Source organism: Pseudomonas sp. CCI4.2, from assembly GCF_034350045.1.
GTDB lineage: Bacteria > Pseudomonadota > Gammaproteobacteria > Pseudomonadales > Pseudomonadaceae > Aquipseudomonas.
Map to the genome: position 1 here is coordinate 910,066 of NZ_CP133781.1, position 57,671 is coordinate 967,736.

Consider the following 57,671-nt stretch of genomic DNA (forward strand, 5'->3'; position numbering starts at 1 on the left):
ACTTCATGCAGGAGATGGCCGCAGCGCCAGCACCCAAGCACACGATTTTCGCGCTCTCAAGGGTTTTGCCGACGATTTCCAAAGCGTTGATCATACCGGCCGCAGTCACGATAGCCGTGCCGTGCTGGTCATCATGGAACACCGGAATGTCACATTGTTCAATCAGGGCTTTTTCGATTTCAAAACATTCAGGCGCCTTGATGTCTTCGAGGTTAATGCCGCCGAACGTAATGGAAATACGCTTAACCGTATCGATGAAGGCTTGCGGGCTCTCGGCATCGACTTCGATGTCGAAAACGTCGATCCCGGCGAAGCGCTTGAACAAAACACCCTTACCTTCCATCACGGGCTTGGAAGCCAGCGGGCCAAGGTCACCCAAGCCAAGGATAGCGGTGCCGTTGGAAATCACTGCTACCAGATTTCCTTTGCCGGTGTACTTGTAGGCAAGTTCAGGATCACGGGCAATTTCGCGCACAGGCTCAGCAACACCCGGGCTGTAAGCCAAGGCCAGATCGCGGGCAGTTGCGGTTGGCTTTGTTAGCTCGACGCTCAGTTTCCCTGGGCGAGGATAGGCGTGATATTCGAGAGCGGCAGTTTTCAGATCTGACATGTGGGCATTCCGCTTTTTTTACTGTTGGATGACGGGTCGCCGAGGATACGCAAGATGGAAAGTCCTAACAAGACTGGTCAGTCACTTGTGTCAAGCCCCAGCGCTTACGACTTTACGCCTAGGGCCACGGAACACAAGGCCTGCAGTGTTCACAATCCGCTATCAAGACTGTCTACAATTTTATCTATCGGGGAGATAGAGCATTGCAGGGTGAGTGATGGGCAGCATCCATCGCGCCTGACCTGCGAAGTGACCACCACGGCGGGAACGGTCAATCACCCAGCCTCGCGCCTCCAGTGTTTGGCCTTTGAGGCGCAGCAACTGCGCAACGTCGAACTGGCTCAGGAGATTTGGCGCTATGCGCAGAACCAGCGACCCCTCCAACTCGATCCACAGCCCGCCGCCATTACGCTGAACATCGGCGACCCGACCAGTAACCAGGGTAAATCCACCAGCGTTGATTTGCCCGACACGCTGCACCGGGGATACTCGCCACACGCCCAATCCTGCCTGACGGGCAACCCGCTCCGCCGCCTGCTGACACGCCAACAAAGCGACGTTCGGCGTAATTGCCACTTGATAGCCCAACCCCTCGACCAGCAACTGCGCCTCAAGGTTCTCACCCTCACGACCAAAAATATTGGCCAGTGTACGGCCGTAATGGTCTTTCGGATCCTGCCCGACCCGCACACTGACTTGACCGTCATTGGCGTCGATCAGCGCTTGCAACCGACGCTTGGCAGCATCGGCGAATGGCTCGGCAGCACGGCCTTTCTTACCGGTCTCGGGCGCATTCATGCCAATCATCCGCACGCTGCGTCCGTCACTAAGGCGCACGGTGTCGCCATCTACCACCCGCTGAACGGCGAATACCGGAAGGGTATTAAGTGCAGGACATAGCGCCTGAGCCGTAGACAACCAAATCGCAGGCATAAAAAAAGCGCCCGCGAGGGACGCCTTTTTAAGCAGTCTGGAGAAGCCCATCGGACCTCCCAGACCCACCATTTACTCTGCAGCAGTTTCTGCGGCAGGAGCTTTTGTAGCGCCGAATGCACCGAAACGCGACTTGAACTTGTCGACGCGGCCGCCGATATCAAGAGTCTTCTGCTTGCCGGTGTAGAACGGGTGGCACTCGTTGCACACGTCAAGGCTCATTGGCTTGGCGAGGTTAGAACGAGTGTGGATCACATTGCCGCAGCTGCAAGTGGCGACAATGGCTTCGTATACTGGATGGATATCAGCTTTCATGGGTATTTCCTCGGCTAGCGTGCCGCCACTCAACACTATTGTTGAATACCGCACGTAATAAGGCTGCGGATACTACCAGACAATTGCTAGGACGCAAGCGAACTTTTACACCGGCCGTCTGCTAAGATCGCCGCTTCGTCACAGACCGTTACAGAGAACCCTCCGCGTGCCCGACGCCATTTTGCGCCTCGCCCTGCCCTCGCCGCTCAGACGTTTATTCGACTACCGCGCGCCTCCTGGAGTGCTGCGTAGCGCGCTGCAACCCGGAATGCGGGTGCGGGTGCCTTTCGGGCGTCGAGAAATGATCGGCATTTTGATCGAAGTGGTGGATCACAGCGACGTGCCGGCTGAAAAGCTCAAGCCCGCCGTGGCGATATTGGATCACGAAGCGCCGCTGCCGCCGTCATTGTTCAAGCTGTGCCTGTGGACCGCGCAATACTATCAACACAGCCTTGGCGACACCTTGAGCTGGGCGTTGCCGGTACTGTTGCGCCAGGGCGAACCCGCGCAATCTCGTCAGGAGCGGTTCTGGCAGGTGACCCCCGGCGCCCGGCTGGATGACCCGCGCATCGCGCGCGCGCCCAAACAACGGGAAGCCCTGACTACGCTGGCGCAACACCCCCACGGCGTTGCGCATCAGTTGCTCAGCAAATTAATGCTGAACCGCGAGAGCCTTAGTCTGCTGCTCGCCAAGGACATGGTCCACGTCGAAGTGCGTCGCCATGCGCCCAGCGAACGCCATGAACGCTGGCTCGCACAACCGGAACTGCCGCTGAACCCGGAACAGCGCGCTGCGTATGAAGCCATTCGCGCCGGCTTCGACAGCTTTCATTCGTTCCTGCTGGCGGGCGTGACCGGCAGCGGAAAGACCGAAGTCTATTTACAGCTGATCCGCGAAACCCTTGAAGCGGGCAAGCAGGCGCTGGTGTTGATCCCCGAGATCAACCTTGGCCCGCAAACCTTGGCGCGTTTCGAGCAACGTTTTAACGCGCGCATTGCGCTGGTGCATTCGGCCGTCAGCGACCGGGATCGCCTCGACGCGTGGTTGGCCGCTCGGGACGGAGAAGCCGACATCATTATCGGCACCCGCTCGGCGCTGTTCACACCGATGAAAAATCCCGGCCTGATCATCATTGATGAAGAGCACGACGGTTCCTATAAACAGCAGGAGGGCCTGCGCTACCACGCCCGCGATCTGGCGCTGGTTCGGGCGCGGCAGGAGAACATTCCGATCGTGCTCGGCTCGGCTACGCCGTCGCTGGAAAGTCTGCACAACGCCTACACCGGCCGCTACGGTTTACTGCACCTGAATCAACGGGCAGGCGGTGCGCAGCAACCGAAATTCTTGCGCTTGGACGTCAAAAGCCGTCCGCTGGACAGCGGTATTTCCGGGCCGATGCAACAAGCCATCGGCCAAACACTCGCGGCAGGCCAGCAAGTGCTGGTATTCCTTAACCGCCGTGGATTTGCACCGACCCTGTTGTGTCACGACTGCGGCTGGCTGTCGGAGTGTCCGCGTTGTGATGCGAGAATGACCGTACATCAACGCTCCGGCGAACTGCGTTGTCACCATTGCGGCCATGTCGAGCGCACGCCGCGTCGCTGCCCGTCGTGCGGCAAAGTCGATTTACGTCCGGTAGGTGCCGGCACCGAACGCGCCGAAGAGCGCTTGGGAATTTTGTTTCCGGACTTCCCAGTGTTGCGGGTGGATCGCGACAGCACCTCGCGTAAAGATGCGATGAACCAGTTATTTGCCACCATTCAGCGCGGTCAGCCGTGCATTTTAGTCGGCACGCAAATGCTCGCCAAAGGGCATCACTTCCCACGGGTAACGCTGGTATCGATTTTGGATGCCGATGGCGGGCTGTTTTCCGGCGACTTCCGCGCCAGCGAACGCATGGCGCAGTTGATCGTCCAGGTCGCGGGCCGAGCCGGGCGCGCTGAAGAACCGGGCAGAGTGATCATCCAGACCCATTTGGCCGACCACCCACTGCTGATTCAACTGACGGAACAAGGCTATTTTGCCTTCGCTGAACAAGCGCTCAGCGAACGCCGTGCTGCGGGCCTGCCACCGTTTTCTCACCTAGCGTTGCTGCGGGCTGAAGCGCACAAGCCGGGGCAGGCCGAAAGCTTTCTCGACAATGCCTGCGCCGAAGCCGAGCGCTTGTTAGCAGAAATGAACCTGGGCGCCATTGAGCTCCTGGGCCCGGTGCCCGCTCCCATGGAGCGCCGCGCCGGACGCTATCGCGCACAGTTGCTGTTGCAAGCCAGCGCCCGTGCGCCGCTGCATAGACTGCTCAGCGCGTGGTTATTGGTGCTTGAACAAATGCCCAGCGGCCGACAAGTGCGCTGGTCGCTGGATGTGGACCCGGTAGATTTGTATTGAGCGTCAAACAACACCCCTCTGTGGAGCCAACTTGTTGGCGAAGGCCGGTAAACCAACAAACCGCCTTCGCCAACAAGCTGGTACCTACAGAGTTCAAAACACTCACAAACGCAGTCCTCTGTGAGACCGCACATCCGTCGTGGTTGGCAAGGCCGCCCTCGCAACGGATAATGCCCAGTTTTTCCACCCGCGCATCCAGGCGCCGCCGCGCTTGCGGTCGAAAGAGAGCACCATGAAAGACACTATTCGCCAGTTGATTCAACAAGCCCTGACCCAACTCGTCAACGAAGGCGTACTGCCTGAAGGGCTGACCCCGGCGATACAAGTGGAAAACGTGAGGGATAAAACCCACGGGGATTTCGCCAGCAATATCGCGATGATGCTGGCCAAACCTGCTGGCATGAAGCCTCGTGACCTGGCAGAAAAGCTGGTCGCTGCCCTGCCTGCCGATTCGCAAGTCAGCAAAGTGGACATCGCCGGCCCCGGCTTCCTCAACTTCTTTCAGAACACTCAAGCGCTGGCAGCGCGCCTCGATGCTGCGCTGGTCGATCCGCAACTGTCGGTGCGTAAAGTGGGCGCTGCACAACGGGTAGTGGTCGATCTGTCCGCACCGAACCTGGCCAAAGAGATGCACGTCGGGCATTTGCGTTCGACCATCATTGGCGACGGCGTGGCTAATGTGCTGGAATTTCTAGGCGACACCGTCATTCGGCAGAACCACGTCGGTGACTGGGGTACCCAGTTCGGCATGTTGCTGGCGTACTTGCAGGAAAAACCGACGGCCAGTGATGAATTGTCAGACTTGGAAAATTTCTACCGAGCTGCCAAACATCGCTTCGACGAGTCCGAAGAGTTCGCCGAGCGAGCACGAGGTCTGGTGGTCAAGTTACAAGCCGGTGATCCTGATTGCCTGGCGTTGTGGGCGCACTTCAAAGACATCTCCCTGCTGCATTGCCAACAAACCTACGAACGCCTCAACGTCAAACTGACCTCGGCCGACGTCATGGGCGAAAGCGCCTACAACGATGATCTGCCAAAGGTTGTCAGCGACCTCAAAACCACCGGCCTGCTGGTTGAAAGCAACGGCGCGCAGTGTGTGTTCCTTGAAGAATTCAAAACCGCCGAAGGCACGCCGCTGCCGGTGATTGTGCAGAAAAACGGCGGCGGCTATCTGTATGCCACCACCGACCTGGCCGCTATCCGGTATCGCAGCAACGTCTTGAAAGCGGATCGGGCGCTGTATTTTGTCGACCAACGACAGGCGTTGCATTTCCAGCAAGTATTTGAAGTCGCACGCCGTGCCAACTTTGTGACCAACGGCATGCAGATGGAACACATGGGGTTTGGCACCATGAACGGCGCTGACGGCCGTCCGTTCAAAACCCGTGACGGCGGCACCGTCAAGCTGGTTGACCTGCTCGATGAAGCAGAGGAACGCGCCTACACCCTGGTCAAAGAAAAGAACCCGGAAGTCGCCGAAGACGAACTGCGCAGCATTGCAAAGGCCGTTGGCATCAGCGCGGTGAAATATGCCGACTTGTCCAAACACCGCACAAGCGATTACAGCTTCAACTTCGATCAGATGCTCAGCTTCGAAGGCAACACCGCCCCCTATCTGCTGTATGCCTACACCCGCGTGGCGGGTGTTTTCCGCAAGCTCGGTAAACCGTTCGACGTCACCCAAGGGCAGATCGTCCTTGAAGCGCCGCAAGAAACCGACTTGGCAGCACGATTGGCGCAATTCGGTGAGACCCTGAATAACGTCGCCGAAAGAGGCACGCCGCACGTGTTGTGCGCTTACGTCTACGACCTGGCCGGTTTGTTCTCCAGCTTCTACGAGAACTGCCCGATCCTCGGTGCGGAAAATCCGGAACAACAGCAAAGCCGTCTGCGCCTTGCCGCGTTAACCGGTCGCACCCTCAAGCAAGGCCTGGAACTCTTGGGTCTGGACACTCTGGAGCGCATGTAAGTTGGCTGTGAAGAAAAAACCTGCTCCCAAGCGCGGCGCCAGCCGTTATCAGGCACCCGCAAAGAAGCCGATTCCGGGATGGTTATGGCTAGCGATTGGCCTTGCGGTAGGCGCTTTTGTGGTTGTGCTGATGAAAATCGGACCGAGTGGCGCAGAGGTCAAACGCGTCAAAGAAGAAACTAAAGCGGCAAAAATCGCCGAAGCCAACAAAGTGCCGCCCAGCCCTCAGGCGCCAGTGAAGCCCAAATACGACTTCTATACCCTGCTGCCTGAGTCGGAAGTTATCGTGCCCAACGAAGCGGTGCCGGAGAAAACCCCACCGATTGTTGCGCCCATCGTGGCGCCAGTCACCCCGGAGCAGGCGGCGAAAATTGACACTGCCCGCGCCCAAGCGGCCCTCAGTGGCGTCACTCCGCCGCCGGCACCGCCGGTGGTCAAACCAGGTCCGGCAGCCGTGACCAAGTTCTTCTTGCAGGCCGGTTCGTTCCGTAAAGAGACTGACGCCGATAAAGTCCGTGCGCAGATTATTTTGCTCGGGCAAGCGGTACAGGTTGAGTCGGGCACGGTGAAAGATGAAACCTGGTTCCGGGTGCTGGTCGGCCCGTTCAGCAACCGCGAACAACTGACCATTGCCCAAAAGCAATTGGCCGGCAGCGGCTTTAGCAACTTGTTGTTACAGCAGCGCCAAGGTAAGTAAATTCGGACATGACATCTATCCTGTGGGAGCGGGCTTGCCTGCCAATGGCTTTACACGGTGTATCTGTAACACCGCGTTGAATGCTTCGCAGGCAAGCCTACTCCCACAGGTCTGATGCAGCCCTGTGGGGGCATGTTGTTCTTCTTACCGCTAAAGTTTGAAACTTGAAGCTGCCGCCACACTCACCCTTTCATCCCCCACGGTTGAAATGCCAGTCCCCACCCCCATATGAGTTTCCACTAGGGCATTTTCGCCCCGCTGCGTGGAGACTCTCCCTTGACCACCATCGTTTCAGTGCGCCGTAACGGCAAAGTCGTCATGGCCGGCGACGGCCAGGTTTCCCTCGGCAATACCGTCATGAAAGGCAACGCGAAAAAAGTGCGGCGCCTATACCACGGCGAAGTGATCGCCGGGTTCGCCGGGGCCACCGCCGACGCCTTCACGCTGTTCGAGCGTTTTGAAGGCCAGTTGGAAAAACATCAAGGCCATCTGGTTCGCGCCGCCGTTGAATTGGCGAAAGAATGGCGAACCGACCGCTCCCTGAGCCGCCTTGAAGCAATGCTCGCGGTTGCCAACAAAGATGCCTCGCTGATCATTACCGGCAACGGCGACGTCGTTGAGCCCGAAGATGGCCTGATTGCCATGGGTTCCGGTGGTGCGTTCGCTCAAGCCGCCGCCCGCGCCCTGTTGATGAAAACCGAACTCTCAGCGCGTGAAATTGCCGAAACCGCGCTGGGCATCGCTGCCGACATCTGCGTATTCACCAACCACAACATCACCATTGAGGAGCAGGACCTCGCCGAATAAGCCATTTTCCAGGCCGCCCACTTTGAGCGGCAAGAGCGCTTTTTTCAGCTAGAGGACCGCCACTATCATGTCTATGACTCCCCGCGAAATCGTCCACGAACTCAATCGGCACATCATTGGCCAGGACGATGCCAAACGCGCCGTCGCCATTGCACTGCGTAACCGCTGGCGCCGGATGCAGCTGCCTGAAGAGCTGCGTGTTGAAGTGACTCCGAAAAATATTCTGATGATCGGGCCCACCGGTGTCGGTAAGACCGAGATCGCCCGTCGCCTGGCGAAACTGGCCAACGCGCCGTTCATCAAAGTCGAAGCCACCAAGTTCACCGAAGTGGGCTACGTCGGCCGCGATGTCGAATCGATCATCCGCGACTTGGCCGATGCCGCAATCAAACTGCTGCGCGAACAGGAAATGACGAAGGTTCAGCACCGTGCCGAAGACGCGGCGGAAGACCGGATCCTTGATGCCTTACTGCCACCTGCGCGAGTGGGTTTCAACGAGGATGCCGCGCCAGCCTCTGACTCCAACACCCGTCAGCTGTTTCGCAAACGCCTGCGTGAAGGTCAGTTAGATGACAAAGAAATAGAAATCGAAGTCGCCGACACGGTGGGTGTCGATATCTCCGCGCCACCCGGCATGGAAGAGATGACCAACCAGTTGCAAAGCTTGTTCGCGAACATGGGCAAAGGCAAAAAGAAAAGCCGCAAGCTCAAGGTCAAAGACGCGTTGAAACTGGTGCGTGATGAAGAAGCCGGGCGTTTAGTCAACGAAGAAGAACTCAAGGCCAAAGCGCTGGAAGCTGTTGAACAACACGGCATAGTGTTCATCGATGAGATCGACAAAGTCGCCAAACGCGGTAATACCAGTGGTGTCGACGTGTCCCGTGAAGGCGTGCAACGTGATCTGTTGCCGCTGATCGAAGGCTGCACCGTGAACACCAAACTGGGCATGGTCAAGACTGACCACATCCTGTTCATTGCCTCCGGCGCCTTCCACCTGAGCAAGCCGAGCGATCTGGTACCCGAGCTGCAAGGTCGTCTGCCGATCCGCGTCGAGCTCAAAGCCCTGACGCCGCAAGACTTCGAACGTATCCTCTGCGAACCCCATGCATCGCTGACCGAGCAGTACCGCGAGTTGCTAAAAACCGAAGGCCTGAACATCGAGTTCCTGCCCGACGGCATCAAGCGCATCGCCGAGATTGCCTGGCAGGTGAACGAGAAAACCGAGAACATCGGTGCCCGTCGTTTGCACACCTTGCTCGAACGCTTGCTTGAAGAAGTGTCGTTCAGCGCCGGTGACCTCGCCGCCGCGCAGGGCGCGGAGACCATCCGCATCGACGCCGAATACGTCAACGTTCACCTGGGCGAACTGGCCAAAGACGAAGATCTATCAAGGTACATACTGTAAGCGGCAAGCTTTAAGCCGCAAGCGGCAAGTGGATTGCGATCCGCTTGTAGCTTGCAGCTTGTAACTCACCCCTTTAGGCTCTCGTCCTATGCCCAACCTTCCCTCTGCTATCAATCTCCACAAAGCCTCGAAAACCCTGACGCTGAAATACGCAACCGGTGAGGAGTACCACCTGCCTGCCGAATTTTTGCGCGTGCATTCGCCGTCGGCGGAAGTTCAGGGCCATGGTCATCCGATCCTGCAATTCGGCAAGCTGGGTGTCGGCTTGAGCAAGATCGAACCGGCTGGGCAGTACGCACTAAAATTGACCTTCGACGACGGTCATGACAGCGGACTGTTCACTTGGGAATATCTGTACCAATTGGCGCAACGCCAGGAACAGTTATGGGACGATTATCTTGCTGAGCTGAAAGCGGCTGGAAAGTCCCGCGACCCCTCCGAGCAAATCATCAAGCTGATGCTCTAGCTCAACCGTCTAGCCTTTTAGGGCGACCATTCTAATTTTGTTTGCTCCAATGTCCCTCGCAGAGGCCAACGATTGGCCCTGCTTGCGATTTTGTGAAATCTCGGGTAACCAATAGATCTGGCAAGTTCCCTGCATTTAATTTCTGCAGAACCAGTACGTGCAAATACGTAACGAATGAAGTCCCGCTGCCGTTTTTGTTTACGGCGTTTCGTTCGTAGATGCCGACTGGGAACGTCTGGTTTAGCCATCATCGATTACCCCGAGCAGTAGTACTGGAATTGACCTGTGTTGCTGCCTTTCACAGAAATATTCAGTACTCGTCTCAGGACAATGGAGCGTCATAGATGAGTAGCAACAACAACGATGACCTGCAGCGTCAAGCCTCTGAAAGCACGTTGAACTTGAACCCGGTTGTGGGACTGCGGCGTAAAGATTTACTGACGACCGCACGCATGGTGCTAAGCCAAGCCCTCAGACAACCTATCCATAGCGTCAAGCATGTGGCCCATTTCGGTATCGAGCTGAAGAACGTATTACTCGGTAAATCCACCCTGCAACCTGCCGCCGACGACCGCCGTTTCGCGGATCCCGCATGGAGCCAGAACCCGCTGTACCGGCGCTATTTGCAGACCTATCTTGCCTGGCGCAAAGAACTGCACGACTGGATCGGCGACAGTGACCTGTCGCCGCAGGACATCAGCCGCGGTCACTTTGTGATTAACCTCATGACCGAGGCCATGTCGCCGACCAATACCGCCGCTAACCCCGCGGCGGTTAAACGCTTCTTCGAAACCGGCGGTAAAAGCGTTCTCGACGGCCTGTCACATTTGGCCAAGGACTTGGTACACAACGGCGGGATGCCCAGCCAGGTCAACATGGACGCGTTCGAAGTCGGTAAGAGCCTGGGCACCACTGAAGGCTCGGTAATTTTCCGCAACGACGTGCTTGAGCTGATCCAGTACAAGCCCATCACCGAACAAGTGCTTGAACGGCCGCTGCTGGTGGTCCCGCCGCAGATCAACAAGTTCTATGTGTTCGACCTGAGCCCGGAGAAAAGCCTCGCGCGGTTTTGCCTGCGTGGCGGCGTCCAGACGTTCATTATCAGTTGGCGCAACCCGACCAAGGCTCAGCGCGAGTGGGGCCTGTCGACCTATATCGACGCGCTCAAGGAAGCGGTGGATGTGGTTATCGCCGTCACTGGCAGCAAAGACATCAACATGCTCGGCGCGTGTTCGGGCGGCATCACCTGCACCGCGTTGCTAGGCCATTACGCCGCGCTTGGCGAGCAGAAGGTCCACGCGTTGACATTGTTGGTGAGCGTGCTCGACACCACGATGGAAACCGAAGTCGCCCTGTTCGTCGACGAAAAAACCTTGGAATCGGCCAAGCGTCATTCCTATCAGGCCGGCGTGCTGGAAGGCCGCGATCTGGCAAAAATCTTTGCCTGGATGCGCCCCAACGATTTGATCTGGAACTACTGGGTCAACAATTACCTGCTGGGCAACGAGCCACCCGTCTTCGATATTTTGTTCTGGAACAACGACACCACCCGACTGCCGGCCGCCTTTCACGGCGACTTGATCGAAATGTTCAAGAACAACCCGTTGATTCGCCCGAACGCGCTAGAAGTCAGCGGCACGCCCATCGACCTGAAGAAAATCACCAGCGATGTGTTCTGCCTCGCGGGGACCAACGACCACATCACACCGTGGGGGTCGTGCTACAAATCGGCACGCTTGTTCGGTGGCAAAACTGAATTCGTGTTGTCCAGCAGCGGTCACATCCAAAGCATTCTGAATCCGCCGGGCAATCCGAAATCACGCTACATGACCAACCCTGAACTGCCACTCGATTCCAAAGAATGGCAAGAGAACGGGACCAAGCACACTGACTCCTGGTGGCTGCACTGGCAAGTTTGGCTGGCCGACCGTTCAGGCAAACTGAAGAAGTCGCCAACCAGCCTAGGCAGTAAAATCTATCCAGCCGGCGAAGCATCGCCGGGCACTTACGTACACGAACGCTAGACAATAACAATGGGGGCTGGCGGCTCAGCTTCCGATGCGCGATTACGTGACAAGTAGTACGAGGACCACCTCGACCTGATCTGACAAAGCAAAGGACAGCTTTGCCAGCGGTATAACTCATAGGGCTTTCGCGCATGCCACAACCGTTTGTTTTTCGTACCGTCGACCTGGATGGCCATACCATCCGCACGGCCGTGCGCCCAGGCAAGAAACACATGACGCCGCTGCTGATTTTCAACGGCATCGGCGCCAACCTGGAGTTGGTGTTTCCATTCGTCGATGCACTCGACCCCGATCTCGAAGTGATCGCGTTCGACGTGCCGGGCGTTGGCGGATCTTCCACACCGAGCAGGCCATTTCGCTTTTCGGGATTGGCCAAGCTGACCGCCCGCATGCTCGATTACCTCGACTACGGCCAAGTCAACGTGATCGGCGTTTCTTGGGGAGGCGCGCTGGCCCAGCAGTTCGCTTACGACTACCCGGAGCGCTGCAAAAAACTGGTGCTGGCGGCGACGGCGGCAGGAATGGTGATGGTGCCGGGCAAACCGCGGGTGCTGTGGTTGATGGCTAGCCCACGGCGCTACATCCAACCGTCCCACGTGATTCGAATTGCACCGGAAATCTACGGCGGGTCTTTTCGGCGCAACCCTAACCTGGCGGCCAACCATGCCGCTAAAGTCCGCTCGTCCGGAAAGCTCGGCTACTACTGGCAACTGTTCGCCGGGATGGGCTGGACCAGTATTCATTGGCTGCACAAAATCCATCAGCCGACGCTGGTGCTGGCGGGCGATGACGATCCACTTATACCGTTGGTAAATATGCGCTTGCTGGCTTGGCGGATACCCAATGCCCAGCTACACATAATCGACGATGGTCATTTGTTTTTGATCACCCGCGCCGAAGCCGTGGCGCCGATCATCATGAAATTCCTCGAAGAAGAACGACAGCGTGCGGTCATGCATCCGCAACCCGCACCGCTGGAGCGATAACCGACTCAACCTTCAGCTCGACTGCCATTGAAGTAGCTTTACAGGAGAAATCGCTTACCCACTGCGCCCTGGCCGGAGTGCTCCACGGCGCAGAATCTCGTAAAACAGCGCGCTCGTTCGGCGGCTGTTTTGCGCGTGTTGATGTGTTGATGGCCTGACGAAGGAGTGTTGCCCCGATGCGAAACAAAAACACATTGAGCCCGGCGCCGACCCCGGCCACTTTTATTAACGCGCAAAGCGCTATCACTGGGTTGCGCGGTAAAGACTTGTTTTCCACCTTGCGCAGCGTGGCCGCACAGAGCATGCGCCACCCTATCCACAGCGCCCGACATGCACTGGCCCTCGGCGGACAACTAGGCCGTGTACTGATCGGCGACGTCCCCTACCCGCCCAATCCGCGTGACGCACGTTTTGCCGATCCTACGTGGCAGCTAAATCCCTTTTACCGACGCAGTTTGCAGGCTTACTTGAGCTGGCAGCATCAGCTCAAAAGCTGGATCGACGACAGCAGCATGTCCAAGGATGACCGAGCCCGAGCGCACTTCATCTTTTCCTTGATCAACGATGCGTTCGCACCGTCCAACACCTTGCTCAATCCCATGGCGCTCAAAGAGCTGTTCAACTCCGGCGGCAGCAGCGTGGTCAAGGGCCTCAGCCACATGGTTGATGACCTGTTACACAACAACGGACTGCCCAGCCAGACCACCAAGGATGCGTTCGAAGTCGGCAAAACCGTCGCAACTACCGTTGGCTCGGTGGTGTTCCGCAACGAGCTACTGGAAGTGATGCAGTACAAATCGATGAGTGAAAAGCAGTACGCCAAGCCGCTGCTGATCGTGCCGCCGCAAATCAATAAGTACTATATTTTCGACCTCAGCCCGGCCAACAGCTTCGTGCAATACGCGCTCAAAAATAACCTGCAAGTGTTCATGATCAGCTGGCGTAACCCGGACGTGCGCCACCGCGAATGGGGGCTGTCCAGCTACGTCGAAGCCCTTGAAGAAGCGATGAACGTGGTCCGCGCCATTACCGCCAGCCGCGAAGTCAATCTGGTTGGCGCTTGTGCAGGTGGCTTGACCATGGCGGCGCTGCAAGGGCATTTGCAGGCCAAACGGCAATTACGTCGAATCTCTAGCGCAACCTATATGGTGAGCCTTTTAGACAGCCAGATCGAAAGCCCGGCCACGCTTTTTATCGATGAGCAGACCCTGGAAGCGGCTAAGCGACGCTCGTACCAGCAAGGCGTTCTCGATGGCCGCGACATGGCAAAAATCTTCGCCTGGATGCGCCCCAATGATTTGATCTGGAGCTATTGGGTCAACAACTACCTGCTGGGGAAAAGCCCGCCGCCGTTCGACATTCTGTATTGGAACAACGACAGCACACGCCTGCCCGCCGCATTGCACGGTGACTTGTTGGACTTCTTCAAGCACAACCCGCTGAGTCATGTCGGTGGTTTGGAAGTCTGCGGCACGCCCATTGACCTGCAAAAAGTCACCGTGGACAGCTTCAGCGTGGCGGGCATCAACGACCACATCACCCCGTGGGATGCGGTCTATCGCTCCACCCTGCTGCTCGGGGGCGATCGACGATTCGTCCTGTCCAACAGCGGCCACGTGCAAAGCATTCTGAATCCGCCGGGCAACCCTAAATCCAACTATGTCGAAAACCCCAAGCTCAGCAGCGATCCGCGCGCCTGGTTTTATGATGGCAAAACCGTCGAAGGCAGTTGGTGGCCTAACTGGCTGGAGTGGATTCAACAGCGCTCCGGCGAACAACGAGAAACACTGATGGTGCTGGGTAACCAAAACTATCCGCCCATGGAGGCTGCGCCTGGCACCTATGTGCATGTGCGTTAAATCCTGCGACGGCCAACATGAACAGTAGGAGCCAACTGGTTGGCGAGGTTTGATGCGGTGTGCTCGGTCAATCGCATCGCCAACAAGTTGGCTCCTACAGATTTTGCAAAATCAATCCAAACAAGAAGACTGGATGAAAACCCGCGACCGTATCCTTGATTGTGCGCTGCACCTGTTCAACCAGCAGGGTGAACCCAACGTCTCGACCCTGGGAATTGCCAACGAAATGGGCATCAGCCCTGGCAATCTTTACTACCACTTTCACGGTAAAGAACCGCTGGTGCTGGGGCTGTTCGAGCGCTTTCAAGCCGAACTCACGCCGTTGCTCGATCCACCGGCAAACGCACAGCTGGCACCGGAAGATTACTGGTTGTTCCTGCACCTGATCGTCGAACATCTGTCGCACTACCGGTTCCTGTTCCAAGACCTGTCCAATCTCGCCGGCCGTCTGCCAAAACTGGCGCGCGGCATCCGCAATCTGCTCAACGCCCTCAAACGCACCTTGGCGTCGTTGCTCGCCCAACTCAAAGCGCAAGGACAAATGGTCAGCGACACCCAAGCGCTGGGGCAACTGCTCGAACAGATCAGCATGACCCTGCTGTTCTCGCTGGATTACCAGCGGATCTTGGGTAAGGAAGGGCAAGTTCGGGTGGTGGTTTACCAAATCATGATGCTCGTCGCGCCGCATTTGATTGCAGGGTCGAAGGAGGCGGTTGAAGACGGGGCGAAGCGGTATTTGGAGCAGTAGGTGTTTCCACAAATACTGAGCCCACTTGTTGGCGAAGCATTCTCAGCGGCGTGCCCGGCAAGCCGCCTCGCGAACAAGTTCGCTCCTACGATTTAGAGTCTGTAATTCAATAAGGTATGCGCTGTTTGTATGATAAAAGTTAGCGTACCGAAAGCGGTGATTCAGGAGACCCATCAAAACGACATCACCGCACCATTGTAACGATATAGCTAGGGAGGTATTGATCCAGAATATACAAACCCCGCAATCAGGCCGACGCCGATCTTATTTGCTACGGTCTTCAATCATACTCAGGGCTAACCGGAGGGCCACATTGGAGAGGTCCAATAATGCCAGACCCAACCGCTATCGTACAACTTCTTTGTACTTCGCCCGACGCACGCAAAGGAAATATCCTTAGCACTAAATTAATCGCACCGTTGCTTACAGAGATGTTTTCGAAACCGACATGGGCGAACTCAGTTGAAAATGAACGACCTTGAAAGCTACAAATCGAACTAGACTTTATGACTTGCCAATTATCACCCGGCGATAATAATTGTACATACAGGCAAGGATCTTCAAAGCTCATGAAATAACGGACCACTAACTTTCCAACTCTTGACGACTCAGCTGTCGCTATTTTCTGATATTCAATATTCAAGGCCGACGCACTTAATGGCAATAGCATCACTATTCCTGCGAACCAATTCATTGCGTCACACTTAAGTAAAGCGCACGCCGATTGAAACGGTCAGGCGGAACATTTGGCCAACGAGAGCGATCACGAATTATTTGGCAAAAAGCTGGAAAATTATTTTCAACTATACTTCTCTGAATATAAGCTCTCGAAGGTGCCGTATAATCGCCCCTATAGATCAAATCTACCGTAACGTCTTGAATTTTTGGGTGCGTATTATTCCAATCTAGCGAACCGTAATCACTTAACAATCGCTTGTCACTTGAAATCCGTAATACGTTCTTTTTCATTTCGTCATAAACCGGCAAAAACAATTCATATTGCTGTTTCCGCGATATCACAGAATTTTTAATCCCAGCAGTTGCACCGCCTAGATAAGCTTGAGCAGCTTGTCCGCTAAGTCCTTTCGCCCCCAACAACCAACCCAACAGAGGCTCAGAAATACCGGCAGATACCAGATCAATTTCAGGATTCGGGCGCTGGCCCAAATCATAGCCGCGTCCAATGGTTATTCCGGAGGCGCCTCCAGGCCAGTGTATTTTTCTGCTGAAGTAACGATGAAGTCCGTTAGCGGGATCGGCCGCGTCATTGCCTTCAACATCAAACGTCAATTGCCCATGAGGTACCGTCAGCCAATCTAAACTGTTTTCATCGATTAAGTTGTCGCTGAGCGCGGCCACAAACTCAACCGGATGAAAGTGCCAAACGCGCCCATCTTCTGGTAGCCCAACTGCCTTCGCTACGTCATCCCAGAACACCAAGTTGTCGATACGTTCGCTTTCATGCCGCAGGTAGTTGGGATTGTCTTTGAGTTGCTCTCTGTATGCTTGCCATCTGTCGCCATCGGATTTGGTTTGCCATTCGGTGTAGTGGTAGGCGATGAGTTTTGACCAACGGGATCTGAATTCCGGGTTTTTCAGGGTTTCCTGGAGTTCTTCAGCTGTAACGTTGCCGTCGCTGTTTCGGTCAGCAAGGGCATGGAGATGGGCGTAGAAGCTGTCGATTCGTTCGGGGGTCAGCGGATTGAAACTGTTTTGAGCATGCTGCTCGACGACTTTGAAACCAATCGCGCTCAAGTCGTATTGGTTGACGATCCTGACACCAGAGCCCTCTTGATCGACGCTGTCTTTTTTGATTAGCGCAGTGAGGCTCCGAAGGGGTTTGCCTTTGGTTCGGGCACGCTCTTGGACGGTGATTTGGTAGGCGTCATTGCGGTTCTCGTCTTTAACGATGGGTAGGGCGTTGAGTGCAAATATATGGTCTTTAAACAAGTAGGTTGGGTTATCGGTTTCGGTGTCTCTCCCAACGATAGTCGGTTGCAACTTTAGGACTTCAAGGTACTGCTTGCCGTGCGTGAGCTTGGCGTCATTGTTCAGGAAAGCGTCCAGGCCCGGATCACAGGTGAATATTTCAAAGTGCATTTGATGCGGGGTTTTCTTACTCGCACCGTCTGGCATTTCATACAGACCGAGGTAACCGATCGGATCGCCGGCTTTTATCGGAATAGGCGTGCCGGGCACGATAACGCTGTCCAGCCGAGACGGTTCCACGCTCAGGTGCTCGATGCTCTTGTCGTCTACAAACGCCCAGTAACTCTGCGGCATCGTTTCTCCGCGGATGACGGCGTTATAGGGAATGCACTCAGCGGTGGGTAGAACACTGCCATCCTGCATCCGCACTGGATGAGTGCTTTCGCTGTCGAAGCTGAAGCCGTACCCATGGGGTAAATGGCAGTTTGACGAAATCGGTACTCCAAATTCGCCGTTCGCGCGCGGGCAGTACATTTGCATCCCGCTTTCGTTGATGACCCTCGCGGTCACCCTACCTTGCCAGTATTTGGGTTTGGTCCGCGCAGGTGCCGCCACCGGTTTCAACTGTAACTGGCCATGCTCCCCACGAATCGCTTGCCCATCGCGCTGATCCGCGAACCAGACTTCATCGCCTTTTTTAAGCCTGCCTACCTGCCCCCGGACGATGACGCCTTTTACGAAGCGGTAGCCATTGGACGGTGCACTCTCTTCGACGATATCGAACTGTGTTCCGGGTGAAATAACGCCCAACTTCATACTGCCCGGCTCACCCAATGGCACATTGCGCGCAGACCAACCGCCGATGACAACTTCTACCCTTTTCTTGTAAGTCGGGTCATCGCTTCGATAACAGTCATATGGCAGTAGATGCATGTACAGGCTGTAGAAGACCAGGCTGTTTTGCTTCCCGTGATTCGGACCTTCTTCGGGATTAGGCGGCGATTTGTGGGTGTGGCGAACAAGGCAAAACGAAGTGGAATACTGAAATTTCTGAGCGTCTGACTCAGGTTCTAGCTGAGAAACTAAATAGTCTTTGTTCAAGCGGTAGGCGACCACTTCGCCCTCGGCTATACAGCGAACCGGTTGGTTGTATACGCACTGCGGCGCGCTACGGTCGCTGATATGTATGCCACCGTGCCAATAACGATTTTGACCTAACAAGTAGAAGCCTGACTGTTCGTTTCCGAGCAGGCGATGAACGTGGTCGGCGTCTTTATAGGGGCTGCCGTCGGCTTTGCGAATCGGGAACTGAAAATCAGACATGGTTCATTTACCAACGATCAATTGGAGAACGGAGTGGCATCGGGGGTTTTAGAGGACCGGGGGGTTGGCGCTGATGGAGGCCTTGACGCGACCACGTCGAGCCCCGCGCTCGGTATTTGCCCTGTATAAATGAGCGTCCTATCCAGTTCATCCGTGCTTAGCAGCATGGCGTCGTCAGGCGACAACGGCACAGCCGGCGTCCCCGGAACAGGTGCGCCACCGCACAGAATCGGCACACTGGAGAAAATGCCCGCTGGGTTGAGCACCAGATGCTGACCATTGATGGAGAGGGTCAGCGTGATGCCGCCATCGATAACGATATTTGCGCCAGAAAGGTGTACTTCTTCCGCCGCGTCTATGACCAGTGCGCCGCCGACCCGGGTGTGGCTGGAGCCGGCCACTTGCAGATGATCCCCCGCTGACAACTGCACCTTGCGCGCGCCAGTGACTTTGAGGTGTTGCTCGGCCTTGATAACGGTGGTGCTGTTGCCTTTGATCGTCTCCAGCCGCTGACCGCGCACTTCAAGGCGGCTATCGTTCTGAATCAATTGCTCCATGTCGCGCTGGGCACGCAGGTAGACCCGTTCAGCGCCATCGCGATCTTCAAAATAGACTTCATTGAAGCCCTGGCTGGCCTTGGAGCTGCGGCTGCGAAACACGCTTTTGGTTTTGTTCGCCGGTAATTCGTAGGGCACCGGATTCAGACTGTTCGGCAAACAGCCCATGATAATCGGCCGATCCGCGTCGCCTTCCAAATAAGAAATCAGCACTTCCATGCCGACCCGAGGCAAGGTCACCGCGCCATGACTGTTGCCCGCCCAACTCGACGCCACCCGCACCCAGCAGCTGGTGGTTTCGTCATTCAGCTCGCGGCGGTCCCAGTGAAACTTGACCTTTACCCGGCCGAATTTATCGCAGTGAATTTCTTCGCCTTCCGGGCCGGTAACCTTGGCGGTTTGGGTGCTGTGAATCAGCGGTTTGGGGTGCCTCAAGGCGGGGCGAAACTGGATGGTTTCGGGGATGGCGGTGAAGGAATTCCGATAACCCTGAGCGATTTTCCCGGCGGCGACCGGGGCGTCAGCGCCCAATTCTTCCAATACCTGCGGCTGCCGCCCTTCGTGCTTGATTGAAACCAGCACCCACGGGTTATTCCATTTCAGCTGCGGGTGTTCTTCCAGCTGGATCACCGTCCCGCTGCGCAACACCGGGTGATCGCTGCTGCCGTCGGCCAGTTGAAAATCCGTGCGGTGCCGTTCCAGGTCTCGGTTGGATAATCGTCTGCCGTGATCGTCTTCCAGAAAACGACCGGGATAGACGTAATGCTCAAACTTCGGTTCGACATGCAGGGCCTCACCCCTTTGGGCTTGGGCTGGGGTCGCCTGCGGACTTCTAACGCTTTCCAATAAATAACCAGCTTTCTGGAAATCGTAATCGCGATGCACCACGTGGCTGGTGCGTGCCGCCAGGCGCACGCCGAAGGACTGAATCGAACAGTCCTCGGGCACCATGCCGTTCAACGGTTTGAACGGCAGCGCCAACCGCGCCGCGTGGGGAAACATTATTTCGTCATCGGCGAAAATCAACCGATGGCCGTCAGCCGAATGCTCAAAACGGTAAAACCAACCGTCTTCTTCACACAGCCGATTGACGAAGTGCAGGTCGCTTTCGTCGTACTGAACGCAATAGTCACGGACCGGAGCGCGGGTCACGCCACTGTCGAATTGCACGTCCAGGCCGTCAAACAGGCCGTGTTCTTTGAGCACTTCAAGAATGATCGCCGGCACGCTCATCTGCTGGAACGAGCGGCGGTGGCTGCTGTGTTCCAAGTACGCGAGAGATGGTTTGAGCACCGCGACGTAGTGGGTCAGCCGGGCATTGGAATCGCTTTTGTGGATGGAGTGAATCTGCCCGTGAATGCCTTCACCGTCCGGGCCAATACCGAGAAAAGCCGCCTTGTGCAGCAGGTCCGACAGCTCAATACCAGACGACCGACTGACCAGTTCGACGGTGATGGCGTACGGCGTGCTGACGGCTTCGGTGCCATCAAATGCGAGGACTTGAAAATGGCGGGATTCAACACCTTTCACATTCAGCGTGAAGGCTGGGACGGCGGCCTGGGACATGGAAACCTCTTCGCATCGGAAAGATAACCAAAGTGTGCGGAGAGAAAAACGTCACGAATATCGGGAACAGCCTAGAAGCTTGTAGGACACCTCCGAAAATCAGAGCGATCCTTCCGGCAGACATATTTCCGAGATAAAAAAACCCGACCTCACGGCCGGGCTTGGGCAGTCCGCAAAAATCAGGACTGGCTGGCTGGCGTCGACGAGGGGGTCGTTGCTGGCGCAGCGGTTGCAGCTGGAGCGGTTGAAGCGCTTGGGGCGGGGGTTGTAGCCGGTTTTGCTGCAGGCTTAGGCGTTGCCGCTTTAGGCGCTGCTGGCTTTTTAGCCGCTGCTGGTTTTGCTGCTGCCGGCTTGGTCGTTACTGCTTTTGCAGCAGATTTAACGGCGGCCTTGGCGGCTGCCGGTTTAGCCGCGACGGGTTTGGCAGCAGCTTTAGTTGCTGGCTTGGCCGCTGCGGTTTTCGTCGGTGCTTTTGCCGCTGGCTTGGCTGCGGGTTTTGCCGCGGCCTTGACCAAGGGTTTTGCTACAGGTTTCGCAGCCGCCGCTTTCGACGCTGGCGCCACCGATGCACCGGTCAGTTTTTCGATTTGCTTGGTGAGCAAATCGACCTTGCTGTGCAGCGCTTTGACTTCGTTGCGGCTCGGTACACCCAGGCGAGAAATGGCGCTATTGAGGCGCTTGTCGAACGCACCTTCAAGCTCGCTCCACTTGCCCATCGCCAGGTCTTTGACATCGCCGACACGGGATTTTGCCGTTTTAGCGGTTGCCTTGGCAGCGTCAACTTGTTTGTCGACGCCGTTCTTGGTTTGCTTTTCAGCCTTCTCGCCGTCCTTCACAAGCGTTTCGAAAAGCTTACTTCCGTCATTGCTGATCTTGGAGTAAGCGCCTAAACCAGCCAACCAGATTTGGCGGGAGTATTTCTCAACCTCGCCGATCCACGAGCTGCCTTCTTTTTCGATTTTCTTTTTACCAGCCATCCCGCTCTCCTTATTGTTTACGCGCAATACGTTCAAGCAATGCCGTCAGCCCATCGAGCTTAGCAGACAGTGTCTCAACATCATGTTTAGACGCAATTCCGAAGCGATTCAAGGCACGAGAGACACGACGGTCAAAAGCATGCTCGACTTTTTCGAATTGCACTTCGAATTTGCCCTTCATGCCTTTGACTTCACGTTTGACGTCGTCGATATCACTGTTGATCTCGCTGTTGGCAGCTTCGATTTTTTTACCGATAACTTTTTTGCCTTCGCGCTCGGCGACTTCACCGGTCTTAATTAGCTCTTTGACGTAATCGGCGCCTTCAGAGCCGGCCTTGGCGTAGGCACCCAGGCCTGCCAGCCAGATCTTGCGGGCATAGAGTTTTACTTCGGAAAGGGCGGTTGCCTGTTCGGCTTCAACTTTCTTTTTCAAGGTTACTTTGGCCATGGTGCACCTCACGCTCAAGGGTTGGAGGAACTGCCCAGACGGTTAGTGGGCATGGAAGCCAAAGTAATCAGAAAAATTAGAATGCTCACCCTAGGTTGTTCACTCTTTGTAGATACGCAATCTCTGTAGGAGGGTCCGCCACGTCTTCGACGCTGCGCTGTCTCGCAGCAAACTGGGTGGCACTTTGTGTGGTTTGAGGTTGCAGGGTGTCAGGACTGAAGCCTTCCCGAATAAATTCGGTCCCACAGATTCTGGGGCTGCACAGATTTCTGAAGCAGGTGCCGAAGGCTGCGATCAGGTCCGAAGGAACCTCGCCAACAAGTTGGCTCCTACGGCTACTTCGGGCAACCCGGGCGCTATCGGCAGCCAACACAAGACCTGTGGGGAAGTCCTGTCACACCAACGCTTTATCCAGCGCTTTTTCGATTTCACTCTTGATGGTGCTGCTGAACGCTGACATCAGGAAGCCGACTTCAACCTCAACGGTGATCACTTCATCAAACACACTCACGGTGCCGCTCACGCCTGAACCCGCCAGTTTGACGGTGTCGCCTGACCACTTTGGCTCGACCGAATATTTCTCGGCCAGTTTCTGCACCAGTATTTCGGCTTTCTCTTTTGCTGCTTCACGACCTAGGTCGTGGGCACGTTCAACGCTAATTCGGGCCATCGAAGAACTCCTGTATCCATAGGTTCAGCCAGCACTCAATTAACGTCGGATGCGTCAATCGGTCCCGGCGCGTCACTATACTTACATTAAGCCTTGCCAAGACAAAGCCAGCCTCCGGGATTAGAATGACCGGCATTCTCTTCCGGTGACAGCGACATGAATGATCAGCGCAAAGGCAGCGATGCCGAACCCACCACTCACTTCGGTTTCAAAAACGTGCCGGAAAGCCAGAAAGCCGAGAAGGTTGCTGAGGTTTTCCACTCTGTAGCGGCCAAATATGACTTGATGAATGACTTACTGTCTGGTGGCATGCACCGGCTGTGGAAGCGTTTTGCCATCGAGTTGTCCGGCGTACGGACCGGCAACCGAGTGCTGGATATCGCCGGGGGCACCGGTGATTTGACGAAAAAATTCTCGCATTTGGTCGGACCGACCGGCGAAGTCGTGTTGGCCGATATCAACGCGTCGATGCTCAAGGTGGGTCGCGACCGGCTGCTTGACCTAGGCGTGGCGGGCAACGTCAAGTTCGTCCAGGCGGACGCGGAAAAACTGCCGTTCCCAGACAACCATTTCGACTGCGTGACCATCGCTTTCGGCCTGCGCAACGTGACCCATAAAGAAGATGCCCTACGCTCGATGCTGCGGGTACTCAAGCCCGGCGGTCGCCTGTTGGTCCTGGAGTTTTCCAAACCGACCAACAAGCTGATGTCCAAAGCCTATGACGCGTACTCGTTCGCCTTCATGCCGCTGATGGGCAAGTTGATCACCAACGACTCTGAAAGCTACCGCTACCTGGCAGAGTCGATCCGCATGCACCCGAATCAGGAAACCCTGAAATCGATGATGGTAGAAGCCGGCTTCGACCGCGTGACTTACCACAACATGACCGCAGGCATCGTCGCCCTGCATCGCGGCATCAAACCCTGATGATACTCAGGGGCTTGCTCGCTAGCGTCGAACACGGCATCAACCGTGTGCTGCGAATGGACAGCACCGCCTTGCCACGTCTGGAACGCCTGACAGGCAAAGTGGTTGCTGTTGATTGCCGTAGCCCGGCGCTGCAGCTATTCATCTTGCCCAGCAACGAAGGCTTGCTGCTGGCCGCTCACTGGGAAGCAGAGCCCGATTGTACCCTTCGGGCACCGGCATCGACGCTGCTGCGCCTAGCGATGAGCCAAGACAAAACTGCCGTATTGCATGGCCCCGACGTTGAGTTGGAAGGTGATAGCGCGGTTTTGCTGGAGCTGGCCGGGGTGCTGCAAGACCTTGAACTGGATTGGGAGTATGAACTCTCGCGCTGGCTCGGTCCTATTGCCAGTCCGCTCCTCAGCGGTCATCTGCGCAGTAGCGCCCGCTGGACCCGCGACGGCGTGGCCAACCTGACGCACAACCTTGCCGACTACCTCAGTGAGGAGTCGCGCACACTGGTCGGTCACCGCGAAGCGCAAGCGCGCTTTGCTGAATTGGACCAGACCAAGCAAGACCTTGAACGTCTCGAGGCGCGTGTTGAGCGCCTTGCCCTCCTCCTCAAACCCAGCGATAACGCATGAAGCTGCTTGCCGTCCGCCGTTTGTTTCGCATCCAACGCGTGGTTATTCGCTACCGTCTTGATGACTTGCTATTCGCCCTGCCGTTGCCGTGGTGGATGCTCGCCTTGCGCTATGTCATGCCGTGGCGCTGGTTCCCGCGCAAAACCCTGGACCTGAGCCGAGGCGCACGCCTGCGTTTAGCCCTGCAAGACCTCGGGCCGATCTTCATCAAGTTCGGTCAACTGCTCTCGACTCGACGCGACCTGCTCCCTGAGGATATTGCCGACGAGCTGATGCATTTGCAGGATCGCGTGCCGCCGTTCGATTCGCAGTTGGCCATCAATCTGATCGAACAACAGTTGGGCGCAAAAATCAGTGCCGTGTTCAGCCGCTTCGACGTTGCCCCTTTGGCCTCGGCCTCGGTGGCGCAAGTACACGCTGCGCGGCTTAAAACCGGCGAAGAAGTGGTGGTCAAGGTCGTGCGCCCCGGCCTCAAACCGATCATCGGCCAAGACTTGGCGTGGCTGTTCATTTTGGCGCGGATTGCTGAGCGACTGTCGGCCGACGCCCGCTTGCTACACCCGGTAGATGTTGTCAGCGATTACGAAAAAACCATTTACGACGAACTCGACCTGTTGCGCGAAGCGGCCAACTCCAGCCAGCTTAAACGCAACTTCGAAGGCTCGCCGTTGCTGTACGTGCCCCAAGTGTATTGGGACTGGTGCCGCCCGAAAGTGCTGGTGATGGAGCGTATCTACGGGATTCAAGTCACTGATCTGGCGACCTTGGCCGATCAACGTACCGACATGAAGTTACTGGCCGAACGAGGGGTGGAAATTTTCTTCACTCAAGTGTTTCGCGACAGCTTCTTTCACGCCGACATGCACCCTGGCAACATTTTCGTGAGTACCGTCAATCCGTGGAGCCCGCAGTACATCGCCATCGATTGCGGCATCGTCGGCAGCCTGACCCCGGAAGACCAGGATTATCTGGCGCGTAACTTGTTTGCGTTCTTCAAGCGCGACTATCGACGCGTGGCGCAGTTGCACATCGATTCGGGCTGGGTACCTGCGGAGACTAAACTCAATGAGTTCGAAGCCGCGATTCGTACCGTGTGCGAGCCGATTTTCGAGAAACCGTTAAAGGACATTTCGTTTGGTCAGGTGCTGATGCGCCTGTTCCAGACCGCGCGTCGTTTCAATATGGAAGTCCAGCCGCAACTGGTGTTGTTGCAGAAAACCCTGCTCAACATTGAAGGCCTTGGCCGTCAGCTGTACCCGGAACTGGACTTGTGGAGTACCGCACAGCCATTTCTGGAACGTTGGATGCGCGAGCGCGTCAGCCCGAAAACTTTACTGCATAACCTGCAATCGCAGGTCGAGCAGATACCGCACTTGGCCGGCATGACCCGGGACCTGCTGGAGCGCATGTCTCAGCCCCACGCTTCGGATCCGCCTGCGCCATGGCGTGAGCGGCCGCCACGGGGCGGCGATGGCTGGGCGCTAAGGCTGATCGGTGCGGTATTGCTGGCGGGTGGCGCGGTAATGGCATCGACCTTGGCGGCCGGCGGCAGCGCATTGGTCGCATTGGCGGCGTGGCCTGCCTGGATCATGCTGGCCGCTGGCTTGTATCTGGTCGTGCGTCGATAGCTCGCAACTGGCACACTATTTAACCCGCCGGGCCTGTAGGCCTGGCCGCCGGAGTCGACAATGAAAGACTGGCAAGACGAAATCAACTGGAACAGTGACGGCCTGGTGCCTGCCATTGCTCAGGATTACAAAACCGGCCGCGTACTGATGATGGCCTGGATGAACCGCGAAGCCCTGAGTTTGACCACCGCCGAGAACCGAGCCATTTACTGGTCGCGTTCCCGTGGAAAACTTTGGCGCAAAGGTGAAGAATCGGGGCATGTACAGAAGCTTCACGAACTGCGCCTCGATTGCGACGCCGACGTGATTATCCTAATGGTTGAACAGGTCGGTGGAATCGCGTGTCACACGGGACGTGAGAGCTGTTTTTATCGGGTCTATGACGACGCTGGCTGGAAGGTTGTCGACCCGGTGTTGAAAGACCCGCACGCTATCTATCAGGCAGGACACACACATGAATGACACCCTGGCCCGCCTGGCCGAAGTGCTTGAGTCACGCAAAGGCGCCGCTGCCGACAGTTCGTACGTCGCCAGCCTGTACCACAAGGGCTTGAACAAGATTTTGGAAAAGGTCGGTGAAGAATCGGTCGAAACCATCATCGCCGCCAAGGATGCCGCCGTGAGCGGGGATTGCAGCGATGTCATCTACGAAACCGCAGACCTGTGGTTTCACAGCATGGTCATGCTCGCAGCCTTAGGCCAACACCCCCAAGCGGTTTTGGATGAGCTGGATCGCCGTTTTGGATTGTCCGGGCACGTGGAAAAAGCCGCACGCCCGGCCGATTAAACAAGCATCACTATTAAGAGGAATGTTTCATGGGCATTTTTGACTGGAAACACTGGATCATCATTTTGGTCGTTGTCGTGCTGGTATTCGGCACCAAAAAGCTCAAAAACCTAGGCTCGGATGTCGGCGAAACGATCAAAGGCTTTCGCAAAGCCATGAATGAAGAAGAAGTAAAGCCTGCAGAACCGCAGCCGCCGGTGCAACCCATGCAGCCGCCGCAAGCCGCACCTCAGGCGTCCACATTGCATGAACCGCAAACCATCGACGTGCAAGCGCATAAAGTCGAAGAGCCCATCCGTAAAGACTAGGTCGTGTTGAATGTTTGGTATCAGCTTCTCTGAACTGCTGCTCGTCGGCCTCGTCGCCTTGTTGGTTCTCGGGCCTGAGCGCCTGCCGGGTGCGGCGCGCACGGCTGGCCTGTGGATTGGGCGGCTGAAACGCAGCTTCAACGCGATCAAACAGGAAGTGGAGCGCGAAATCGGCGCCGACGAAATTCGTCGTCAGCTTCACAACGAGCACATCATGTCGCTGGAAGAGGACGCGAAGAAGATTTTCGCCCCGCTACAGCCTCCGCAGCAAATGCAGGCCGAACCCGTCGCGACGATCAACCCATCGGCTGAAGCCCACAGCATTGCCCCGCCGACGGCTTCGGTAGCGGACGCGCCTTTAACTGCCGCGCCGCTGGCGTCGCCCGAGGCTGCCGTTGTGGTCCCTTCCGATGACACGTCAATGCCGACAGCAACGGCAACGCCCGCTGCACATGTGAGCCCGGTTCCGAGCGAGCCTTCCGCCAACGATTCAACTTTGCCACCGCGAGCCCCATGAGCGCAGAAATCCCGGAAAACGATCAGCAGATGCCGCTGATCTCTCACCTCACTGAATTGCGTACGCGATTGCTGCGTTGCGTGTTTGCGATTTTCTTGATCTTCGCCGGGTTGTTCACCTTCACCCAGAAGATCTACACGCTGGTTTCTGCACCGCTTCGGGTTTACTTGCCCGAAGGCGCGACGATGATTGCCACCGACGTGGCGTCGCCGTTCCTGACGCCGTTCAAACTGACCATGATGTGCTCACTGTTCCTGGCGATGCCGGTGATCCTGCACCAGATCTGGGGGTTCATCGCTCCCGGCCTGTACAAGCATGAAAAACGCGTCGCCGTGCCGTTGCTGGTGTCGAGCATCATCCTGTTCTACTCAGGCATGGCCTTCGCTTACTTCCTGGTCTTCCCGCTGATTTTCCACTTCTTCGCCAGCGTAACGCCCGAAGGCGTCTCGATGATGACGGACATCGCCAGCTACCTGGACTTTGTCACGACGCTATTCTTGGCGTTCGGCGTTGCGTTCGAGATTCCGGTGGCGGTGGTGTTGCTGGTATGGATCGGCATTGTCGACGTCAAATACCTGAGGAAAATGCGTCCGTACGTGATCATTGGCTGCTTCGTCGTCGGGATGATTTTGACCCCACCGGACATTTTCTCGCAGACCTTGCTCGCAGTGCCAATGTGGGTGCTGTTCGAAATAGGGGTGCTGTGCAGCGGAATGATCGTCAAACGTGGCGATCACCCGGACGACCAGCCCGATGAAGAAGACAAGCAAGACCAGCCACCAGCGACCCAGCCGTGAATTTACTGTTACTCGAAGACGCCGACTTTATTTCGGCTGATCGGGTCGTGCTGCGCGACCGCCGTCTCAAACACATGCAAGAGGTGCATCGCGCAGTGGTGGGTGACACGCTGCGAGTAGGGCAACTTGGCGGCCTGCTGGGCTCAGCCGAGCTAATGCGGCTGGAAAACCACGAGGCCGAGCTGCGAATCAGCCTTGATCGTGCGCCGCCAGCCAAACTGCCGCTGACCCTGCTGCTGGCCCTTCCCCGGCCGAAAATGCTCCGCCGTGTGTTCCAGACGATCGCGACAATGGGCGTGCCTCGGGTGATTTTGCTCAACAGCTACCGAGTCGAAAAAAGCTTTTGGCAGACCCCGTTCCTTGAACCTGAAGCCATCCGTGAACAACTGATCCTCGGCCTGGAGCAAGCCCGCGACAGCGTGCTGCCCGAGATCATCATTGAAAAACGCTTCAAACCCTTCGTTGAAGACCGCCTACCGCAACTGGTTGAAGGCACTCTGGGGTTAGTCGGCCACCCCGGCGACTACCCCGCCTGCCCACGCGGCATCGCTCAACCGGTGACGCTGGCCATCGGCCCAGAAGGCGGCTGGATACCCTACGAAGTTGACCTGTTAAACAAAGCCGGACTTCAACCTGTGCAACTAGGTGAGCGGATTTTGCGCGTTGAAACCGCCGTTACCGCCCTCCTTGCCCGGTTGTTTTAAACCTGACCGAACCGTCGGTAAGTCAGCGCTACAGTTCCCAACTATCCCGCCGATAGACAAGCACATTTATAACAACTAAAAGTCGAGGGGCTGCCATGTACCGCTGGTTAGTACGAAACCTGGGAAACGTAAGCGTTAGTCTGAAACTGGCTAGCGGCTTCGGCACGGTGTTAGTGCTAACGGTGCTGATCACCCTGACGGGCTGGTTCAGTGTGTCGACGCTGATTGATAGGGGCGACAAGCTGGCATCTATCACCCGACTGACTGACTTGACCACCCAATTGCGTATCGCACGGTTGCACTACGAGTCGTTTTTTAATACAGAATCCGCGAAGGAAGTGACCGACGCACTCGATCACATTGAGCAAGGCATCGCCCGAGCCCACGCCCTGCTAGAAGTGCCAACTGATCAAAAAATGCTCGACGAGCAGGCAGAGGGGAACAGCCTATATCGCCGCGCCTTCAGTGAGATGACCCAGGCCATCCAGACGCGCGAAGCAAGCCGCGACCATCTTGGGGCCACCGCCGACCTTGCCGTGGAGAAAGTGTCCGGCATTGAGGAATCCCTGCTCCAAGGCGACAGCATCCTTGAGTTCAACAATGTGGTGTACCTGAGCAAGCTGATTCAACAAGCGCGCTTTCAGGTGCTCGGTTACACCTACAGCGCCAAGCCGGAATTCGAAAAGAGCGCTACGGCAGCCATCGACGAAGCATTAGTCGGTCTTAATAGCCTGCCGGGCTCAATACCGTCTGAGTACCTGGTCAAACTCAAAGACGCCAGCGATGCGCTCAAGGCTTACCGTGACGCTGTCGGCCAATACCGCGATGCGCAGATGCTGAGCAAGCAAGCGCTGGAAAAGATGGCGATCCAGGGCAAACGCCTACAAGGGCTCAGCACTCAATTGACCGCCTCGCAAAATGCCCGACGTGATGCAGACAGCGCTCAAGCGCGGTCCATGCTTACCCTTGCCATGGCGCTCGCGGCGTTGTTTGGGGTGATATCGGCCTGGGCCATCACCCGTCAAATTGTGGTCCCATTGCGAGAGACACTCAAGGTCGTGGAGCGAGTCGCCTCAGGCGACTTGAGCCAGGATTTGCACGTCGAACGGCGGGATGAATTGGGCCAATTGCAACGCGCCATTCAGCACATGACGGTGGGCCTGCGGGTATTAGTCGCAGGCATCAGCGAGGGCGTGACCAAGATTGCCAACGCCGCCGAGCAACTGTCGGACGTTACCGAAAAAACCAACGCGGGCGTCGATAGCCAGAAGCTTGAAACCGATCAAGTGGCTGCCGCCATGCACGAAATGACCGCTACGGTTCAAGAAGTCGCGCGTAACGCAGAAGAAGCATCCGAAGCCGCCGTTGCCGCCGATCAGCAAGCCCGCGAGGGTGATCGAGTGGTCAACGAAGCCATCGCCCAGATCGAGCTGTTGGCCGGTGAAGTGGGCAACTCAACCGAAGCGATGAACGAACTCAAGCGCGAAAGCGACAAAATCGGCAGCGTACTCGATGTGATCAAGTCCGTGGCTCAACAAACTAACCTGTTGGCGCTCAACGCCGCCATCGAGGCGGCACGCGCCGGTGAGGCGGGCCGAGGTTTTGCGGTGGTGGCGGACGAAGTACGCAGCCTCGCCCAGCGCACGCAGAAGTCCACCGAGGAGATCGAAGAACTGATCGCTGGCGTGCAGAATGGCACGCAGCAAGTGGCGAAAATCATGGAAAACAGCCGCAACCTGACCGTCAGCAGCGTCGATTTGACCCGTCGCGCCGGTAGCTCGCTGGGAAACATCACACGCACCGTTTCGGCGATTCAGTCTATGAACCTGCAAATCGCAGCCGCCGCTGAACAGCAGAGTGCTACGGCCGAAGAGATTAACCGCAGCGTACTGAACGTGCGCGACGTATCTGAACAAACATCCGCCGCCAGCAAGGAAACCGCAGCTTCCAGCGTCGAACTGGCACGCTTGGGCAATCAGCTGCAAACACTGGTTGGCAAGTTCAAAGTCTAGAACGCGCTGCTAGCCAGCCCCCAGTAAACACTGGGGGCAGAGCTCCCTTTTTGAATATTCAGAATTTTCCTACGACCGATTCAGGTCGCGCAACACCCTCTCCTGCCGATGCGCTGATCAAGGCGAAATTCTGTTTCGCCGACGTCTCGTCGTCATCACAGGAGAACTTCTCATGTTCCAATCCCTGTCCAAAATGCTTGGCAATACCCGCGTCAAACTCAAACTCGCCGTAGGCTTTGGCCTGGTTTTACTGTTGACGCTGGTGATCACACTGACCGGCTGGCACGGGCTAGACACCATGGTCGAGCGCTCGGAATCGCTGTCGGCGATTGGGCAACTGAGCAGTGCGACCAAAGACTTACGCATTGAGCGAACCTTCTTTCGCATCGAGAACACACCTGAGTCCGCCGCTGCAGTGGTCAAGCGTCTAAATGAGCTGGAAGACCAACTCGACGCGTTACGCAAAAGCATGGACGACCCCGGCAGCCTGACGCTGCTGTCCGATCAGAGCGAAAATGTGCGTAAGTTTGAAAGTATATTTGAGCAACTGGCCCAAACCCTGAGAGACCGCGAAAAGACCCGCATACAGCTCGAAAAACAATCCGAGCACGCCATGCAAACAGTAGCGCAGGTGGAAACTGAAGTTTTGAAAGCGGTCAGTCAAGAGCAGGACAGCAGCGACCGGCTTGAGGAATTCACCAATATTTCGCAGTTACGCCAGCAGATCCAGGTGGCCCGCTATCAGGTTCAGGCTTATACCTTCAGCGGTCAGGAAAGCTATGAACTGGCGGCCCTCACTGCCATCGACGAAGCGATCAAAGAGGTCAGCCAGATCGCCCAAGATCAAGCCGATGCCACTGTTGGTGGACTGCAACAGGCTAATCAGACGCTGCAGGATTATCGCGCCCGACTCAGCGAGTTCAAGGAAATGCAGGTCAAAACCGAGACTGCGCAGGAGACCATGGCAGCATTGGGCGATACGCTGCTCGCCTCTAGCGCCGAGTTGAGCAGCAAGCAGGTGATTCAGCGCGACACTGAGGCGGCCCGAGCGCGTACGACGCTGGTCAGTGTCGCCAGTCTGGCGTTATTGCTGGGTCTTTTCGCCGCGTGGTTGATGACCCAGCAAATCATCGTGCCCTTGCAGCAAACCCTGGTAGCCGCGGGCCGGATCGCTCAAGGCGACTTAAGCCACGACCTGATCATCGAACGCAGTGATGAAATGGGCCAGTTGCAAGCCAGCATGCAGCAAATGACCCTAAGCCTGCGCGAGCTGATTGGCGGAATCGGCGACGGCGTGACCCAAATCGCCAGCGCAGCGGAACAGTTGTCTGCGGTGACGGAGCAGACCAGCGTCGGCGTGACCACGCAAAAAGACGAAACCGATCAGGTCGCCACCGCCATGAATGAGATGACCGCTACCGTTATGGAAGTCGCACGCAACGCTGAAGAGGCTTCCCACGCGGCTACTCAGGCCGATCAACAAGCGCGTGACGGGGACAAAGTAGTGTCCGAAGCGATCACCCAAATTGAACTGCTGGCGGCCGAGGTTGTGCATTCGACTCACGCCATGACCCAGCTCAAGACCGAAAGCGACAAAATTGGCAGCGTGCTGGACGTGATCAAGTCGGTGTCGCAACAAACCAATCTATTGGCGCTAAACGCTGCCATTGAGGCCGCGCGGGCGGGAGAAGCCGGGCGCGGGTTCGCGGTGGTGGCTGATGAAGTGCGCAGCCTGGCAAAGCGCACGCAGCAGTCCACGGAAGAAATTGAAGAATTAATTGCTGCCTTGCAGAACGGCACGCAACAGGTCGCGCCGTCCCTCGACAATAGCCGCACCCTCACCGACAAAGGCGTCGAACTCAGCCGTCAAGCCGGCCATGCCTTGGAACAGATCACCCGCACGGTGTCGACGATTCAGAGCATGAATCAACAGATCGCGACGGCAGGAGAACAACAAACTGCCGTGGCCGAGGAAATCACCCGCAGCGTATTGAACGTCAGAGACATCTCCGAACAAACTGCGGCCGCCAGCGAAGAGACCGCCGCCTCCAGCATTGAACTGGCGCGATTGGGTACTCGCCTTCAGGGATTGTTGAGCCGGTTTAATCTGTAGAGCCAACGTGTTGGCGAGGCTATCGTTTAGACGGACCGAGTCGGACCCTCGCCAACACGTTGGCTCCTACAGGGAATCAGCGCAAAAAAAAGCCGCTGAGAATGACCTCAGCGGCGTTTTCATTTCACTTCAGGACGTTATCAGGCGTTAACCAGTAACGGCTCTAAGGAGTGGGTCACCGGTTGCAGGGGCAACAGGGGCGCGTGCGGGTCGGCAGCGATTGACTCTCGCCATGCCGCCAGCCATTGCGGATGACCTTCACTCCAGACTTGCTCATGCAAGCGCGCCAAGGCAACCGGGTCGCTTAGCAGCATCAGACGCTCCTGGTTGGTGAGATTATCCGGACCCACCTTCATCGCCTGACGAACGCGTTCGATACGCGTCCCTTCTACCGGCTCTGACTGCAGGTGCCGCGACGTGGCCAAGGCACACGCCAGTGCATTCTGCTGAGGATCTACCACCGCCCGAATGAAACCCTGTTTCAGTGCATGCCAGCGGTTTTCATGGTTGTACTTGTCCGTCGCAATCAGCTCTGGCGGCGGCGCATATTCCTCAGGAATAAGGAACAGCTTCTCGTCCCGCGCTTTGAGACCAAGCGTGACCCGGCTGGAAATCACCGAGACCGGGATCGACAGCATCAAGGAACCGACGATAGGCGCCAACCACCAGAGGAAGCTTGGGTTGAGCGACGCCACCAACAGCGCCCAGCACGCACCCAACAAGGTCTGAGGACCGTGGCGCTTGGTCGCTTCGAGCCACGACGTAGAGCCATCATCGCGTTGCGGCGAGTCCCAGGTTGCGGCCCAGCCCAGGAAGGCAGCCAATACAAAACGGGTGTGGAACAACATCCGTACCGGCGCCAACAGCACCGAGAAAAACATTTCCATGAGCATCGACAGGGTCACTTTGATCCGACCGCCGAAACCAACCGAGCCTTTGGCCCAGATCAAGATAATGCTCAACAGCTTAGGCAAGAACAACAGCACGATGGTGGTCGAGAACAGCGCAACGGCCTTGTCCGGGTGCCATTGTGGCCACAGCGGATAGAGCTGGCGTGGCGCCATGAAATACTGCGGCTCCATCAGCGTGTTGACCGCCAACAGCGCGGTCGACAGCACCAAAAAGAAGAACCACAGCGGCGCCGACAAGTACGACATCACGCCGGTCAGAAACACTGCACGGTGAACCGGGTGCATGCCCTTGACCAAGAACAACCGGAAGTTCATCAGGTTGCCGTGGCACCAACGACGGTCGCGCTTGAGTTCATCCAGCAGGTTAGGCGGTAATTCTTCATAGCTGCCGGGCAAGTCGTAGGCAATCCACACGCCCCATCCGGCACGTCGCATAAGCGCAGCTTCGACGAAGTCGTGGGACAGAATCGCACCGGCGAAAGCGCCTTTACCAGGCAGTGGCGCCAAAGCGCAGTGCTCGATAAACGGCTTCATACGGATGATTGCGTTGTGTCCCCAATAGTGGGATTCGCCCAACTGCCAGAAGTGCAAGCCGGCCGTAAACAGTGGACCGTATACCCGCGTAGCAAATTGCTGCATGCGCGCATAAAGCGTGTCCATGCCCGACGCCCGTGGCGCGGTCTGGATAATGCCGGCGTCTGGCGTGGCTTCCATCAAGCGCACCAGGCTGGTCAGGCATTCACCGCTCATGACGCTGTCGGCATCCAGCACAACCATGTAGCGGTAATCGCCGCCCCAGCGACGGCAGAAGTCGTCGAGGTTGCCACTTTTACGTTTCACGCGGCGACGACGGCGGCGGTAAAAAATCTTGCCGAAGCCATTGGTTTCGCGACATACGTCAAGCCAGGACTGTTGCTCAGCCACCGCAATGTCCGTGTCGTTGGTGTCGCTCAACACGAAGAAGTCAAAACGATCCAGATCGCCAGTGGCAGCGACTGACTCGAACGTGGCGCGCAAACCGGCAAACACGCGAGCGACGTCTTCGTTGCAAATCGGCATCACCAGAGCCGTTCGGGCACCCTTTTCAATCGGCTCGTCACCCGCGCTAGCACCGGAGATGCGGTATTTGTCGTGCCCAGTGAGCAGTTCCAGAAAGCCCATCAGCGCCGTCCAGAAACCCGCTGACACCCAACAGAACAAAATCCCGAAGAGCAACAAAATGCTGGTTTGCAGAGCGTAAGGCAGTACTTGCCACGCTGTTTGGGTCAATGACTGACTCGATACTTCGTCCCACGACACGAACGACCAGCCTTGATACGGCATGATGCCTTTCATGTAGAAGCTGGCGACGATGGTTTGACCCAGCATCAGCACCAGCAAAATGTAGCGGCGCAGCGAACCTACAAACCGCCAACGGGCCTGAGGCAATTCGCGCTGGGGTGGATCAGGAAGATTGGTGCGGCCGGTCATCCGCCGCCAGATACGCACCAGGATGTTGGTGCGCCAAGGCTCGGGCACGACTTTGGTCCGACGAATCGGCGGCGTGGCTTTGAGGCAAACCCTACCGCTGGCGTCGAGAACAAGCATTTCTGCCTCTTCCAGTTCGTCGGCGGTGGTCAATGTCAGGCGACGACCAACAGATGCCTGAGCGGCGTTGGCAGCATCTGCCGCCGGCTGCATGGAAAGACGTTCATGCAGCTGGGCGAAGGATGTGCAGTTGGCGAGTTCCGCCCGCTGAGCATCGTTCATGGGCAAATGCGCCAGGTACTCGGTCAGAGACACTGGCACGGTTTGGGAATCACTCATCGGCGGGCAACTGGTAGCTCCAGGTCTCGGTCAAGACTTGTATGCTCTTGGCCGGTTCCGGATTAGTTGGGGCAGCTTCGTTAGCAGGCTGCGCGGCTTCTTTGTTCTCTTTCGCCGCATCAGCTTTCGCTACGTCGGCTTTTGCGGCGTCAGCCTTGCCAGCATCGGGCTTGGTATCAGCAGGCTTAGTTGCCTCAGCCGGCTTGGCCGTGTCGGCCTTGACGGTTTTGTCATCCTTCGGTGCGGCAGGCGCAGGAGCCGGCTTGGTATCAGTCTTCTTCTGAACCTTCTTGTCAGCCTTTTCAGCGATAAGCGCAGGTTCTTTACCCGGCTCGGCAGGCACTTCACGCAGTAAGTAAGCCTTCAGGTCGATCGACTTGTTGGCGTCTTTGACTTTCAGCCGCAGGGTCAAGCGCCAGCCTTTAGTCACTGGGTTATAGCGTAGATTGTTTTCGATCAGGTCGGTGTTGTCGTCGGTGGTTACTTGGCTACGAATCGCCGGGTCTTGACCCAACTTGGTAAGCACCGGGCCTTCGAAGTCGACCAGGAAAGCGACGCTGCCATCAGGCTGACGAACCAGGTTCGATTGCTTGACGTCACCGGTAGAACGCAGAGTTTGTTTTACCCAGCCCAAGTCCGGCGAATGAATCGAATCTTCGTCCATGGTCCAGTGGATCCGGTAATTGAAGTCCATCGGTTGGCCTGGGTCGGCAACAACGGCCGGCTTCCAGAACGCAACGATGTTGTCGTTGGTTTCATCTGCGGTCGGAATTTCTACCAGATCGACGGTGCCTTTGCCCCAGTCGCCTTTTGGCTCGATCCAGGCACTTGGGCGTTTGTCGTAGCGATCATCCAGGTCTTCGTAATGGCTGAAGTTACGGCCACGCTGTAGCAGACCGAAGCCGCGCGGGTTCTCGACCGAGAAGTTACTGACGGCAAGGTGTTTAGGGTTATTCAACGGACGCCAGATCCACTCGCCATTGGCTGCCTGAATCGACAGACCGCTGGAGTCATGCAGCTCGTGACGGTAGTTGAGCACGCGGGACGGCTGATTGGCGCCGAACAGGAACATGCTGGTCAGGGGAGCAACGCCCAGTTTGCCAACCTTGTCGCGCAAGTACATGCGCGATTTGACGTCAACCAGGGTGTTAGTGCCCGGGCGCAGGGTCAGTTGATAAGCGCCTGTTGCGCGGGGCGAATCCAGCAGTGCGTAAATGACCAGATGGTTGTCATCCGGGTTTGGACGCTCGATCCAGAACTCGGTGAATCTAGGAAATTCTTCACCCGATGGCATCGCGGTGTCGATGGCCATGCCGCGGGCAGACAGACCGTAAACCTGACCTTTGCCGATCACGCGGAAGTAACTCGCGCCCAGCATCGTCATGATTTCGTCGTTCTTGTCGTCTTTATTGATCGGGTACAGCACACGGAATCCGGCGTAACCGAGATTTTCAGTGGCTTTTGGGTCGAACTTTACGTCGCCGAAATCGAAATGACTGGGGTCGTATTTGATTTCCTGGACGTCAGTAGCGGTGACTTCGTTGATTTTGACCGGTGTATCGAAGTGCATACCCTGGTGGTAGAAGGACACCTTGAACGGCGTCTTGTCCCCAGCCCAGAGGCCCTTGTCTTGAATGAAACGAATTTTCTGATAGTCGGCGAACTTCATGTCGCGAAATTCGTTGGGCAAATTGCTCTTGGGCGCTTCGAATTTTTGCCCGGCAAGGTCTTTAGCCTTGGCCGCGACGTCTTCAAGATCGAACGCCCAAAGCGAACTCGAGCCGAACAGACAGATCAGTGCCGAGCCAGCCAGCAGAGCACTGCGCAACCGTTTAGCAGGTGTCATTGGAGCAATACAGGGACTAACAATCACGAGCAACCCTCGCCGAAAAACAGATCAAAAAACCAACAGCCTGGTAACGCATGGCGAATTGGCGAGCATTGTTCCGACTCCGGAAGGGCGTAATGATTCCCTGCACAGCGTCGGACCAGCCTCTGGCTATATCATTGGGTCAACGAACGTTGATCCCCGTAGCGCGCGATTATCTAGTAGCCCGCGTTACAACGCATCAGGTCCGATGAACTATTTATCGCTTTTCCATCTAATAAATCCGGACGTGCCACGGCAAACGCCTGTTTAGCTCTCAAGCAAAAATGTCACAGGGCCATCATTGACCAGGTGTACCTGCATATCCGCACCAAATTGGCCCGCTTTGACCGAACGATGCATGACTTTAGCCTGCGCTAATAGATAGCTGAACAGTTCATCTGCCAACAGGGGCGGTGCGGCTTTTGAAAAGCTCGGGCGCAAGCCGCTTTTAGTGTCAGCGGCCAATGTGAACTGCGAGACCAACAGCAAACCGCCGCCGACGTCAGTCAGTGACAGGTTCATTTTGCCGTTAGCATCGCTGAACACGCGGTAGTTCAGCAGCTTGCGCAGTAACGTGTCGGCACTGGATCGGGTGTCTTGAGGCTCTACGCCGATTAATACCAATAATCCCTGATCTATAGCGCCCACATTTTCGCCCGCCACTTCGACCCGGGCACTACTCACGCGCTGTAAAAGACCTTTCATCGTTGACGCTTACGCCTCTTCGGGTGGCAAATCGAGCAGACGACGACCAATCTGGTTCGCCGCACGCACCAATGCGTCCGTGATGCACGGTTCCGATGCAGCGTGCCCCGCGTCACGAATCACCTGCAATTCACTGTTTGGCCAGGCTTGGTGCAATTCCCACGCGTTATCCAGCGGGCAAATCACGTCATAGCGCCCGTGTACGATGACACCCGGTAAATGAGCGATCTTGGGCATGTCGCGAATCAGCTGATTCTCTTCAAGAAATGCATTGTTGGTGAAGTAATGGCATTCGATACGGGCGATGGACAGCGCGCGCTGCGGCTCTGAAAACCGATCGACCACTGCCGGATTGGGCCGCATCGTCGCGCAGCGCCCTTCCCACGTTGACCAGGCCTTGGCCGCATGCATTTGCGCGATCTGATCTGCACCGGTCAAGCGCTTATGGAAAGCACTGAGCAAATCGCCGCGCTCATCCAGTGGAATCGGCGCCAGATAGTCCTGCCAGTAGTCCGGGAACAGTCGGCTCGCGCCTTTCTGATAGAACCATTCGATTTCCTGCGCACGGGCCAAAAAGATGCCGCGCAGAATCAATGCATGCACGCGCTCAGGATGGGTTTGTGCGTAGGCCAGCGCCAAGGTCGAACCCCACGAACCACCGAACAACACCCATTTTTCGATGCCCAAGTGCTGACGAATGCGCTCCAGGTCTTCCACCAAATGCCAGGTGGTGTTGTTTTCGAGGCTGGCGTGGGGCGTTGAACGGCCGCAGCCGCGCTGGTCGAAGGTGATGATGCGATACATGTTCGGGTCAAAAAAACGACGACTCTGGGCATCACAACCCGCGCCCGGCCCGCCGTGAATAAATACGACGGGCAAACCCTCAGGCGAACCACTTTCATCGACGTACAACACATGAGGCTTTTCCACAGCCAGATCGTGCCGGGCGTAGGGTTTGATCTGCGGGTACAAAGTCTGCATAGGTGCTCCAAAGGGGGCTTTTGTTTATCTACCGTTCGGCATCATAAACCCGAATCGCATAATGATCATGCCCTTAGAGAAGCAAGGGCCTTCACCCACGGAAGGTCAGATGGAACGATCAATGCAAGCAATTTGCCAATCGTAATTACTCGCGAACCAGACAGTCGTACCCCTGTCGAAGGGACTAGAGTAAAACATCACCACTCCTAATTCGTCTGCTCGTTAGAGGTCGTATAGATGTCAGAGGAACCGCTTGTTCGTGACACCGAGGTGGCTGCCTTCCGCGCCGCTGTACTCGAAAAACTCACTTATGCGGTGGGCAAAGACCCCGATCATGCGTTTGAACATGACTGGTTCGAAGCCGTCGCCCTGGCCGCTCGCGACCATATGGTCGAGCACTGGATGGACCATACGCGGCAGATTTACCGCAAAGGGCAGAAACGGGTCTATTACCTTTCTCTGGAATTCTTGATCGGCCGCTTGCTCTACGACAGCTTGAGCAACCTTGGGTTGCTGGAAATCGCCCGCGAGGCCATCGCCGAGCTGGGCGTGGACCTGGAACGCATTCGCTTGCTGGAACCCGACGCCGCACTGGGTAACGGCGGCCTCGGTCGCTTGGCCGCCTGCTTCATGGAAAGCATGTCTACCCTGGGCGTTGCCGCCCACGGTTACGGAATTCGCTATGAGCACGGGCTGTTCCGTCAGGCCATCGTCGACGGCTGGCAGCAGGAACAAACCGAGAACTGGCTGGACTTTGGCAACCCTTGGGAATTCGAACGCGCAGAGGTGATCTACCCCATCGGCTTCAGCGGTAGCGTCGAAACCGTGGCTAACGAAGCCGGTGAACAACGGCAAGTCTGGCGTCCGGGTGAAACCGTCCGGGCCGTTGCGTATGACACCCCCGTCGTTGGCTGGCGTGGGTCTAGCGTCAATACGTTGCGTTTGTGGCGCGCACGGGCAGTAGAAGACCTGCACCTTGAGCGGTTCAACGCCGGCGACCACTTTGGCGCCGTGGCGGAAGTGGTCCGTGCCGAAAGCATTTCTCGCGTGCTTTACCCCAATGACAGCACCGAAGCCGGCCAAGAGTTACGCCTGCGCCAAGAATATTTCTTCGTTTCAGCGTCGCTCCAGGATTTGCTGCGCCGTCACCTGAACATGCATGAAACGCTGTACAGCCTGGCCGATCACGCCGCGATTCAGATGAACGATACGCACCCTTCGATTGCCGTCGCGGAATTGATGCGCTTGCTGATCGACACACACGGCATCCCATGGGACGCCGCCTGGAAAATCACGGTTGAAACCCTGGCCTACACCAACCACACCTTGCTTCCCGAGGCGCTGGAAACCTGGTCGGTCGGCTTGATGGAGCGGATGCTGCCTCGGCACATGCAGATCATTTACCTGATCAACGCCCTGCACATCGATCAACTGCGCGCCAAGGGCATTCACGATTTCGACGTGCTGCGCGCGGTGTCGTTGATCGAAGAAGACAACGGCCGCCGGGTTCGGATGGGTAACCTGGCATTCATCGGCTCACACAGCATCAACGGTGTTTCGGCGCTGCACACGCAGTTGATGCGCAAAACCGTGTTCGCTGAATTGCACAAGTTGTACCCGGACCGAATCAACAACAAAACCAACGGCATTACCTTCCGCCGCTGGTTGCATCAGGCCAACCCGCTGCTCACGGGGATGCTGGTTGAGGCGCTGGGCGCGGATGTACTCGATAACGCCGAAACACGCTTGATTGAGCTGGAGCCGTTTGCCGAGAAGGCATCGTTCCGCAAACAGTTCATGGAGCAGCGCCTGAAGAGCAAAAAGGCATTGGCGAATATCATTAACGAGCGCTTGGGGATTGTGGTTAACCCCGAAGCGATGTTCGACGTTCAGGTCAAACGTATTCACGAATACAAACGGCAACTGCTCAACCTGTTTCACACCGTCGCGCTGTATCAGGCGATGCGGGCAGAGCCAGGGACAAACTGGGTGCCACGGGTCAAGATCTTCGCCGGCAAGGCGGCAGCCAGTTACCACACGGCTAAACTGATCATCAAGTTGACCAATGATATTGCCCGCACGGTGAACAACGACCCAACGTTGCGCGGCATGCTCAAAGTCGTGTTCATGCCTAACTACAACGTCAGTTTGGCGGAAAGCATTATTCCCGCCGCCGACCTGTCGGAGCAGATTTCAACGGCAGGCTTGGAAGCCTCGGGCACCAGCAACATGAAGTTTGGCCTCAATGGCGCGCTGACCATCGGCACGCTGGATGGCGCCAACGTTGAGATGAGCGAACAAATCGGCCTTGAGCACATGTTCATTTTCGGCCTGACCTCCCAGCAAGTCGAAGCGCGAAAACGCATCGGCGACTACAGCGCCGGGGCGGACGTTGCCGCGTCACCAAGACTCTATGATGTGTTGCAAGCGATTCGGGGCGGGGTGTTCTCACCCGATGATCCGAACCGCTACGTCGGCCTGATCGATCAGTTGTTGGCGTATGACCGCTTCCTGGTCTGCGCGGACTTCGAGTCTTACTGGCAGGCGCAAGCAAAGGTCGAAGCGATGTGGCATGACCCGAAAAGCTGGTGGAGCTCCGCCGTGCTCAACACTGCACGCATGGGTTGGTTCTCGTCGGACCGGACTATCCGTGAGTATTCCAATGATATTTGGAGGGCATTGGAGGAATAACCTGCACGCGCTTCTATCTATTTTGTAGGAGCGCGCTTGCCCGCATCTAATAATCTAAAACGAATCCCTTCGCCGCCTGCAAAATCTTGACCGGGCGCACCTGTTGATCTCCGTTTTGAGGCTACTCTCAAACCCATACATGAACTCTCTGAGTCAGATCCCGGTCTGACTGGAGTATTACGTGCCCACTCGCGTTAAACTGCGCGGGCTTTTTATCCCCCACCTACGGAGCTCTCCATGTCCCGCGTTACCCTGAGTCGTTATTTGATTGAGCAGACCCGCAGCAACAACACTCCTGCCGATCTGCGCTTCCTTATCGAAGTGGTGGCGCGCGCCTGCAAGGAAATCAGCCATGCCGTCTCCAAAGGCGCATTGGGTGGGGTGCTCGGCAGCATGGGCACTGAAAACGTACAGGGCGAAGTGCAGAAAAAGCTCGACGTAATCTCCAACGAAATCCTGCTCGAAGCCAACGAGTGGGGTGGTCACTTGGCCGGCATGGCGTCCGAAGAAATGGACAACGCCTACCAGATCCCAGGCAAATACCCGAAAGGCGCGTACCTGCTGGTATTCGACCCACTGGACGGCTCGTCGAACATCGACGTTAACGTCTCGGTCGGCACCATCTTCTCGGTACTGCGTTGCCCAGACGCCCACCTGAGCCAGAACGATACCCTGAGCGAACAAGCGTTCCTGCAACCGGGCACCAAGCAGGTCGCGGCCGGTTACGCGATCTACGGCCCGCAAACCATGCTGGTTCTGACACTGGGCGACGGCGTTAAAGGCTTCACCCTGGACCGCGAATTGGGGAGCTTCGTGTTGACCCACGAAGACATGCAGATTCCTGAGTCCACTCAGGAATTCGCCATCAACATGTCCAACCAGCGTCACTGGGAAGCGCCGGTTAAACGCTACGTGGAAGAATTGCTGGCAGGCGCAGAAGGTCCGCTGAAAAAGGACTACAACATGCGCTGGATCGCCGCCATGGTTGCCGACGTGCACCGCATCCTGACCCGTGGCGGCATGTTCATGTACCCACGCGACAGCCGTGATGCTTCGAAACCTGGCAAATTGCGCTTGATGTACGAAGCTAATCCGATGTCGTTCATCGTGGAGCAAGCCGGCGGCATGTCCACCGACGGCCACCAGCGCATCCTCGACATTCAGCCAGAAGGCCTGCACCAGCGGGTGGCGGTATTCCTCGGTTCGAAAGAAGAAGTCGAGCGCGCTACGGCATATCACAAGGAATAAACCATGGTCGCCCCTTGGCAGCCGTTGCTTGAATGGTGGTTCGGTTCAGCCGAATCGCCTTTTGAAGTTGTGAAAGCCAAGGGCGAGCTGTGGTTTGGTAACAAAAATCAGAACCGCGAAGCGCATCAGCGTTTCGCGGTTTTGTTTTGCTGAGCGTGAGTCCAAATTCTGATGTGCTAACTACCGACCAGGGACATGGAAACTTTGGCCCTCTTCGAGGGCAGCGGTATATAACCAACTCCCTCGCTGTCAATCTTTCGCGAATCCTCTGCACCATCAAGCCTGCCGATATATTTTCGGTTAGTAATCCATTCTGCCGTTTCGCTATCGATGGCGCGAAATATCAGCACAAGCGGCTTGGGCTGCGGTGGGGGATTCTCTAAGGCTGCCAGCATTCTTTGATGGCGAGCGTGCGGCTCGAAATCCCCCCAGTCAAACGTGCGCGCCTCAGGCTTGGTCAGCACCCACTCGCCGCGCTCGACTTGTTCCCAGACATAACGATCCTGATAGACCATCGACGCGCGCCGTAATTCGGCCAGACCTTCGATTTCCCGATGCCCCGCTAACAGTCTTTTGACTATCACCAATGCTTCAGCGGGAGGATGGACGTATTTTTTCTCATCCATTTGGAGTGTGCGACGATGCACCAACTTCATGCCGAAGCCCCCTCATCCCAGTAGTCGGAACCCATCGTTCCACAGGTTTCATGAGTCGAGGCGATGGTCCGATACGTAAACGTAACAGTTTCCAAGGGAGTGATATGAGCCACTGCAGGATCGCGCCAACGCGGCATTGAAATATGAATATCGGTAATGAGGGCGTCTTTGTATACCATGGTGAAATAGTGTTCTTGAAAGCCGCCGGGTGAAACTCGATACCAATCCAATGTGCATAGGCTAAGTGTTTCATCCGTGCGCCACGCTTCGAACAGTAACGGGGTCGACTTGTCGAGCATCTTGGTAATGATGAAAGGCCCATGAACCCGATGGCCGGATTGCGCCCCTTGAGGACGACCAAAATGTTGATCAAATGACTCCACAAAAATTTGATCTTCTCGTCCGAGCTGGAGTTATTGCCAATTGATTCTAACGACGAACAGCCTCCAGTAATCAATTTTTGTTTTTCGCCGATAATGGTTAAGTAGGTTGGCATGGACATGGGGGTACTCCTTGGTTTGTTATAGGTGTTTTAAACAGCGTGAGTTTAGGTATAACTTTTACGAAATGATTACATCGAAACCGATTAGACAGACGCAACGACGCCAACTTACGGGTAAGGCGTCCAAGGCTTACCAACATTCAGGAAAATTCTGTAGCGCTCTTCTTCGGGGTGTTTGCGGTCCTTAAGGAAACTCTGAAAAAGGTTTTCAAATCTGGTGAAATGTCCCCCATCACATGAGCCGAGCGGTTGCCCCCCATGAAGCAAATTTCTTTCGCCGATGCCGAGTACGCCGGTAAACGTAAGCGAACCCGCCGTGAGATTTTCCTGAGCGAGATGGACAAGGTCGTCCCCTGGAAGGGGTTGATCGCTTTGATCGAGCCGCATTATCCAAAAGGCGAAGGGGGCCGCCCGGCGTATCCCTTGATGGCCATGTTGCGTGTGCACCTGATGCAGAACTGGTTCGGCTATAGCGATCCAGCAATGGAAGAGTCTCTTTATGAGACCACGATTCTGCGCCAGTTCGCGGGGTTGAATCTGGAACGCATTCCCGACGAAACCACGATTCTCAACTTCCGTCGCCTGCTGGAGAAAAACCATCTTGCCGGGGGAATCCTGGAGGTCATTAATGGCTACCTGGGAGACCGAGGTTTGATGCTTCGTCAGGGCACAATTGTTGATGCCACGATCATTCATGCGCCGACGTCGACCAAGAATAAAGAGGGTAAACGCGACCCCGAAATGCATTAGACCAAGAAAGGTAATCAATATTTTTTCGGGATGAAAGCGCACATCGGAGTAGACGCTGATACGGGTCTGACGCACAGCGTGGTGGGCACGGCAGCCAATGTCGCGGACGTCACTCAAGTCGATCAGTTGCTGCACGGCGAAGAGACCCATCTCTGTGGCGACGCGGGCTACACCGGCGTAGAAAAGCGGCTTGAACATGAGGGGCGCGAGATGATCTGGTCGATCTCCGCCAGGCCCAGCAGCCGCCGCAAACATGGAGAAAAAAGCGTCATTGGCCGTGCGTTGCGCAAGATTGAATACGCCAAATCGCAAACTCGGGCCAAGGTTGAGCACCCGTTTCGGGTGATCAAGCGCCAGTTTGGTTACACCAAGGTGCGGTTTCGCGGGTTGGTAAAGAACACGGCGCAGTTGGTGACACTGTTTGCACTGTCGAATCTGTGGATGGCGCGCCGACATTTGATGGAGCCTATAGGACAGGTGCGTCCGCAGTATGGAAATTAAGGGTTAATAAGTGCTTAAAACCGGCTTATTCATCAATAAAAGCCGATATTTTCGAAATTTCAGTGAAGTACTTTCTTTCGGAGCGCTTGACGCCCGATTTGCCAGAAAAAGAAGGTCTTATTTCAGACCTTCCTTAAAGCGATTCACGCTTAACAGGGCTTGATATTTATCACCGGCATACCAATAGGTTGTTCCACCGTTGGGGCCGTCGCGCAACCTGGCACGCCATTGCGGTGTGTCAGCGAAGGGTGGAAATCTTTTTTGTTTTTTATCCATCCACCCCCCCGACGCCATTGATCCTGAAGTTCCAAGACAACCTTCAATGCATCATCGAGCAACAAGGGTTCGATGTGCGGATATATAGTCAGGCTTTCAATAACGTTGCCCTTGAATATAACGTAAAAATCAGAGCTCTTTGGAGTGACAAATCCATACTGCGGGTCGATGAATCGTAACTGCGCGTCGGACTTTGGCCGGCCGGGCCACGTTCCCTCACCTGGAAAACGTGAACTAAAGCGCGCTGACGAACCCTTAACCATCTCGTCATAGGTTCCACCTATTTCGAGGGCGATCTCCCGTTCGTACCACGACCGCAACATATAGGCGGCCAATAGCGCCACAACGATAAGTAACGCCCAACGACGCCGAGTCATGGGTAAGGCGTCCAAGGTTTGGAAACGCTCAGGATAATTTTATAGCGCTCTTCTTCCGGGTGTTTGCGGTCCTTAACGCGATGCATTATGAGCATGGCCTGATACTTGTCGCCCGCATACCAATCAGTCGTGCCTCCCTTGTCGCGCAACTGAGCACGCCATTGCGGTGTATCGGCAAAGGGGGGAAATTGCGGCTGCTTATTACCCATCCAACCACCTCGACGCCATTGATCCTGAAGATCCAAGACAACCTTCAATGCATCATCGAGCAGCAAGGGTTCGATATACGGATGTATAGTTAGGCTCTGAACAATGTCGTCCTTGAATACAACTAAAAATTCAGCGCTTTTTGGAGTGATAAATCCATATTGCGGGTCGGTGAATCGTAATTGCGCGTCGGAATGTGGTACGGCCGGCCATATCCCCCCGCCGGGATAAGGTGAAGTAAAGCGGGCTGACGAACGCTTTCGCATGTCTTCGTAGGTTCCACCTATCACCAGGGCGATCTCCCGTTCGTACAACGACCGCGCGACATCGGCGCCCCATACCGCTAGCAGTGCCAAGCAGAACCAATATCGCCGCTTCATCGGACACCCGCCCCTTCGGCGATATCTTTTATTGACTGCTCCAGCAATGCACGATTTTCGTCGCCCAGCATCTCATCGAAACGTTCCGCGGCTTGCAATACGAAGGCTATGCGCTGCTTGTAAACTGATAAGTCTGCAAACGGGTTGTTGCTGAATTCGAGGGTGCGTCCATCCTCGATTGGCTGGCATTGGCTCGCCAGGGTCAGCTCAATCGCTTGAGCCACCCCCGATGGAAAACCGGTCACATAGGAGGCATGGTTGCCGCGCAGTAGCAGCTTAAGTTGTGGGTCTTTGTAGATGGTCGGCTGGAGGATATTGAGCTGCTCATGTACAGCTAACTTCCTCACGCTCTCGGCTATATCTCCCCCCTCTATCGCCTCGAAGCCCTGCAGGATTTCTGGATACCGTACACCAAACTCGAGCTTCTCCTTCTCCACCGGCCACAACACCGGAAACTTCGGATGACCATAAATACCCGCCCGCTCTTTAAGACAGGTCCTCAACTCTTCGAGCCCACGCTTTTTGTAAAACGCATGCAACGGGAAGATATCCAGAAACAACGTGGTGTTGCCCAGCGCCATCATTTCGTAGACGTGCTGGAACTGTTGCTGCATCAAGGATGAGGGTTCCGCGCCCAAACCTGCGTCGCTTAAGGGAACAGGATTATTTCTACGGGCGGCTCGGTAATCGTCCAGCGCCTGCTGATCCGTATCTTTGAAAATATGAGCCCCGAGGAAACCGGGATTCGATGCCGCATTGGAGTCGATCAAGCGCTGCCTGGCGTCGCGCTCAGCCTGGATAACCTCAGTCATACTCGCGGCATGCAACAACCCGCAACCGACTTGCTTGGAGGCAAAGGCTGCAAGGCCGGCCCACTGAAAGCGGTTGTCGTGCAGCCACAACCGGGCATAGGCGGCGTTGATCACGCGGTTGCGTTCGATGGGGTCGGCGATCAGGACGCCGCCGGGGGCGACGATTTCTTCGGCTTCGCGCTGGAAGACTCGCCAGATTCCCGAGCAAGTCAAAAACGGCACGTCAACGACGTCCTGCATGACCCCGTACAACTCGATCCTGTGCGTCTCGCACTCTTCGATCGGTTTGGTGGGGTGGTTCAACAGCTGCTTGTCGCATATGTGGTCTTTGAAACACTGGGTCATGGCGCTGCCTCCGGACAGGAATTTCGCCACCCTACCAGCCAAAAAACCGAAGTAAAATATCGCCAAAAAAATGGAGAGACGTCCTACAAATGCCGCTGTAAACCCTTACAAATACCGGAGAAGAAGCCTACAACTCACATACCCATTACAGGCCGCCCGGCCATTGCGCGCGAACAGGACCACGCGAAGACGCATCCTCTTTTACCGGCCGGGAACCAGTTTCCTTATTTCTCTTCTAACCTTGTGCTGTCAGCCCGCGTTTTCTGCGTGGCGACACCCCCTAATCTGTTGGAGCTACTGTTCATGTCTTTGCGCACCGTCGCGTTGTTGTCGTTTTGTGTGTTGTTGGCCGCTTGCAGCAAGGTCACCCAGGAAAATTATTCGAAGTTGTCGGCAGGCATGGATAAGGCGCAAGTCGAGAATTTATTGGGTAGCCCGACCGAATGTTCGGGTGCGCTGGGTATGTCCAGTTGCACGTGGGGCGACAAAGTGAGTTTTATCAGCGTCCAGTACGGCGGCGATAAAGTGCTGATCTATTCGGGCCAAGGCTTGAAATAAGCCGTTAGGGAGAGCGTGATGCGTTTATGGATTGGGTTGATGGCGAGTCTGTTTCTGGCGGGTTGCGCACATTCTTCGAGCGAGCTGGTCGAGCCGAAGACGGTCGATCATGTGGACCTCAAGCGGTATCAAGGGACGTGGTACGAGCTGGCACGGTTACCGATGTTCTTTCAGCGTAATTGCGCTCAATCGCAGGCGCTTTACGTGCTCAAAGAGGATGGCAATATCGGCGTAACCAATCGTTGCCGGAAACTCGACGGCACGTGGGAGCAAGCGACAGGCACGGCATCGCCGCAGGTAGCGGGCAAAACCGACAAGCTGTGGGTCGTCTTCGATAACGGGTTCTCGCGGCTGTTCCCGGGTTTGGCCAAGGGCGATTATTGGGTGCTGTACCTCGACGACGGCTACAAGACTGCGTTAGTGGGGAACCCGGATCGCAAATACCTGTGGATCTTGTCGCGGACATCGAAAGTGTCCGACGCGACAAAAGAAGATTTGTTGGCCAGAGCAAGGCAACAGGGTTACGACACAACCAAGCTGATCTGGCGGGTGGATGATTCGATGATCATCAAACCGGACCGGCTCTAGACCTCACTCTGTGGACCGAATTCATTCGGGAAGCGGCGGACGCGGTTTAATTGATGAACCGAGTTGTCGCCTTCCCGAATAATTCGGTCCCACAGGGAATTCGCAATTACAGAGATTTGGGCTCGGCGCAAGCTAACCCAACAATTCCCGCAGCACCTGAGCAAACGCACGATTACTGTGCTCTTCATCAGCATGCCGACCGTTGCGGATCACCCAACGCCCGTTGACCATGACGTCGCGAATCTGCCGGTCACTGCCCGCAAACAACCAGCGGTTAAGAATCGCATCACCGGCGGCCGTCGACAGGTAGGGATCGTTACCGTCCAGCACCAGCCAATCTGCACGCTGCCCGACGTTCAGCGAACCAATCGCCTGCCCCATTGCTTGCGCGCCACCGCTGAGTGCCGCATCGAACAACGTGCGTCCAACCATCGGTTGATCACTGCGGTACAAACGATTACGTCGTTGATCACGCAAACGCTGACCATATTCCAGCCAGCGCAGCTCTTCGACCACGCTCAATGACACATGACTGTCCGAGCCAATCCCCCAACGGCCGCCCTGGGCGATGTAGTCCACCGCCGGAAAAATACCGTCCCCCAAGTTGGCTTCAGTGGTCAGGCACAAGCCGGCAATCGCGCCGCTATCAGCCATCAGCGCCACTTCTTCCGGGTTGGCGTGGGTGGCATGAACCAGGCACCAGCGCTGATCAACCGAGGCGTTTTCGTACAACCATTGCAGCGGACGCCGACCGCTCCAGCTCAGGCAGTCATCCACTTCCTTCTGCTGCTCGGCGATATGAATATGCACCGGGCAGTGTGGGTCGCTTGCGGCCAGTACATCGCTGATTTGACGCGGCGTTACCGCGCGCAACGAGTGAAAGCACAGACCCAATGATTGAGCGGGCTGCTGGGCAAGCATCGGCCGTAGACGCGCTTGTAAGTCGAGGTAACTGTCAGTGGTGTGGATAAATCTGCGCTGACCTTCATTTGGCGCCTGACCGCCAAAACCAGAGTGGCTGTACAACACCGGCAGCAACGTCAGGCCGATACCGGCCGAACTCGCGGCCTGGCTGATGTGCAGGGCCAGTTCAGCAGGGTTTGCGTAAGGCTTGCCGGTGGTGTCTTGGTGTACGTAATGAAATTCAGCGACTGAGGTGAAACCGCCTTTGAGCAGCTCGATGTACAACTGTCGAGCGATGACCCCAAGCTGCTCTGGATTGATCTGCCCCACCAAGCGGTACATCAACTCTCGCCACGTCCAGAAACTGTCATTGGGGTTGCCCGCCACTTCGGCCAAACCGGCCATCGCACGCTGGAACGCGTGGGAATGCAGGTTGGGCATTCCTGGCACCAGCGCACCGTTGAGGATCTCGGCACCCTGGGCATCGGTATCGACTTGGACGCGGGTTAGCACCCCGTCGGCGCTGACATCGAGACGAACATTGTTGGCCCAACCGGTGGGCAATAATGCGCGCTCGGCAAAGAAGACGGACATGGACCTGCACCCCATCGTGTAATTTGTATATACATATACAGACGTTTGTCTGCTCGGTAAACTGCGGCAAGCTTGTCGTCGGTCGGGTTAATGGTTAGCTTGAGCGCTTCTGCGCCTTAGACCCAATTCCCGAATCATCACCTATCGAACAAGGATTTCACTGTGCCGACTCCGCCTGCCCTCTCTCCACTGGCTGCCCAGATGGGTGACAGTCCGGCGCCTTTATACGCGCGCGTGAAGCAGATGATCGCCCAGCAAATCCAAAACGGAACCTGGGCGCCGCATCATCGCGTGCCGTCGGAAAGTGAACTGGTGACCCAACTGGGCTTCAGCCGCATGACCATCAACCGAGCCCTGCGTGAACTGACCGCCGAAGGCCTGTTGGTGCGTATGCAAGGCGTCGGTACGTTTGTCGCCGAGCCCAAAAGCCAGTCAGCGCTTTTTGAAGTACACAACATCGCCGATGAAATTGCCTCGCGCGGCCATGTTCATACTTGCAAAGTCATCATCCTGAACGAAGAAGCCGCAGGCTCCGAACGGGCCCTGGCCTTGGACATGCGTGAAGGTCAGCGCGTATTTCATTCGCTGATCGTGCATTTCGAAAATGACATCCCGGTGCAAATCGAAGACCGCTTCGTCAACGCTCAGGTAGCGCCGCACTACCTGATGCAGGATTTCACCAAACAAACACCCTACGCTTATCTGTCGCAAGTCGCACCGCTGACCGAGGGTGAGCATGTGGTCGAAGCCATTTTGGCTGAAGAACTGGAGTGCGAGCTGCTGCAAATCGAACGCGGTGAACCGTGCCTGCTGATTCGTCGCCGCACTTGGTCTGGCCGCCAGCCAGTGACGGCGGCCCGCCTGATCCACCCCGGCTCCCGGCATCGGCTGGAAGGACGTTTCAGCAAATGAGTCAACTGACCGTTCTACGCGCCGCCAACTACCCGCGCATGCCATGGAAAAACGGTGGCGGCAGCACCGAAGAAATCACCCGCGATGCGGGCAACGGCCTGGACGGTTTTGGCTGGCGCCTGTCGATAGCCGATATCGCAGAATCAGGCGGTTTTTCCAGCTTCCCCGGTTATCAGCGAATCATCACCGTGCTACAGGGCGATGGCATGACATTGCAGGTCGACGGCCAATCCACACGTGCGCTGCTGACCTTGGATCCGTTGGCATTTAGCGGTGAGAGCCAAGTCAGTTGTACGTTGCTCGGCGGGCACATACGTGACTTCAATCTGATTTACGCCCCTAACCGATACAATGCCCGCCTTCAATGGATCGACGGACGTCAGCGTTTTTTCAGTTCCGCTGGCACAGTGCTGGTCTTCAGCGTAATAGAGGGCTTGAGTGTCACCACCGGCACCGCCACCCACGGTCTTGGCAAGCATGACTGCCTGCAACTAGACGGTAACCCCGGCCTGTTGGAATTGTCGGTCAGCGGAACATGCTGTGTGGTTGAACTGACTGCGATTTGATAAGTCCGCAGAACACTAGCCCGATTGAACGGAACACCGATGGCCACCCAGGACAACGAACCGCTAAGCCACTCCCCGTTGGATCGCATCGACGAAGCTATTCTCGAGGCGCTGCGCCATGACGGTCGCATCACCTACGAAAAACTCTCGACACTGGTTCACCTCACGCCTCGGCCCTGCCTGGAACGGGTACGCAAGCTCGAACGACGCGGCGTTATCCGAGGCTACGGCGCAATCATCGACCTCAAAGTCGTGTCACCCGGCCTGTCGCTGCTGGTGATGGTTGCGCTCTCAAACCAAAGCGGGCGCGCCGCACAAAAAGCTTTCGAAGCCTGCATCAAAGCCTGCCCCCAAGTCTTCGGCTGCCAACTCATCAGCGGCCCGTTTGACTACAGCCTGCGCATGCGCTGCCGGGACATGGAGCACTACCGCGTACTCAGCGAAACCTGGCTGAACAACAGCGAACTGCACATCGACAAGCTGGTGGCGCACCCGGAGTTGGCGGATGTAAAGAGTGGCGTTGGGTTTTAAAGCCGGTATAGCCAGCACTCACCAAAAACGCATCTAGGCGCGCACCAACCCCTCGCACGTTGTTACCGAACGCCCCAGCACGGCGCAAAGTCGCTCGCTTATTCGCCAACCGGCGACCGCGCCCAACCACCGCCCATCTCTTTTAATCCCGCCACAACCCTTCTAGCTCGGGCCTTTTGTCTTTCTGAAAAACTTTCTTCTGGACGGCTAAATGAAGTTGGTCTTACGATTGCATATGCTTGTATGTACAAGTAAAGATGTGTGCGTTTAGCCGTGACGGTAACCACCCCGCTGGCCCCTGCATCCGAACGATGAATTTTATTGGCTAAACCCGCTTCGTCTGTTTCGAGAAACTCGACACAGGCCGGCTTGACCACTTCGCTGAGGAGTTTTTTCGTGACTGACAATAACCACTGGACCCCTGAAACCTGGACCCGCCATCGTGACGTTGAAGTTCGCGCCGCACGTGGGCCCAAGCTGACCGCCAAGAGCTGGATGACCGAAGCGCCGCTGCGGATGTTGATGAACAACCTCGACCCGGAAGTGGCAGAGAACCCGAAAGAACTTGTGGTTTACGGCGGCATCGGCCGTGCCGCGCGTAACTGGGAATGCTACGACAAGATCGTCGAAAGCCTGACCAACCTGAATGACGACGAGACCCTGCTGATTCAATCCGGCAAACCGGTGGGCGTGTTCAAGACCCACAGCAACGCGCCGCGGGTGCTAATTGCCAACTCGAACCTAGTGCCGCACTGGGCCACTTGGGAACATTTCAACGAGCTGGATGCCAGGGGCCTGGCCATGTATGGCCAGATGACTGCGGGCAGCTGGATCTACATCGGCAGCCAAGGCATCGTCCAAGGTACTTACGAAACCTTCGTTGAAGCCGGTCGCCAACACTACAACGGCAGCCTGGAAGGCAAGTGGGTACTGACCGCTGGCCTAGGCGGCATGGGCGGTGCTCAGCCGCTGGCCGCTGGTATGGCCGGTGCGTGCTCGCTGAACATCGAGTGCCAACAGAGCCGTATCGACTTTCGCCTCAAAACCCGTTACGTCGACGAACAAGCTATCGATCTCGACGACGCACTGGCCCGTATCGCCAAGTACACCGCGCAAGGCAAAGCCATCTCTATCGCGCTGTGCGGTAACGCTGCCGAAATCCTCCCGGAAATGGTTCGCCGTGGCGTACGCCCGGACATGGTCACCGACCAGACCAGCGCCCATGACCCGCTCAACGGCTACTTGCCCGCTGGCTGGACTTGGGACGAATACCGCGCGCGCTCGGTGACCGAGCCTGCGAACGTGGTTAAAGCCGCCAAGCAGTCGATGGCGGTTCATGTTCAAGCGATGTTGGACTTCCAGAAAGCCGGCGTGCCGACCTTCGATTACGGCAACAATATCCGTCAGATGGCAAAAGACGAAGGCGTGGCAAACGCGTTCGACTTCCCAGGATTTGTACCGGCTTACATTCGTCCACTGTTCTGCCGTGGCGTAGGTCCTTTCCGTTGGGCGGCCTTGTCTGGCGACCCGGAAGATATCTACAAAACCGACGCCAAGGTCAAAGAACTGATCCCGGACGACGCCCATTTGCATAACTGGTTGGACATGGCCCGTGAGCGCATCGCGTTCCAGGGTTTGCCAGCGCGTATTTGCTGGGTGGGCTTGGGTCAGCGCGCCAAGCTCGGCCTCGCTTTCAACGAAATGGTCCGCAGCGGCGAGTTGTCGGCACCCGTCGTGATCGGTCGTGACCACCTGGACTCCGGTTCAGTGGCCAGCCCGAACCGCGAAACGGAGTCGATGCAGGATGGCTCCGATGCTGTGTCGGACTGGCCGTTGCTCAACGCCCTGCTCAACACCGCCAGCGGCGCGACCTGGGTGTCCCTGCACCACGGCGGCGGCGTCGGCATGGGCTTCTCGCAACATTCGGGCATGGTGATTGTGTGCGACGGTTCCGACGAAGCGGCAGAACGTATCGCCCGCGTGCTGCACAACGACCCGGCGACCGGCGTCATGCGCCACGCCGACGCGGGTTATCAAATCGCGATTGATTGCGCCAACGAGCAGGGTTTGAACCTGCCGATGCTGAATCGCTAACCCCGCCATTGTGGGACCGAATTCATTCGGGAATGGATAAACGCGGTGTGTCAGACATGCCGCTTCCCCAATGAATTCGGTCCCACAGGTTTTCACGCTGTGCCCTGATGTCCCTACCGCATTCCCCCATAGAGGTGGTCGCATGGCTGTTCCAGATGATCGCGTTGCCAACCAATCCCTGATCGAAAGGCGTTCGATCGATTACATCCCGGACGCCGAAAGACACGGGCGCCTGTTCAGTCAGTTCACCTTGTGGCTGGGCGCCAACCTGCAAATCACCGCCATCGTCACCGGGGCCTTGGCCGTGGTGCTGGGCGGGGATGTGTTCTGGTCGTTGGTGGGTTTGCTGATCGGGCAATTGCTCGGCGGCGGCGTGATGGCGTTGCACGCGGCTCAAGGTCCAAAGCTGGGCCTGCCGCAAATGATCTCCAGCCGCGTGCAATTTGGCGTGTACGGCGCGGTGATCCCGTTGGTGTTGGTGTGCTTGATGTACATCGGCTTTTCCGCCAGCGGCTCAGTGCTTGCCGGGCAGGCGGTGGCGCAACTGATTCACGTCCCCGACTGGCAAGGCATTGTTATTTTCGCCGCGCTGATCGTGGTGGCGACCATCTTTGGCTATCGGGTGATCCATGTGATCGGCCGGGTGGCGAGCGTAATTGGCATCGTCGCCTTTGTTTACCTCTTCGGCGCGTTGCTGGCGGGAAATGACATCGGTGCGCTGTTGGGTAACAAGCACTTTTCCCTCGCCAGTTTCCTGTTGGCGATTTCGTTGTCAGCCTCTTGGCAGATCGCGTTCGGCCCTTACGTGGCGGACTATTCGCGCTATTTACCGCGCAGCACTTCGGCAGTGAAAACCTTCTGGGCCGTTGGCCTGGGATCGATAATCGGCGCGCAGGCGTCCATGGTGTTCGGTGTGTTCGCGGCGGCGTTAGCCGGCAAGACCTTCGCCCACCATGAGGTCTCGTTCATCGTCAGCCTCGGTGGCACCGGCGTAGTCGCGGCCCTGCTGTATTTCAGCGTCGCGTTTGGCAAGGTCACGATCACCACCCTCAACGCGTACGGCAGCTTCATGTCGATTGCCACCATCGTCAGCGGCTTCCGGGGCAACCGGCACATCTCCGGCGGTCTGCGTCTGGCCTATATTTTCGGCATGGTCGGCGTCGCCACGCTGCTGGCCTTGGCGGGCAAAGACTCGTTTCTCAAGGATTTCTCGGCGTTTATCCTGTTTTTGCTGGCCTTCTTCACGCCGTGGAGCGCGATCAACCTGGTGGATTTCTACTGCATCACTAAAGAGCGCTACGACATCCCAGCGTTGTCCGATCCCGATGGCCGTTACGGCCGCTGGAACTGGGTTGGCATCGGCGTGTACGTGTTCGGTGTATTGATTCAAATGCCGTTCATTGCCACACAGTTCTACACCGGTCCCTTGGTAGAGCACCTGGGTGATACCGACATTTCGTGGGTCATCGGTTTGGTCGTCCCCGCCGTCGTGTATTACCTGATTGCGAAAAAATGGCACAGCGCAATTCCTGACCGGTTGATTTTCCCGGCGGACACCGACGCCCCGCAATCACTGGCAACACATTCGCCGGCCCGGACAGCAATGAACTGACGGCCATAAAATGCACTCGTTAATGGGAACAATAGTGAACGCCGAAGCGATTCAGCGCGCTGAAACGATGGGACTGTGCATGTTTTCATCTAAGACGAATCAAGCATGGATGACCAACGTACGTCGCGAATCGCCTAAGCTGATCGGCCTGACCGCCGTTTTGCTACTCCTAATTGATCGAGAGCCTTCTATGTTCCCCGAAAGCTTCACTTTCTCCATCGCCGACTGGGTCAATCGATGGGTCGACACGCTGGTGACCAACTATGGCGACGTGTTTCGTCAGATCTCGGACACCCTGCTGTGGGCCATCGTCAACCTCGAAGCCCTCCTGCGCTTGGCGCCGTGGTGGCTGATGTTGGCGATTGTCGGCGGCATTGCTTGGCACGCGACACGCAAGCTGTTGACCACCGTGGTAATTGTCGGTCTGTTGTTTTTGGTGGGCGCCGTAGGCCTGTGGGACAAACTGATGCAAACCCTTGCCCTGATGCTGGTGGCGACGATTATTTCAGTGGCGATTGGCATTCCGCTGGGCATCCTGTCGGCGCGCAACAACCGCCTGCGTTCGGTGATGATGCCGTTGCTGGACATCATGCAGACCATGCCCAGCTTCGTGTACTTGATCCCGGTGCTGATGCTGTTTGGTCTAGGCAAAGTGCCCGCAATTTTTGCCACGGTGATTTACGCCGCGCCGCCTCTGATTCGTCTGACAGATCTAGGAATTCGCCAGGTCGATGGTGAAGTCATGGAAGCGATCAATGCCTTTGGCGCCAATCGCTGGCAACAGTTGTTCGGCGTGCAACTACCGCTGGCGCTGCCGAGCATCATGGCCGGGATCAACCAGACCACGATGATGGCCCTGTCGATGGTGGTCATCGCCTCAATGATTGGTGCACGCGGGCTGGGTGAAGACGTGCTGGTCGGGATTCAAACCCTCAACGTCGGCAAAGGACTGGAAGCCGGTCTGGCAATCGTGATTCTGGCGGTGGTCATCGACCGCATCACCCAGGCCTACGGTCGGCCACGGCATGAGGCGAAACAATGAGCGATGCGATGAGCAAGATCGTCGTCAGAAACGTCTTTAAAATCTTCGGCAATCGCTCGGCAGAGGCGCTGCGGATGATTCAAGACCACAAGTCCAAGGATCAAGTGTTGGCGAAAACCGGCTGCGTGGTTGGGGTCAATGACTTGTCGCTGTCTATTG

The 57,671-nt window shown here is 56.6% G+C and carries 50 protein-coding genes and 5 pseudogenes (2 of these 55 only partly in view); 36 read left to right on the forward strand and 19 right to left on the reverse strand.

Translation table 11 applies throughout. The features are described from left to right. The 3 genes from RHM65_RS03905 to rpmE form a co-directional block, all read right to left on the reverse strand. Window positions 1–610: the 5' end (the start) of a malic enzyme-like NAD(P)-binding protein gene (locus tag RHM65_RS03905; protein ID WP_322167240.1), read on the reverse strand. 659 nt of this gene lie to the left of the window's left edge; 610 of the gene's 1,269 nt are visible here — the first part of the coding sequence; the start codon lies at window positions 608–610; its stop codon lies beyond the left edge, outside the window. A gap of 180 nt (window positions 611–790) precedes the next feature. Continuing rightward, window positions 791–1,594, reverse strand: coding sequence for a thermonuclease family protein (locus RHM65_RS03910; RefSeq protein ID WP_322184271.1), 804 nt, complete (start codon window positions 1,592–1,594; stop codon window positions 791–793). A gap of 21 nt (window positions 1,595–1,615) precedes the next feature. Next, a complete protein-coding gene (rpmE, locus tag RHM65_RS03915) occupies window positions 1,616–1,858 on the reverse strand; it encodes a 50S ribosomal protein L31 (protein WP_322167238.1) in 243 nt (80 codons plus the stop codon). A 166-nt stretch (window positions 1,859–2,024) separates the two neighbouring features. Here rpmE and RHM65_RS03920 point away from each other — a divergent pair, with 166 nt between their 5' ends. The 10 genes from RHM65_RS03920 (at window position 2,025) to RHM65_RS03965 (ending at window position 15,208) form a co-directional block, all read left to right on the forward strand. Continuing rightward, window positions 2,025–4,244, forward strand: coding sequence for a primosomal protein N' (locus tag RHM65_RS03920; RefSeq protein WP_322184273.1), 2,220 nt, complete (start codon window positions 2,025–2,027; stop codon window positions 4,242–4,244). Window positions 4,245–4,476: 232 nt separating this feature from the next. Then, window positions 4,477–6,213, forward strand: coding sequence for an arginine--tRNA ligase (argS, locus tag RHM65_RS03925; RefSeq protein WP_322167236.1), 1,737 nt, complete (start codon window positions 4,477–4,479; stop codon window positions 6,211–6,213). A 1-nt stretch (window position 6,214) separates the two neighbouring features. Further along, a complete protein-coding gene (locus RHM65_RS03930) occupies window positions 6,215–6,910 on the forward strand; it encodes an SPOR domain-containing protein (protein ID WP_322167235.1) in 696 nt (231 codons plus the stop codon). A 276-nt stretch (window positions 6,911–7,186) separates the two neighbouring features. Then, a complete protein-coding gene (hslV, locus tag RHM65_RS03935) occupies window positions 7,187–7,717 on the forward strand; it encodes an ATP-dependent protease subunit HslV (RefSeq protein ID WP_322167234.1) in 531 nt (176 codons plus the stop codon). Between the two features lie 67 nt (window positions 7,718–7,784). Beyond that, complete coding sequence (gene hslU, locus RHM65_RS03940) at window positions 7,785–9,122, forward strand: ATP-dependent protease ATPase subunit HslU (RefSeq protein WP_322167233.1); 1,338 nt, start codon at window positions 7,785–7,787, stop codon at window positions 9,120–9,122. A gap of 88 nt (window positions 9,123–9,210) precedes the next feature. After that, a complete protein-coding gene (locus tag RHM65_RS03945) occupies window positions 9,211–9,588 on the forward strand; it encodes a DUF971 domain-containing protein (protein ID WP_322184275.1) in 378 nt (125 codons plus the stop codon). Between the two features lie 344 nt (window positions 9,589–9,932). Continuing rightward, complete coding sequence (phaC, locus tag RHM65_RS03950) at window positions 9,933–11,612, forward strand: class II poly(R)-hydroxyalkanoic acid synthase (RefSeq protein ID WP_322167231.1); 1,680 nt, start codon at window positions 9,933–9,935, stop codon at window positions 11,610–11,612. 134 nt (window positions 11,613–11,746) lie between these two features. Then, a complete protein-coding gene (gene phaZ, locus RHM65_RS03955) occupies window positions 11,747–12,601 on the forward strand; it encodes a poly(3-hydroxyalkanoate) depolymerase (protein WP_322184277.1) in 855 nt (284 codons plus the stop codon). Between the two features lie 176 nt (window positions 12,602–12,777). Further along, window positions 12,778–14,460 (forward strand): class II poly(R)-hydroxyalkanoic acid synthase, encoded by a 1,683-nt coding sequence (gene phaC / locus RHM65_RS03960; RefSeq protein ID WP_322184279.1) that lies wholly within the window; start codon window positions 12,778–12,780, stop codon window positions 14,458–14,460. A 133-nt stretch (window positions 14,461–14,593) separates the two neighbouring features. Further along, window positions 14,594–15,208: a TetR/AcrR family transcriptional regulator gene (locus RHM65_RS03965; protein WP_322184281.1), complete on the forward strand. Its 615-nt coding sequence runs from the start codon at window positions 14,594–14,596 to the stop codon at window positions 15,206–15,208. Between the two features lie 690 nt (window positions 15,209–15,898). On the opposite strand, the gene RHM65_RS03970 is transcribed toward RHM65_RS03965, so the two are convergent. From RHM65_RS03970 to RHM65_RS03990, 5 genes are all read right to left on the reverse strand, one after another. Continuing rightward, window positions 15,899–18,460 (reverse strand): hypothetical protein, encoded by a 2,562-nt coding sequence (locus tag RHM65_RS03970; protein ID WP_322184283.1) that lies wholly within the window; start codon window positions 18,458–18,460, stop codon window positions 15,899–15,901. Window positions 18,461–18,477: 17 nt separating this feature from the next. Further along, on the reverse strand, window positions 18,478–20,583 hold the full coding sequence (locus RHM65_RS03975; protein WP_322184285.1) for a type VI secretion system tip protein VgrG: 2,106 nt from the start codon (window positions 20,581–20,583) through the stop codon (window positions 18,478–18,480). A gap of 179 nt (window positions 20,584–20,762) precedes the next feature. Beyond that, window positions 20,763–21,560, reverse strand: coding sequence for a phasin family protein (locus tag RHM65_RS03980; protein ID WP_322184287.1), 798 nt, complete (start codon window positions 21,558–21,560; stop codon window positions 20,763–20,765). A 10-nt stretch (window positions 21,561–21,570) separates the two neighbouring features. Beyond that, window positions 21,571–22,008, reverse strand: coding sequence for a phasin family protein (locus tag RHM65_RS03985; RefSeq protein WP_322167224.1), 438 nt, complete (start codon window positions 22,006–22,008; stop codon window positions 21,571–21,573). Between the two features lie 394 nt (window positions 22,009–22,402). Next, window positions 22,403–22,678: a polyhydroxyalkanoic acid system family protein gene (locus RHM65_RS03990; RefSeq protein WP_322167223.1), complete on the reverse strand. Its 276-nt coding sequence runs from the start codon at window positions 22,676–22,678 to the stop codon at window positions 22,403–22,405. A 156-nt stretch (window positions 22,679–22,834) separates the two neighbouring features. On the opposite strand from RHM65_RS03990, the gene ubiE reads away from it, so the two are divergent. From ubiE to RHM65_RS25280, 13 genes and pseudogenes are all read left to right on the forward strand, one after another. Beyond that, window positions 22,835–23,605 carry a bifunctional demethylmenaquinone methyltransferase/2-methoxy-6-polyprenyl-1,4-benzoquinol methylase UbiE gene (ubiE, locus tag RHM65_RS03995; RefSeq protein ID WP_322167222.1) on the forward strand — a complete coding sequence of 257 codons (771 nt, stop codon included), beginning with the start codon at window positions 22,835–22,837 and terminating at the stop codon, window positions 23,603–23,605. Further along, window positions 23,605–24,228: a ubiquinone biosynthesis accessory factor UbiJ gene (locus RHM65_RS04000; protein ID WP_322167221.1), complete on the forward strand. Its 624-nt coding sequence runs from the start codon at window positions 23,605–23,607 to the stop codon at window positions 24,226–24,228. Before ubiE ends, RHM65_RS04000 begins: the two co-directional genes overlap by 1 nt. Beyond that, window positions 24,225–25,856: a ubiquinone biosynthesis regulatory protein kinase UbiB gene (gene ubiB, locus RHM65_RS04005; RefSeq protein WP_322167220.1), complete on the forward strand. Its 1,632-nt coding sequence runs from the start codon at window positions 24,225–24,227 to the stop codon at window positions 25,854–25,856. The genes RHM65_RS04000 and ubiB overlap by 4 nt, the downstream gene beginning before the upstream one ends. A 60-nt stretch (window positions 25,857–25,916) precedes the next feature. Then, a complete protein-coding gene (gene hisI, locus RHM65_RS04010; protein ID WP_322167219.1) occupies window positions 25,917–26,318 on the forward strand; it encodes a phosphoribosyl-AMP cyclohydrolase in 402 nt (133 codons plus the stop codon). Next, window positions 26,311–26,643, forward strand: coding sequence for a phosphoribosyl-ATP diphosphatase (locus RHM65_RS04015; protein WP_322167218.1), 333 nt, complete (start codon window positions 26,311–26,313; stop codon window positions 26,641–26,643). Before hisI ends, RHM65_RS04015 begins: the two co-directional genes overlap by 8 nt. A 29-nt stretch (window positions 26,644–26,672) precedes the next feature. Continuing rightward, window positions 26,673–26,951 (forward strand): twin-arginine translocase TatA/TatE family subunit, encoded by a 279-nt coding sequence (locus tag RHM65_RS04020; protein WP_322167217.1) that lies wholly within the window; start codon window positions 26,673–26,675, stop codon window positions 26,949–26,951. 10 nt (window positions 26,952–26,961) lie between these two features. Beyond that, window positions 26,962–27,468, forward strand: coding sequence for a Sec-independent protein translocase protein TatB (tatB, locus tag RHM65_RS04025; protein ID WP_322184289.1), 507 nt, complete (start codon window positions 26,962–26,964; stop codon window positions 27,466–27,468). Then, window positions 27,465–28,265, forward strand: coding sequence for a twin-arginine translocase subunit TatC (gene tatC / locus RHM65_RS04030; protein ID WP_322167215.1), 801 nt, complete (start codon window positions 27,465–27,467; stop codon window positions 28,263–28,265). Before tatB ends, tatC begins: the two co-directional genes overlap by 4 nt. Continuing rightward, window positions 28,262–28,969, forward strand: coding sequence for a 16S rRNA (uracil(1498)-N(3))-methyltransferase (locus RHM65_RS04035; protein WP_322184291.1), 708 nt, complete (start codon window positions 28,262–28,264; stop codon window positions 28,967–28,969). Before tatC ends, RHM65_RS04035 begins: the two co-directional genes overlap by 4 nt. A 95-nt stretch (window positions 28,970–29,064) precedes the next feature. Further along, window positions 29,065–30,120, forward strand: a pseudogene (locus RHM65_RS25265) (methyl-accepting chemotaxis protein); the annotation flags it as partial. A 147-nt stretch (window positions 30,121–30,267) separates the two neighbouring features. Further along, on the forward strand, window positions 30,268–30,981 hold the full coding sequence (locus tag RHM65_RS25270; RefSeq protein WP_416195133.1) for a methyl-accepting chemotaxis protein: 714 nt from the start codon (window positions 30,268–30,270) through the stop codon (window positions 30,979–30,981). Window positions 30,982–31,279: 298 nt separating this feature from the next. After that, a pseudogene (locus RHM65_RS25275) lies at window positions 31,280–32,239 on the forward strand (methyl-accepting chemotaxis protein); the annotation flags it as partial. Window positions 32,240–32,380: 141 nt separating this feature from the next. After that, window positions 32,381–33,094, forward strand: coding sequence for a methyl-accepting chemotaxis protein (locus tag RHM65_RS25280; protein ID WP_416195134.1), 714 nt, complete (start codon window positions 32,381–32,383; stop codon window positions 33,092–33,094). Between the two features lie 140 nt (window positions 33,095–33,234). Here the strand turns inward: RHM65_RS25280 and mdoH are convergent, their stop codons facing one another. The 4 genes from mdoH to pip all read right to left on the reverse strand — a co-directional run bounded on the left by mdoH (window position 33,235) and on the right by pip (window position 39,367). Further along, complete coding sequence (gene mdoH / locus RHM65_RS04050; protein WP_322167211.1) at window positions 33,235–35,811, reverse strand: glucans biosynthesis glucosyltransferase MdoH; 2,577 nt, start codon at window positions 35,809–35,811, stop codon at window positions 33,235–33,237. Continuing rightward, window positions 35,804–37,690, reverse strand: a complete 1,887-nt coding sequence (locus tag RHM65_RS04055) for a glucan biosynthesis protein G (RefSeq protein ID WP_322184297.1) — start codon at window positions 37,688–37,690, stop codon at window positions 35,804–35,806. Before RHM65_RS04055 ends, mdoH begins: the two co-directional genes overlap by 8 nt. Window positions 37,691–37,948: 258 nt before the next feature. Next, on the reverse strand, window positions 37,949–38,386 hold the full coding sequence (gene dtd, locus RHM65_RS04060; RefSeq protein ID WP_322167209.1) for a D-aminoacyl-tRNA deacylase: 438 nt from the start codon (window positions 38,384–38,386) through the stop codon (window positions 37,949–37,951). A 9-nt stretch (window positions 38,387–38,395) separates the two neighbouring features. Next, window positions 38,396–39,367, reverse strand: coding sequence for a prolyl aminopeptidase (pip, locus tag RHM65_RS04065; RefSeq protein WP_322167208.1), 972 nt, complete (start codon window positions 39,365–39,367; stop codon window positions 38,396–38,398). 237 nt (window positions 39,368–39,604) lie between these two features. On the opposite strand from pip, the gene RHM65_RS04070 reads away from it, so the two are divergent. From RHM65_RS04070 to RHM65_RS04080, 3 genes and pseudogenes are all read left to right on the forward strand, one after another. After that, window positions 39,605–42,058, forward strand: coding sequence for a glycogen/starch/alpha-glucan phosphorylase (locus tag RHM65_RS04070; RefSeq protein ID WP_322167207.1), 2,454 nt, complete (start codon window positions 39,605–39,607; stop codon window positions 42,056–42,058). A 237-nt stretch (window positions 42,059–42,295) separates the two neighbouring features. Beyond that, window positions 42,296–43,306, forward strand: a complete 1,011-nt coding sequence (locus RHM65_RS04075; protein ID WP_322167206.1) for a class 1 fructose-bisphosphatase — start codon at window positions 42,296–42,298, stop codon at window positions 43,304–43,306. Window positions 43,307–43,309: 3 nt separating this feature from the next. After that, window positions 43,310–43,447: pseudogene (locus tag RHM65_RS04080) on the forward strand (DUF924 domain-containing protein); the annotation flags it as partial. Between the two features lie 35 nt (window positions 43,448–43,482). Here the strand turns inward: RHM65_RS04080 and RHM65_RS04085 are convergent. After that, window positions 43,483–43,962, reverse strand: a complete 480-nt coding sequence (locus tag RHM65_RS04085; RefSeq protein ID WP_322184299.1) for a hypothetical protein — start codon at window positions 43,960–43,962, stop codon at window positions 43,483–43,485. Then, window positions 43,959–44,360: pseudogene (gene tssD / locus RHM65_RS04090) on the reverse strand (type VI secretion system tube protein TssD); the annotation flags it as partial. The gene RHM65_RS04085 and the pseudogene tssD, both read right to left, overlap by 4 nt. Window positions 44,361–44,722: 362 nt before the next feature. Here tssD and RHM65_RS04095 point away from each other — a divergent pair. Next, window positions 44,723–45,715: pseudogene (locus RHM65_RS04095) on the forward strand (IS5 family transposase). A 149-nt stretch (window positions 45,716–45,864) separates the two neighbouring features. Here RHM65_RS04095 and RHM65_RS04100 read toward each other — a convergent pair. From RHM65_RS04100 to RHM65_RS04110, 3 genes are read right to left on the reverse strand one after another with little or no spacing between them, the layout of a single operon-like run. Next, window positions 45,865–46,368 carry a hypothetical protein gene (locus tag RHM65_RS04100; protein WP_322184303.1) on the reverse strand — a complete coding sequence of 168 codons (504 nt, stop codon included), beginning with the start codon at window positions 46,366–46,368 and terminating at the stop codon, window positions 45,865–45,867. After that, entirely contained in the window at window positions 46,365–46,955 is a 591-nt protein-coding gene (locus tag RHM65_RS04105; RefSeq protein WP_322167200.1) for a hypothetical protein, read from the reverse strand. Before RHM65_RS04105 ends, RHM65_RS04100 begins: the two co-directional genes overlap by 4 nt. Further along, the gene (locus tag RHM65_RS04110) at window positions 46,952–48,112 is read right to left on the reverse strand and encodes a DUF2515 family protein (RefSeq protein WP_322167199.1); all 1,161 of its coding nucleotides are present in this window, start codon (window positions 48,110–48,112) and stop codon (window positions 46,952–46,954) included. The genes RHM65_RS04105 and RHM65_RS04110 overlap by 4 nt, the downstream gene beginning before the upstream one ends. Before the next feature lie 303 nt (window positions 48,113–48,415). On the opposite strand from RHM65_RS04110, the gene bamE reads away from it, so the two are divergent. Further along, a complete protein-coding gene (gene bamE, locus RHM65_RS04115; protein ID WP_322167198.1) occupies window positions 48,416–48,670 on the forward strand; it encodes an outer membrane protein assembly factor BamE domain-containing protein in 255 nt (84 codons plus the stop codon). A gap of 18 nt (window positions 48,671–48,688) precedes the next feature. Further along, window positions 48,689–49,258, forward strand: coding sequence for a lipocalin family protein (locus tag RHM65_RS04120; protein WP_322167197.1), 570 nt, complete (start codon window positions 48,689–48,691; stop codon window positions 49,256–49,258). 132 nt (window positions 49,259–49,390) lie between these two features. On the opposite strand, the gene RHM65_RS04125 is transcribed toward RHM65_RS04120, so the two are convergent. Beyond that, entirely contained in the window at window positions 49,391–50,755 is a 1,365-nt protein-coding gene (locus RHM65_RS04125; protein WP_322167196.1) for a formimidoylglutamate deiminase, read from the reverse strand. A 201-nt stretch (window positions 50,756–50,956) separates the two neighbouring features. Between RHM65_RS04125 and hutC the strand changes: the two genes are divergently transcribed. Genes hutC through RHM65_RS04140 form a run of 3 tightly spaced genes read left to right on the forward strand, consistent with a single transcriptional unit; the run spans window position 50,957 to window position 52,764 of the window. Further along, window positions 50,957–51,667 carry a histidine utilization repressor gene (gene hutC, locus RHM65_RS04130; protein WP_322170660.1) on the forward strand — a complete coding sequence of 237 codons (711 nt, stop codon included), beginning with the start codon at window positions 50,957–50,959 and terminating at the stop codon, window positions 51,665–51,667. Continuing rightward, on the forward strand, window positions 51,664–52,233 hold the full coding sequence (locus RHM65_RS04135) for a HutD family protein (protein WP_322184305.1): 570 nt from the start codon (window positions 51,664–51,666) through the stop codon (window positions 52,231–52,233). Before hutC ends, RHM65_RS04135 begins: the two co-directional genes overlap by 4 nt. Window positions 52,234–52,272: 39 nt before the next feature. Beyond that, window positions 52,273–52,764 carry an Lrp/AsnC family transcriptional regulator gene (locus tag RHM65_RS04140; RefSeq protein WP_322167194.1) on the forward strand — a complete coding sequence of 164 codons (492 nt, stop codon included), beginning with the start codon at window positions 52,273–52,275 and terminating at the stop codon, window positions 52,762–52,764. A gap of 98 nt (window positions 52,765–52,862) precedes the next feature. Here RHM65_RS04140 and RHM65_RS04145 read toward each other — a convergent pair whose 3' ends face one another. Beyond that, complete coding sequence (locus tag RHM65_RS04145; protein WP_322184307.1) at window positions 52,863–53,171, reverse strand: hypothetical protein; 309 nt, start codon at window positions 53,169–53,171, stop codon at window positions 52,863–52,865. Between RHM65_RS04145 and hutU the strand changes: the two genes are divergently transcribed. The 4 genes from hutU to RHM65_RS04165 form a co-directional block, all read left to right on the forward strand. After that, the gene (gene hutU, locus RHM65_RS04150) at window positions 53,161–54,858 is read left to right on the forward strand and encodes a urocanate hydratase (RefSeq protein WP_322184309.1); all 1,698 of its coding nucleotides are present in this window, start codon (window positions 53,161–53,163) and stop codon (window positions 54,856–54,858) included. The genes RHM65_RS04145 and hutU overlap by 11 nt on opposite strands. Window positions 54,859–55,000: 142 nt before the next feature. After that, window positions 55,001–56,470 (forward strand): cytosine permease, encoded by a 1,470-nt coding sequence (locus RHM65_RS04155; RefSeq protein ID WP_322167192.1) that lies wholly within the window; start codon window positions 55,001–55,003, stop codon window positions 56,468–56,470. A 190-nt stretch (window positions 56,471–56,660) separates the two neighbouring features. Continuing rightward, the gene (locus RHM65_RS04160) at window positions 56,661–57,512 is read left to right on the forward strand and encodes a proline/glycine betaine ABC transporter permease (RefSeq protein WP_322170658.1); all 852 of its coding nucleotides are present in this window, start codon (window positions 56,661–56,663) and stop codon (window positions 57,510–57,512) included. Beyond that, window positions 57,509–57,671 carry the beginning of a glycine betaine/L-proline ABC transporter ATP-binding protein gene (locus tag RHM65_RS04165; protein WP_322167191.1) on the forward strand. It continues 665 nt past the right edge of the window, so only the first 163 of its 828 coding nucleotides appear in the window; the start codon lies at window positions 57,509–57,511; the stop codon falls past the right edge of the window. Before RHM65_RS04160 ends, RHM65_RS04165 begins: the two co-directional genes overlap by 4 nt.

Bases quoted from the DNA above. Each gene is read 5' to 3' on its own strand.
- RHM65_RS03910 (WP_322184271.1), bottom strand. From the start codon at position 1,594: ATGGGCTTCTCCAGACTGCTTAAAAAGGCGTCCCTCGCGGGCGCTTTT.
- rpmE (WP_322167238.1), bottom strand. From the start codon at position 1,858: ATGAAAGCTGATATCCATCCAGTATACGAAGCCATTGTCGCCACTTGC.
- argS (WP_322167236.1), top strand. From the start codon at position 4,477: ATGAAAGACACTATTCGCCAGTTGATTCAACAAGCCCTGACCCAACTC.
- hslU (WP_322167233.1), top strand. From the start codon at position 7,785: ATGTCTATGACTCCCCGCGAAATCGTCCACGAACTCAATCGGCACATC.
- RHM65_RS03945 (WP_322184275.1), top strand. From the start codon at position 9,211: ATGCCCAACCTTCCCTCTGCTATCAATCTCCACAAAGCCTCGAAAACC.
- phaC (WP_322167231.1), top strand. From the start codon at position 9,933: ATGAGTAGCAACAACAACGATGACCTGCAGCGTCAAGCCTCTGAAAGC.
- phaZ (WP_322184277.1), top strand. From the start codon at position 11,747: ATGCCACAACCGTTTGTTTTTCGTACCGTCGACCTGGATGGCCATACC.
- phaC (WP_322184279.1), top strand. From the start codon at position 12,778: ATGCGAAACAAAAACACATTGAGCCCGGCGCCGACCCCGGCCACTTTT.
- RHM65_RS03965 (WP_322184281.1), top strand. From the start codon at position 14,594: ATGAAAACCCGCGACCGTATCCTTGATTGTGCGCTGCACCTGTTCAAC.
- RHM65_RS03970 (WP_322184283.1), bottom strand. From the start codon at position 18,460: ATGTCTGATTTTCAGTTCCCGATTCGCAAAGCCGACGGCAGCCCCTAT.
- RHM65_RS03975 (WP_322184285.1), bottom strand. From the start codon at position 20,583: ATGTCCCAGGCCGCCGTCCCAGCCTTCACGCTGAATGTGAAAGGTGTT.
- RHM65_RS03980 (WP_322184287.1), bottom strand. From the start codon at position 21,560: ATGGCTGGTAAAAAGAAAATCGAAAAAGAAGGCAGCTCGTGGATCGGC.
- RHM65_RS03985 (WP_322167224.1), bottom strand. From the start codon at position 22,008: ATGGCCAAAGTAACCTTGAAAAAGAAAGTTGAAGCCGAACAGGCAACC.
- RHM65_RS03990 (WP_322167223.1), bottom strand. From the start codon at position 22,678: ATGGCCCGAATTAGCGTTGAACGTGCCCACGACCTAGGTCGTGAAGCA.
- ubiE (WP_322167222.1), top strand. From the start codon at position 22,835: ATGAATGATCAGCGCAAAGGCAGCGATGCCGAACCCACCACTCACTTC.
- RHM65_RS04000 (WP_322167221.1), top strand. From the start codon at position 23,605: ATGATACTCAGGGGCTTGCTCGCTAGCGTCGAACACGGCATCAACCGT.
- ubiB (WP_322167220.1), top strand. From the start codon at position 24,225: ATGAAGCTGCTTGCCGTCCGCCGTTTGTTTCGCATCCAACGCGTGGTT.
- hisI (WP_322167219.1), top strand. From the start codon at position 25,917: ATGAAAGACTGGCAAGACGAAATCAACTGGAACAGTGACGGCCTGGTG.
- RHM65_RS04015 (WP_322167218.1), top strand. From the start codon at position 26,311: ATGAATGACACCCTGGCCCGCCTGGCCGAAGTGCTTGAGTCACGCAAA.
- RHM65_RS04020 (WP_322167217.1), top strand. From the start codon at position 26,673: ATGGGCATTTTTGACTGGAAACACTGGATCATCATTTTGGTCGTTGTC.
- tatB (WP_322184289.1), top strand. From the start codon at position 26,962: ATGTTTGGTATCAGCTTCTCTGAACTGCTGCTCGTCGGCCTCGTCGCC.
- tatC (WP_322167215.1), top strand. From the start codon at position 27,465: ATGAGCGCAGAAATCCCGGAAAACGATCAGCAGATGCCGCTGATCTCT.
- RHM65_RS25270 (WP_416195133.1), top strand. From the start codon at position 30,268: ATGCACGAAATGACCGCTACGGTTCAAGAAGTCGCGCGTAACGCAGAA.
- RHM65_RS25280 (WP_416195134.1), top strand. From the start codon at position 32,381: ATGAATGAGATGACCGCTACCGTTATGGAAGTCGCACGCAACGCTGAA.
- mdoH (WP_322167211.1), bottom strand. From the start codon at position 35,811: ATGAGTGATTCCCAAACCGTGCCAGTGTCTCTGACCGAGTACCTGGCG.
- dtd (WP_322167209.1), bottom strand. From the start codon at position 38,386: ATGAAAGGTCTTTTACAGCGCGTGAGTAGTGCCCGGGTCGAAGTGGCG.
- pip (WP_322167208.1), bottom strand. From the start codon at position 39,367: ATGCAGACTTTGTACCCGCAGATCAAACCCTACGCCCGGCACGATCTG.
- RHM65_RS04070 (WP_322167207.1), top strand. From the start codon at position 39,605: ATGTCAGAGGAACCGCTTGTTCGTGACACCGAGGTGGCTGCCTTCCGC.
- RHM65_RS04075 (WP_322167206.1), top strand. From the start codon at position 42,296: ATGTCCCGCGTTACCCTGAGTCGTTATTTGATTGAGCAGACCCGCAGC.
- RHM65_RS04085 (WP_322184299.1), bottom strand. From the start codon at position 43,962: ATGAAGTTGGTGCATCGTCGCACACTCCAAATGGATGAGAAAAAATAC.
- RHM65_RS04100 (WP_322184303.1), bottom strand. From the start codon at position 46,368: ATGACTCGGCGTCGTTGGGCGTTACTTATCGTTGTGGCGCTATTGGCC.
- RHM65_RS04105 (WP_322167200.1), bottom strand. From the start codon at position 46,955: ATGAAGCGGCGATATTGGTTCTGCTTGGCACTGCTAGCGGTATGGGGC.
- RHM65_RS04110 (WP_322167199.1), bottom strand. From the start codon at position 48,112: ATGACCCAGTGTTTCAAAGACCACATATGCGACAAGCAGCTGTTGAAC.
- bamE (WP_322167198.1), top strand. From the start codon at position 48,416: ATGTCTTTGCGCACCGTCGCGTTGTTGTCGTTTTGTGTGTTGTTGGCC.
- RHM65_RS04120 (WP_322167197.1), top strand. From the start codon at position 48,689: ATGCGTTTATGGATTGGGTTGATGGCGAGTCTGTTTCTGGCGGGTTGC.
- RHM65_RS04125 (WP_322167196.1), bottom strand. From the start codon at position 50,755: ATGTCCGTCTTCTTTGCCGAGCGCGCATTATTGCCCACCGGTTGGGCC.
- hutC (WP_322170660.1), top strand. From the start codon at position 50,957: ATGGGTGACAGTCCGGCGCCTTTATACGCGCGCGTGAAGCAGATGATC.
- RHM65_RS04135 (WP_322184305.1), top strand. From the start codon at position 51,664: ATGAGTCAACTGACCGTTCTACGCGCCGCCAACTACCCGCGCATGCCA.
- RHM65_RS04140 (WP_322167194.1), top strand. From the start codon at position 52,273: ATGGCCACCCAGGACAACGAACCGCTAAGCCACTCCCCGTTGGATCGC.
- RHM65_RS04155 (WP_322167192.1), top strand. From the start codon at position 55,001: ATGGCTGTTCCAGATGATCGCGTTGCCAACCAATCCCTGATCGAAAGG.
- RHM65_RS04160 (WP_322170658.1), top strand. From the start codon at position 56,661: ATGTTCCCCGAAAGCTTCACTTTCTCCATCGCCGACTGGGTCAATCGA.